53 protein-coding genes, 1 tRNA gene and 2 rRNA genes (1 of these 56 running past the window's edge) are annotated in these 57,200 nt (G+C 55.4%); 31 read left to right on the forward strand and 25 right to left on the reverse strand.

Features of this window, described 5'->3' with window-relative positions:
- The 3 genes from rrf (EDF82_RS14520) to rrf (EDF82_RS14530) form a co-directional block, all read left to right on the forward strand.
- Positions 1-88: ribosomal RNA gene (rrf, locus tag EDF82_RS14520) — 5S ribosomal RNA — on the forward strand; the annotation flags it as partial.
- Positions 89-102: 14 nt separating this feature from the next.
- Positions 103-178 (forward strand) — tRNA-Thr (locus EDF82_RS14525).
- A gap of 37 nt (positions 179-215) precedes the next feature.
- A 5S ribosomal RNA gene (rrf, locus tag EDF82_RS14530) occupies positions 216-331 on the forward strand.
- 256 nt (positions 332-587) lie between these two features.
- Here the strand turns inward: rrf (EDF82_RS14530) and EDF82_RS14535 are convergent.
- The 12 genes from EDF82_RS14535 to EDF82_RS14590 all read right to left on the reverse strand — a co-directional run bounded on the left by EDF82_RS14535 (position 588) and on the right by EDF82_RS14590 (position 10,827).
- Positions 588-809, reverse strand: coding sequence for a hypothetical protein (locus EDF82_RS14535; RefSeq protein ID WP_123756255.1), 222 nt, complete (start codon positions 807-809; stop codon positions 588-590).
- A 499-nt stretch (positions 810-1,308) separates the two neighbouring features.
- The gene (fis, locus tag EDF82_RS14540) at positions 1,309-1,605 is read right to left on the reverse strand and encodes a DNA-binding transcriptional regulator Fis (RefSeq protein WP_000462905.1); all 297 of its coding nucleotides are present in this window, start codon (positions 1,603-1,605) and stop codon (positions 1,309-1,311) included.
- Positions 1,606-1,628: 23 nt separating this feature from the next.
- The gene (dusB, locus tag EDF82_RS14545; protein WP_123756256.1) at positions 1,629-2,594 is read right to left on the reverse strand and encodes a tRNA dihydrouridine synthase DusB; all 966 of its coding nucleotides are present in this window, start codon (positions 2,592-2,594) and stop codon (positions 1,629-1,631) included.
- Between the two features lie 359 nt (positions 2,595-2,953).
- Complete coding sequence (prmA, locus tag EDF82_RS14550; protein WP_123756257.1) at positions 2,954-3,835, reverse strand: 50S ribosomal protein L11 methyltransferase; 882 nt, start codon at positions 3,833-3,835, stop codon at positions 2,954-2,956.
- A gap of 11 nt (positions 3,836-3,846) precedes the next feature.
- The gene (gene panF, locus EDF82_RS14555) at positions 3,847-5,298 is read right to left on the reverse strand and encodes a sodium/pantothenate symporter (RefSeq protein WP_123756258.1); all 1,452 of its coding nucleotides are present in this window, start codon (positions 5,296-5,298) and stop codon (positions 3,847-3,849) included.
- A complete protein-coding gene (locus tag EDF82_RS14560) occupies positions 5,288-5,530 on the reverse strand; it encodes a DUF997 family protein (RefSeq protein WP_123756259.1) in 243 nt (80 codons plus the stop codon). The genes panF and EDF82_RS14560 overlap by 11 nt, the downstream gene beginning before the upstream one ends.
- 111 nt (positions 5,531-5,641) lie before the next feature.
- Positions 5,642-6,991 carry an acetyl-CoA carboxylase biotin carboxylase subunit gene (accC, locus tag EDF82_RS14565; RefSeq protein WP_123756260.1) on the reverse strand — a complete coding sequence of 450 codons (1,350 nt, stop codon included), beginning with the start codon at positions 6,989-6,991 and terminating at the stop codon, positions 5,642-5,644.
- Between the two features lie 10 nt (positions 6,992-7,001).
- Positions 7,002-7,466: an acetyl-CoA carboxylase biotin carboxyl carrier protein gene (gene accB, locus EDF82_RS14570; protein WP_123756261.1), complete on the reverse strand. Its 465-nt coding sequence runs from the start codon at positions 7,464-7,466 to the stop codon at positions 7,002-7,004.
- Positions 7,467-7,488: 22 nt separating this feature from the next.
- The gene (gene aroQ / locus EDF82_RS14575) at positions 7,489-7,941 is read right to left on the reverse strand and encodes a type II 3-dehydroquinate dehydratase (protein ID WP_123756262.1); all 453 of its coding nucleotides are present in this window, start codon (positions 7,939-7,941) and stop codon (positions 7,489-7,491) included.
- Between the two features lie 233 nt (positions 7,942-8,174).
- Positions 8,175-8,774: a protein-methionine-sulfoxide reductase heme-binding subunit MsrQ gene (msrQ, locus tag EDF82_RS14580; protein ID WP_123756263.1), complete on the reverse strand. Its 600-nt coding sequence runs from the start codon at positions 8,772-8,774 to the stop codon at positions 8,175-8,177.
- Positions 8,774-9,775, reverse strand: a complete 1,002-nt coding sequence (gene msrP, locus EDF82_RS14585; protein WP_123756264.1) for a protein-methionine-sulfoxide reductase catalytic subunit MsrP — start codon at positions 9,773-9,775, stop codon at positions 8,774-8,776. The genes msrQ and msrP overlap by 1 nt, the downstream gene beginning before the upstream one ends.
- Before the next feature lie 77 nt (positions 9,776-9,852).
- Entirely contained in the window at positions 9,853-10,827 is a 975-nt protein-coding gene (locus tag EDF82_RS14590; protein ID WP_123756265.1) for an MDR family oxidoreductase, read from the reverse strand.
- 222 nt (positions 10,828-11,049) lie between these two features.
- Between EDF82_RS14590 and csrD the strand changes: the two genes are divergently transcribed.
- From csrD to tldD, 8 genes are all read left to right on the forward strand, one after another.
- Positions 11,050-12,990 (forward strand): RNase E specificity factor CsrD, encoded by a 1,941-nt coding sequence (gene csrD, locus EDF82_RS14595; RefSeq protein ID WP_123756266.1) that lies wholly within the window; start codon positions 11,050-11,052, stop codon positions 12,988-12,990.
- 304 nt (positions 12,991-13,294) lie between these two features.
- The gene (gene mreB, locus EDF82_RS14600) at positions 13,295-14,338 is read left to right on the forward strand and encodes a rod shape-determining protein MreB (RefSeq protein ID WP_002918653.1); all 1,044 of its coding nucleotides are present in this window, start codon (positions 13,295-13,297) and stop codon (positions 14,336-14,338) included.
- Positions 14,339-14,409: 71 nt separating this feature from the next.
- Entirely contained in the window at positions 14,410-15,402 is a 993-nt protein-coding gene (gene mreC / locus EDF82_RS14605; protein WP_123756267.1) for a rod shape-determining protein MreC, read from the forward strand.
- Positions 15,402-15,890, forward strand: coding sequence for a rod shape-determining protein MreD (gene mreD, locus EDF82_RS14610; RefSeq protein WP_123756268.1), 489 nt, complete (start codon positions 15,402-15,404; stop codon positions 15,888-15,890). Before mreC ends, mreD begins: the two co-directional genes overlap by 1 nt.
- 7 nt (positions 15,891-15,897) lie before the next feature.
- A complete protein-coding gene (locus EDF82_RS14615; RefSeq protein ID WP_123756269.1) occupies positions 15,898-16,479 on the forward strand; it encodes a nucleoside triphosphate pyrophosphatase in 582 nt (193 codons plus the stop codon).
- 2 nt (positions 16,480-16,481) lie between these two features.
- The gene (gene rng, locus EDF82_RS14620; protein WP_123756270.1) at positions 16,482-17,951 is read left to right on the forward strand and encodes a ribonuclease G; all 1,470 of its coding nucleotides are present in this window, start codon (positions 16,482-16,484) and stop codon (positions 17,949-17,951) included.
- A gap of 125 nt (positions 17,952-18,076) precedes the next feature.
- Positions 18,077-21,874 (forward strand): AsmA2 domain-containing protein YhdP, encoded by a 3,798-nt coding sequence (gene yhdP / locus EDF82_RS14625; RefSeq protein ID WP_123756271.1) that lies wholly within the window; start codon positions 18,077-18,079, stop codon positions 21,872-21,874.
- A 132-nt stretch (positions 21,875-22,006) separates the two neighbouring features.
- Positions 22,007-23,452 (forward strand): metalloprotease TldD, encoded by a 1,446-nt coding sequence (gene tldD, locus EDF82_RS14630; protein ID WP_123756272.1) that lies wholly within the window; start codon positions 22,007-22,009, stop codon positions 23,450-23,452.
- A gap of 82 nt (positions 23,453-23,534) precedes the next feature.
- On the opposite strand, the gene aaeR is transcribed toward tldD, so the two are convergent.
- Positions 23,535-24,464 carry an HTH-type transcriptional activator AaeR gene (gene aaeR / locus EDF82_RS14635; RefSeq protein ID WP_123756273.1) on the reverse strand — a complete coding sequence of 310 codons (930 nt, stop codon included), beginning with the start codon at positions 24,462-24,464 and terminating at the stop codon, positions 23,535-23,537.
- A 130-nt stretch (positions 24,465-24,594) separates the two neighbouring features.
- Here aaeR and aaeX point away from each other — a divergent pair, with 130 nt between their 5' ends.
- The 4 genes from aaeX (at position 24,595) to EDF82_RS14655 (ending at position 28,140) form a co-directional block, all read left to right on the forward strand.
- Positions 24,595-24,798, forward strand: coding sequence for a p-hydroxybenzoic acid efflux pump operon protein AaeX (gene aaeX / locus EDF82_RS14640; RefSeq protein ID WP_041147453.1), 204 nt, complete (start codon positions 24,595-24,597; stop codon positions 24,796-24,798).
- Between the two features lie 7 nt (positions 24,799-24,805).
- Complete coding sequence (gene aaeA, locus EDF82_RS14645; protein WP_123756274.1) at positions 24,806-25,738, forward strand: p-hydroxybenzoic acid efflux pump subunit AaeA; 933 nt, start codon at positions 24,806-24,808, stop codon at positions 25,736-25,738.
- Positions 25,739-25,743: 5 nt separating this feature from the next.
- Positions 25,744-27,711 (forward strand): p-hydroxybenzoic acid efflux pump subunit AaeB, encoded by a 1,968-nt coding sequence (gene aaeB, locus EDF82_RS14650; RefSeq protein WP_123756275.1) that lies wholly within the window; start codon positions 25,744-25,746, stop codon positions 27,709-27,711.
- Positions 27,712-27,864: 153 nt separating this feature from the next.
- The gene (locus EDF82_RS14655; protein ID WP_123756276.1) at positions 27,865-28,140 is read left to right on the forward strand and encodes a barstar family protein; all 276 of its coding nucleotides are present in this window, start codon (positions 27,865-27,867) and stop codon (positions 28,138-28,140) included.
- A gap of 50 nt (positions 28,141-28,190) precedes the next feature.
- Here EDF82_RS14655 and yhcN-B read toward each other — a convergent pair whose 3' ends face one another.
- The 3 genes from yhcN-B to argR form a co-directional block, all read right to left on the reverse strand.
- Positions 28,191-28,457 carry a DUF1471 family stress response protein YhcN-B gene (gene yhcN-B / locus EDF82_RS14660; RefSeq protein WP_123756927.1) on the reverse strand — a complete coding sequence of 89 codons (267 nt, stop codon included), beginning with the start codon at positions 28,455-28,457 and terminating at the stop codon, positions 28,191-28,193.
- Positions 28,458-28,559: 102 nt separating this feature from the next.
- A complete protein-coding gene (yhcN, locus tag EDF82_RS14665) occupies positions 28,560-28,823 on the reverse strand; it encodes a peroxide/acid stress response protein YhcN (protein ID WP_123756277.1) in 264 nt (87 codons plus the stop codon).
- A 353-nt stretch (positions 28,824-29,176) separates the two neighbouring features.
- Complete coding sequence (gene argR, locus EDF82_RS14670) at positions 29,177-29,647, reverse strand: transcriptional regulator ArgR (RefSeq protein WP_041147448.1); 471 nt, start codon at positions 29,645-29,647, stop codon at positions 29,177-29,179.
- A 415-nt stretch (positions 29,648-30,062) separates the two neighbouring features.
- On the opposite strand from argR, the gene mdh reads away from it, so the two are divergent.
- Entirely contained in the window at positions 30,063-31,001 is a 939-nt protein-coding gene (gene mdh / locus EDF82_RS14675; protein WP_123756278.1) for a malate dehydrogenase, read from the forward strand.
- 58 nt (positions 31,002-31,059) lie between these two features.
- Here the strand turns inward: mdh and degS are convergent, their stop codons facing one another.
- From degS to zapG, 3 genes are all read right to left on the reverse strand, one after another.
- Positions 31,060-32,118 (reverse strand): outer membrane-stress sensor serine endopeptidase DegS, encoded by a 1,059-nt coding sequence (gene degS / locus EDF82_RS14680; RefSeq protein WP_123756279.1) that lies wholly within the window; start codon positions 32,116-32,118, stop codon positions 31,060-31,062.
- Positions 32,119-32,205: 87 nt separating this feature from the next.
- A complete protein-coding gene (gene degQ, locus EDF82_RS14685) occupies positions 32,206-33,573 on the reverse strand; it encodes a serine endoprotease DegQ (RefSeq protein WP_123756280.1) in 1,368 nt (455 codons plus the stop codon).
- A 173-nt stretch (positions 33,574-33,746) separates the two neighbouring features.
- The gene (gene zapG, locus EDF82_RS14690; RefSeq protein WP_123756281.1) at positions 33,747-34,145 is read right to left on the reverse strand and encodes a Z-ring associated protein ZapG; all 399 of its coding nucleotides are present in this window, start codon (positions 34,143-34,145) and stop codon (positions 33,747-33,749) included.
- Positions 34,146-34,335: 190 nt separating this feature from the next.
- On the opposite strand from zapG, the gene zapE reads away from it, so the two are divergent.
- The 11 genes from zapE (at position 34,336) to nanQ (ending at position 43,720) form a co-directional block, all read left to right on the forward strand.
- On the forward strand, positions 34,336-35,463 hold the full coding sequence (gene zapE / locus EDF82_RS14695) for a cell division protein ZapE (RefSeq protein ID WP_123756282.1): 1,128 nt from the start codon (positions 34,336-34,338) through the stop codon (positions 35,461-35,463).
- Between the two features lie 290 nt (positions 35,464-35,753).
- A complete protein-coding gene (gene rplM / locus EDF82_RS14700; RefSeq protein WP_123756283.1) occupies positions 35,754-36,182 on the forward strand; it encodes a 50S ribosomal protein L13 in 429 nt (142 codons plus the stop codon).
- Between the two features lie 15 nt (positions 36,183-36,197).
- On the forward strand, positions 36,198-36,590 hold the full coding sequence (gene rpsI, locus EDF82_RS14705; RefSeq protein ID WP_003025138.1) for a 30S ribosomal protein S9: 393 nt from the start codon (positions 36,198-36,200) through the stop codon (positions 36,588-36,590).
- A gap of 312 nt (positions 36,591-36,902) precedes the next feature.
- A complete protein-coding gene (sspA, locus tag EDF82_RS14715; protein ID WP_123756284.1) occupies positions 36,903-37,541 on the forward strand; it encodes a stringent starvation protein SspA in 639 nt (212 codons plus the stop codon).
- A 3-nt stretch (positions 37,542-37,544) separates the two neighbouring features.
- Entirely contained in the window at positions 37,545-38,039 is a 495-nt protein-coding gene (gene sspB / locus EDF82_RS14720) for a ClpXP protease specificity-enhancing factor (protein WP_123756285.1), read from the forward strand.
- 132 nt (positions 38,040-38,171) lie between these two features.
- Positions 38,172-38,954, forward strand: coding sequence for a transcriptional regulator NanR (gene nanR / locus EDF82_RS14725; RefSeq protein WP_370453888.1), 783 nt, complete (start codon positions 38,172-38,174; stop codon positions 38,952-38,954).
- Positions 38,955-39,094: 140 nt separating this feature from the next.
- Positions 39,095-39,997, forward strand: a complete 903-nt coding sequence (gene nanA / locus EDF82_RS14730; protein ID WP_123756287.1) for an N-acetylneuraminate lyase — start codon at positions 39,095-39,097, stop codon at positions 39,995-39,997.
- Between the two features lie 160 nt (positions 39,998-40,157).
- On the forward strand, positions 40,158-41,645 hold the full coding sequence (locus EDF82_RS14735; protein WP_123756288.1) for an MFS transporter: 1,488 nt from the start codon (positions 40,158-40,160) through the stop codon (positions 41,643-41,645).
- Between the two features lie 49 nt (positions 41,646-41,694).
- Entirely contained in the window at positions 41,695-42,384 is a 690-nt protein-coding gene (locus EDF82_RS14740) for an N-acetylmannosamine-6-phosphate 2-epimerase (protein WP_123756289.1), read from the forward strand.
- Positions 42,381-43,256, forward strand: a complete 876-nt coding sequence (locus tag EDF82_RS14745) for an N-acetylmannosamine kinase (RefSeq protein WP_123756290.1) — start codon at positions 42,381-42,383, stop codon at positions 43,254-43,256. The genes EDF82_RS14740 and EDF82_RS14745 overlap by 4 nt, the downstream gene beginning before the upstream one ends.
- Positions 43,253-43,720 carry an N-acetylneuraminate anomerase gene (gene nanQ / locus EDF82_RS14750; RefSeq protein ID WP_123756291.1) on the forward strand — a complete coding sequence of 156 codons (468 nt, stop codon included), beginning with the start codon at positions 43,253-43,255 and terminating at the stop codon, positions 43,718-43,720. The genes EDF82_RS14745 and nanQ overlap by 4 nt, the downstream gene beginning before the upstream one ends.
- Positions 43,721-43,792: 72 nt before the next feature.
- Here nanQ and EDF82_RS14755 read toward each other — a convergent pair whose 3' ends face one another.
- Entirely contained in the window at positions 43,793-45,211 is a 1,419-nt protein-coding gene (locus EDF82_RS14755) for a glutamate synthase small subunit (protein WP_123756292.1), read from the reverse strand.
- A gap of 9 nt (positions 45,212-45,220) precedes the next feature.
- Positions 45,221-49,681, reverse strand: coding sequence for a glutamate synthase large subunit (gene gltB / locus EDF82_RS14760; RefSeq protein WP_123756293.1), 4,461 nt, complete (start codon positions 49,679-49,681; stop codon positions 45,221-45,223).
- Positions 49,682-50,356: 675 nt separating this feature from the next.
- On the opposite strand from gltB, the gene EDF82_RS14770 reads away from it, so the two are divergent.
- The 4 genes from EDF82_RS14770 to mtgA all read left to right on the forward strand — a co-directional run bounded on the left by EDF82_RS14770 (position 50,357) and on the right by mtgA (position 55,326).
- Positions 50,357-51,292, forward strand: a complete 936-nt coding sequence (locus EDF82_RS14770) for a TIGR01212 family radical SAM protein (protein ID WP_123756295.1) — start codon at positions 50,357-50,359, stop codon at positions 51,290-51,292.
- A gap of 84 nt (positions 51,293-51,376) precedes the next feature.
- Entirely contained in the window at positions 51,377-53,716 is a 2,340-nt protein-coding gene (gene arcB, locus EDF82_RS14775) for an aerobic respiration two-component sensor histidine kinase ArcB (RefSeq protein WP_123756296.1), read from the forward strand.
- Positions 53,717-53,947: 231 nt separating this feature from the next.
- Positions 53,948-54,601 (forward strand): isoprenoid biosynthesis glyoxalase ElbB, encoded by a 654-nt coding sequence (gene elbB, locus EDF82_RS14780; protein ID WP_123756297.1) that lies wholly within the window; start codon positions 53,948-53,950, stop codon positions 54,599-54,601.
- Positions 54,598-55,326, forward strand: coding sequence for a monofunctional biosynthetic peptidoglycan transglycosylase (gene mtgA / locus EDF82_RS14785; protein WP_123756298.1), 729 nt, complete (start codon positions 54,598-54,600; stop codon positions 55,324-55,326). The genes elbB and mtgA overlap by 4 nt, the downstream gene beginning before the upstream one ends.
- Positions 55,327-55,388: 62 nt before the next feature.
- On the opposite strand, the gene npr is transcribed toward mtgA, so the two are convergent.
- The 4 genes from npr to hpf form a co-directional block, all read right to left on the reverse strand.
- Entirely contained in the window at positions 55,389-55,661 is a 273-nt protein-coding gene (gene npr, locus EDF82_RS14790; RefSeq protein ID WP_123756299.1) for a PTS phosphocarrier protein NPr, read from the reverse strand.
- On the reverse strand, positions 55,658-56,512 hold the full coding sequence (gene rapZ / locus EDF82_RS14795; RefSeq protein ID WP_123756300.1) for an RNase adapter RapZ: 855 nt from the start codon (positions 56,510-56,512) through the stop codon (positions 55,658-55,660). Before rapZ ends, npr begins: the two co-directional genes overlap by 4 nt.
- Before the next feature lie 45 nt (positions 56,513-56,557).
- On the reverse strand, positions 56,558-57,046 hold the full coding sequence (ptsN, locus tag EDF82_RS14800; RefSeq protein ID WP_123756301.1) for a PTS IIA-like nitrogen regulatory protein PtsN: 489 nt from the start codon (positions 57,044-57,046) through the stop codon (positions 56,558-56,560).
- Positions 57,047-57,116: 70 nt separating this feature from the next.
- Positions 57,117-57,200 carry the 3' portion of a ribosome hibernation promoting factor gene (gene hpf, locus EDF82_RS14805; RefSeq protein ID WP_123756302.1) on the reverse strand. Its footprint extends 204 nt past the window's final position, so 84 of the gene's 288 nt are visible here — the last part of the coding sequence; its start codon lies beyond the right edge, outside the window; its stop codon occupies positions 57,117-57,119.

Genomic DNA, 57,200 nt, shown 5'->3' on the forward strand with positions numbered 1-57,200 from the left:
CTGACCCCATGCCGAACTCAGAAGTGAAACGCCGTAGCGCCGATGGTAGTGTGGGGTCTCCCCATGTGAGAGTAGGGAACTGCCAGGCATCAAATTTAGTGTGCTGATATGGCTCAGTTGGTAGAGCGCACCCTTGGTAAGGGTGAGGTCCCCAGTTCGACTCTGGGTATCAGCACCAGTTTTTAGGTTTAAGTTCGGCACTTAGAAAGAATTTGCCTGGCGGCGATAGCGCGGTGGTCCCACCTGACCCCATGCCGAACTCAGAAGTGAAACGCCGTAGCGCCGATGGTAGTGTGGGGTCTCCCCATGTGAGAGTAGGGAACTGCCAGGCATCAAATAAAGCAAAGGGCTCAGTCGAAAGACTGGGCCTTTTGTTTATCTGTTGTTTGTCAGTGAGCATTGTTCGGCGGTTCAGGTTCGTTGGGAACGAAAGTGAACGTTGCGCAGCAACGGCCCGAATAGGGGACGGGCAGGAAGGTCCGCCCTATCATTACCAGACATCACGTTATACAAAAGGGCCCCGTCTTGCGATGGGGCCCTTTGTTTTATCTGCTATTTATCCTGGCGGTATGCCGCTGTACTCAAACTTAACGAGTTAACGCCACAATGCCAAGGGTTAAACCGGCAACGGCTGCAGCACCGCCTGCGATAGCGCCTGCCGTTTCCCAGTTATCCTGGGTGGTCCCTTTCATGCAGGTGTTGGTATGGACCAGTCTGCCCTCAGAATCATAGACCGGCACGCAGGGGGAATCGTGAGCACAGCCTGCGAGTAAAGCCGCCAGCAGTGACACTATAATGAATTTTTTCATGACAGGACCTCTGAATAAACCGCCTGGTTGTATCGACTCAGATACATGACGGAATGCGTTATTTTACCATCAGCATGATCAGGGCCCGGCAGGCGAAATAATCTCAATTTATGACCAGCGTAAATATCATGGAGAAGGTTGTGGGATTATGTGGAAAATATGCAGAGTGGAACAAAGAAACGTATTTTTAACGGCTTCGTAAGTCATGCCCGGTGAAAGGTCTGAAACTCACACTTTTTCTCTCTGGTCTCGAACTGGAAGCCGGTGTCAGAATCACGCTATACGCGCAGAGGGTATCGTATGCCAATGAGAGCCCCCAGAATCCACGACATCGGTTTCCCGGTCACCTCTTTGGTTCAGGCTAATCTTTTAGCAATGAGCGCGTAATGTGCGCTGTTTCATCAGGAAGGTGTTCAGGGGGAGGGAGGTGCCAGAAAATAAAAAGGCGCTTCCCCATGCCGAAGAGCGCCTTTTATCACAAGCAATTAACTGATTAGTATCAGTTCATGCCGTATTTTTTCAGTTTTTTACGCAGAGTACCGCGGTTGATGCCCATCATCAGGGCCGCACGGGTCTGGTTACCACGGGTGTATTGCATCACCATGTCCAACAGGGGCTGTTCAACTTCAGCCAGTACTAGCTCATACAGGTCATTAACATCCTGACCATTCAGTTGAGCAAAATAGTTCTTCAGTGCCTGTTTAACCGAGTCACGCAGGGGTTTTTGAGTTACCTGATCCTGAGAGTTAACGGTAGAAACGGTCAGTACGTCAGAATTTACGCGTTGTTCGAACATAGTTCTGTCAGCTCTTTATTTCATTACGCAAGATTTTCGAAGTATGCCTCCAACGCCTCCAGCTGTTCGCTGGCATCCTCTATGGCGTTGAATGTGCGCCGAAACTGGTCATTTGGAGCGTGCTCCTGGAGATACCAGGATACGTGTTTACGCGCAATTCGGTACCCTTTTGCATGGCCATAAAAGTCATGCAATTCCCGAACATGCGAACAAAGCAAGCGCTTAACCTCTGCCAGTGGCAGTGGGGCAAGCAGCTCTCCAGTGTCCAGATAATGCTGGATTTCCCGAAAGATCCAGGGTCTTCCCTGAGCCGCACGTCCTATCATCAGAGCATCAGCTCCCGTATAGTCGAGCACAGCTCTGGCTTTAAGCGGGTCAGTAATGTCACCATTCGCGATAATCGGAATGGAAACTGTCTGCTTTACTGCCCGAATGCTGTCGTATTCAGCTTCGCCATTGAACAAACAGGCGCGAGTGCGTCCATGAATGGTCAGAGCCTGAATGCCGCAGTCTTCGGCCAGTTGGGCAATCTCTACACAGTTACGGTGTTCCGGCTCCCAACCGGTGCGAATCTTGAGTGTCACGGGAACGTCCACTGCCTTGACGACCGCCGTCAGGATTAACTTCACCTGATCGGGATACTGCAAGAGGGCTGAACCTGCGAGCTTGCGATTCACCTTTTTCGCCGGGCACCCCATATTAATATCAATAATCTGGGCACCGCTTTCCACATTAATACGGGCGGCTGCGGCCATCTCTTCCGGTACGCTACCGGCGATTTGCACGGTACGAATACCGGGCTCATCAACGTGCACCATCCGTAAACGGGACTTGTCACTCTCCCAAACCTGAGGGTTGGAGGACATCATCTCGGAAACGGTTAAACCGGCTCCCATCTCATAACACAGCGTCCTGAATGGTCTGTCAGTGATGCCAGCCATAGGCGCTGCGATCAGGCGATTTCTGAGCTGATAGTGTCCGATGCGCATGAATTAAGAAATGACCATACTGTGACTGCAAGGCGGCGTATATTACGCATTTTTTGCACGAGATGAAAGGCCAAACTTTGAGCAATCCTCTGTCACAGATCAATGAATCCAGTATCGACATAAAAGAGATGATTAAATTACCATATTAATCATTGTCTTAATCAATAGCGGATAATTTGTGCCCATTTATAAAATCGCAAAACTTCTCGATTTTTCTTAGAAAATGGCGACCATTGACGGCATAAAACGCTGTTTTTGTAGCCAAAAAAGCGCATCGTAATGCGATCTGGCTCTCATTTCTTGACGTCATTCAGCGGTTACTGGAAACAAAAGGGCGGCCCGCAGGCCGCACTGCGGTGTTATTTGCGCTGGCCGGTAATGCGGCACCACTCTTCTTTCTCCACCACCGGGTCGAGAGTAAAGCGGTCGATATACGCTTCGCAGACGCTTTCCGCCTGGCTGGCAAGAATACCTGAAAGGCCCAGCAGACCGCCTGAGACGGGCAGCACGCTGATTAACGGGGCTAACTCACGTAACGGGCCGGCCAGAATGTTGGCGACCACGACATCGGCGCTGAGCGCGTCTGGCTGGTCCTGAGGTAAATAGAGTTCCAGACGGTCGGAAACGCCATTGCGCTCGGCGTTATCACGGCTGGCCTGAATCGCCTGGGGATCGATATCAATGCCGATCGCTTTAGCTGCGCCGAGCTTCAGCGCGGCAATGGCCAGGATGCCCGAACCACAGCCGAAATCGATGATCGTTTTGCCCGCCAGATCCAGGCTGTCCAGCCACTGCAGACACAGCGAGGTGGTCGGGTGCGTGCCGGTACCAAATGCGAGGCCCGGATCGAGCATCACGTTGACCGCGTTTTCATCCGGCACGTCACGCCAGCTCGGACAAATCCACAGGCGCTCGCCGAAACGCATCGGGTGGAAGTTATCCATCCATTCGCGTTCCCAGTCTTTATCTTCCAGCTGTTCGATTTTATGCGCAAAGCCGGCCCCCAGCAGCGGATGCTGCTCAAGGATAGCCACGACCTCATGCATATCGCTTTCGGCATCAAACAGGCCGATAACGTCAGTATCGCCCCACAGGCGGGTTTCGCCCGGCAGCGGCTCGAATACCGGTGTATCGTGGGTATCCTGGAAGGTGATGGAGACCGCACCGGCCTCCATCAACGCGTCGCTCAGCTCTTCAGCGTGGGCGCCGGTGGTGTTCAGTTTCAGTTGGATCCATGGCATAGCAAAACTCTTTATTTGTCAGTAGTCATAATAGGGGCAGGTGGTACGGGTTGACCAAAACGGTTTCCCACCACAAAAGCCAGCAAACTTAGCAGTAGCGAGGGCACGATCGGATGAAAGCCCAGGTACTGAATCTTGAACGTGGCGAGGACGGCATACAGTATGCCGCCGACCAGCATGGCGCTGAGCGCACCGGCCGCATTCGCACGCTCCCAGTACAGTCCCAGCACCAGCGGCCATAGGAACACCGCTTCCAGGCCACCAAAGGCTAACAGGTTCAGCCAGATGATCATTTCAGGTGGCCGCCAGGCCGCCAGCAGCAGCAGCGCGCCGAGGATCAGCGTAATCAGTGCCGACATCCGCTTCAGGCGTTTCTCGTTATGCAGCTGTTCCGGGTGCAGGTTCAGGTACAAATCCTTAATGATCGTAGCGGAACTCTGTAATAACTGCGCGTTGATCGTCGACATGATTGCCGCCATCGGTGCGGCAAGGAAGATCCCGGCGGCAAACGGCGGCAGCACTTTCACCATCAGTGTCGGGATCACCAGATCCGGAATCGTCAGATCCGGGATCACCGCACGGCCCAGGGCGCCGGCGAGGTGCATACCAAACATCAGGATCGCCACCACGATGGTGCCGAGAATAATCCCGCGGTGCACCGCCTTGCTGTCTTTATAGGAGATACAGCGCACCGCCGTGTGCGGCAGCCCGATAACCCCAAAGCAGACCAGCACCCAGAAAGAGGTCATAAAGGTCGGTGACAGAATATCGTCCGCTCCCTGAGGCGCAACCAGCTTCGGATCGATGTGTTCCAGGGTCTGCACCGCCTGGCTCAGGCCACCGGCTGCATGAACGATACCGACCAGCAGCACGATGGTGCCAACCAGCATCACCAGCCCCTGCATCGCATCATTCAGCACGCTGGCGCGGAAGCCGCCGAAAGCGGTGTAGAGCGCGATACTGATGCCGAAAATCAGCAGGCCGGTTTCGTACGGGATACCGGCAGCGGTTTCCAGTAATCGCGCGCCGCCGATAAACTGCACCGTCATTGCGCCGATAAACGCAACCAGCAGGCTGAGGCTTGCCAGCCACACCAGCAGACGGCTTTGGTAGCGAGCGAACAGCATATCGTTGAGGGTCACCGCGTTATAACGACGGGCAAGGATCGCGAATTTTTTTCCCAGCACGCCCAGAGACAACCACACGGCAGGCAGCTGGATCATCGCCAGCAGGACCCAGCCAAGCCCGTATTTATAGGCCGCACCCGGGCCACCAATGAATGAACTGGCGCTGATATAGGTGGCGGTCAGGGTCATGGCCAGCACGAAGCCGCCCATTGAACGGCTGCCGAGAAAATATTCGTTGAGGAAGGTGCCGGTCGTGCGTTTGCGCATCGCATAAATCGACAGGCCAAACACCACCACCAGGTAGGCGACCAGCGGCAGGATCACTTCAGGCTGCATCGTCATCCTCCAGAGGAATGTCGCAGTAGATAAACTTCACCATGGCCCAGCACAGCAGCGTAAACAGCAGGGGCACCAGCAGGCAGGCCATTTCGAACCAGTGCGGCAGACCGGTGATGCCAATGCCATTACCCGGTAGGTAAGCCGCGAGCAGCCAGGCAGCAAGATAGAGAAGGGTCAGCCACAGCGCCCAGCGCGCTTCTTTGTGGGCCTGAACAAACCGTTTGTCCATTTTTGAGTCCCGGGAGGATGAAGAAAGCGGGGATTGTACCGCATGGTAAAGATGAGGGGAGAGAAAAAGAAAAAAGGCCGGGTTAACCGGCCTTTTGCTGCATGTGCAGGATTATTTTTCCTGCAGACCGAGTTTTTTCTCCAGATAGTGGATGTTGGTTCCACCGTGCTGGAAATTCTCGTCATTCATGATGCGAATCTGCAGATCGACGTTGGTTTTGATACCATCGATGATCAGTTCCTGCAGCGCATTTTTCATGCGTGAAATGGCAACATCACGGTTCTCACCGTAACAAATCAGCTTGCCAATCATTGAGTCATAGTACGGAGGCACGGTATAGCCTGCGTAGATATGAGACTCCCAGCGCACGCCAAAACCGCCAGGCGCGTGGAAGCGGGTAATTTTACCCGGGCTCGGCAGGAAGGTGTTCGGGTCTTCGGCGTTGATACGGCATTCAACCGCATGGCCACGGACATGAACTTCTTCTTGCTTGATGGACAGCGGCTGACCTGCAGCAATACGCAGCTGTTCTTTGATCAGGTCAACGCCGGTGATCATTTCAGTGACCGGGTGTTCAACCTGAATACGGGTGTTCATTTCAATGAAGTAGAACTCGCCGTTTTCGAACAGGAACTCGAAAGTCCCGGCGCCACGATAGCCGATGTCGACACAGGCTTTGGAGCAGCGCTCGCCGATGTAGCGACGCAGTTCCGGCGTAATACCCGGTGCTGGCGCTTCTTCGACCACTTTCTGGTGACGACGCTGCATAGAACAGTCGCGTTCTGCCAGATAGATAGCGTTGCCCTGGCCGTCAGCCAGTACCTGGATCTCGATGTGACGCGGATTTTCCAGATACTTTTCCATGTAGACCATGTCATTGTTGAACGCGGCTTTCGCTTCAGCTTTGGTCATGGAGATGGATTGCGCCAGTTCGGCATCGCTGCGCACAACGCGCATGCCGCGACCGCCGCCGCCGCCGGAGGCTTTGATGATAACCGGGTAGCCGATGCGTTTCGCATGGGCACGGTTAGCATCCATATCTTCACCCAGAGGGCCGTCAGAACCTGGAACGGTCGGAACGCCCGCTTTCTTCATCGCGGTGATTGCGGACACTTTGTCGCCCATCAGGCGAATCGTGTCGGCTTTCGGGCCGATAAAGATAAAGCCAGAACGTTCTACCTGCTCGGCGAAGTTCGCGTTCTCCGAGAGGAAGCCGTATCCCGGGTGGATAGCCACCGCACCGGTGATTTCAGCTGCGCTGATGATCGCCGGGATGTTCAGATAGCTTTTTACGGACGGAGCCGGGCCGATACAGACCGTCTCATCCGCTAACAATACGTGTTTTAGATCGCGATCCGCAGTGGAGTGCACAGCAACGGTCTTGATGCCCAGTTCTTTACAGGCACGCAGGATACGCAGTGCAATCTCGCCACGGTTGGCGATAACAATTTTATCCAGCATGTTCGCCTCGTTACTCGATGACTACCAGCGGCTCGTCAAATTCTACCGGTTGGCCACTTTCGATCAGAATGGCTTTCACCACGCCGGCTTTATCGGCTTCGATCTGGTTCATCATTTTCATTGCTTCTACGATGCACAGGGTGTCGCCCACGTTAACTTTCTGACCGATTTCCACAAACGCTTTAGCGTCCGGGCTCGGGGTACGGTAGAAAGTACCGACCATCGGGGAACGTACGATGTGACCGCTGATTTCTGCTTTCGCCGGCGCTGCTTCTGCCTGAGCGGCAGCTGCTGGTGCTGCTGCAACCGGAGCCTGCATCATTGGTGCGGCATAGGCCTGCTGCATGACCGGGTAGCCCGCATTTGGTGCGGCACGGCTGATGCGTACAGACTCTTCGCCTTCAGAAATTTCCAGTTCGGAGATGCCTGATTCTTCAACCAGCTCGATCAGCTTTTTAATCTTACGAATATCCATGAGTGGGTTCCGTACTCTTTGTTTAGTGTGATTGTGACAGGCGTTTTACCGCCGTCTGTAAAGCGTATGAATAGCCGTCCGCACCAAGTCCGCAGATGACGCCCGAGGCGATATCCGACAGATAGGAGTGGTGACGGAACGGTTCGCGTGCATGTACGTTGCTCAGGTGGATCTCGATAAACGGGATACTCACCGCAAGTAACGCATCGCGGATAGCCACGCTGGTGTGCGTAAACGCGGCCGGATTAATCAGGATATAGTCCACAGTGTCTTTAGCCTGATGAATTCGGTCGATGAGCGCGAACTCCGCATTGGACTGCAGGTGATCCAGCGTGACATTCAGAGCCGAGGCTTCTGACTGCAATTGGTTAACAATCTCAGAAAGCTTAAGGGTTCCGTACTTCTCAGGCTCGCGTGTTCCAAGCATGTTAAGGTTGGGTCCGTTTAAAAGCAAAATGCGAAACTTGTCAGCCATTGTGCGGCTATCTCCTGCCATTCTCGGGTAAAAAACAAAATATACCTTCGAAGCGCGCTTGTCACCTTTTCAGAGTCCGAAAACCCTGTCAGGAAAACCAAAGTCGCACATTATAACGATTTCGTAGCATTTGGCAGCTAAATACTGGTCTTATCAGGGAAGATTATCAACCGCTATTGTTAAAAGCGTCGCGGTTGATAAAAGATCTGCGGGAAACTGCACATATCCGGTGATTAACGCCACCACTGACGGAACTTCTTGTAACGCCATGCTAAAAGCAGTGCGGCGAGTACCGCATAAATCACCGGTTGCGGGGATAAAATCTTCACCGACCACAGGTAATGAACCGGCGCGAGGATCGCCACCAGATAGACGAAGTTGTGCAATGTTTGCCAACGACGGCCTAATTTTCGCTGTAGTGCCTGAGTCGAGGTCGCGGCCAGCGCCAGCAAAATCAACCAGCTGATAAGGCCGAGTGTGAGATACGGTCTGCTGACTACCTCTGAACCCAGCAGCGCCAGGTTGTTGATCCCTAACTCCAGCAATGTGTAGCTGGTGAGATGCAGCGTCGCCCAGGCGAAACACCATAATCCCAACAAACGCCGGGTACGAATCAATAATGGTTGTTTAGCGTAGCGCGCCAGCGGCGAGACAAGCAAGGTCGCGAGCAAAAATTTAAGAGCCATCCTACCGGTAAAGTGTTGAATATCTTTTGCCGGGTCGGCGCTAAAGTAGCCCTGCTGTCCGGCCCAGAACAGCCAGATGAACGGTAAAAAACCGGCCAGATGGAGAACCACTTTCAGCCAGGTAATCTGTTTTACACTCAGGCGCACTAGTAGTTCTCCCGCAGATTAAGACCCCGATAGAGCGAGGCCACTTCGTCAGCATAGCCGTTGAATAACAAGGTGGGCTGGCGCTTAACGTCGAGCACGCCCCCGGAACCGATAAAGCGTTCTGTGGCCTGTGACCAGCGCGGATGGTCGACATGAGGATTCACATTGGCGTAAAAGCCATATTCTTCCGGGCCAGCCAGATTCCAGGTGGTGGGGGGGCGCTCGCGGGTCAACTCGATGCTGACGATCGATTTAATGCCTTTAAAACCATATTTCCACGGCACGGTCAGGCGCACCGGCGCGCCGTTTTGCGGCGGCAATGCTTTACCATAGACGCCGACGCTTAACAGTGTCAGAGGGTGCATCGCTTCATCCAGTCGCAACCCTTCCACATAAGGATAAGCCAGTCCGCCGCCGATAAAACGGTCCTTCTGCCCCGGCATCTGGTCCGGAGCGTAGATCGTTTTAAACGCCACGAACCGGGCATTGCTGGTGGGTTCAACCAGCGCCAGCAGTTTATGCAGCGGGAAACCGACCCACGGCACCACCATCGACCAGGCCTCCACGCAGCGCATCCGGTAAATCCGTTCCTCCAGTGGGAAACGCCTGGTGAGGTCATCATGATCAAGGGTCAGTGGTTTAGCGACTTCACCGCCAATGGTCAGCGTCCAGGGATCGGTACGCAGGCTGCCGGCATTGGCGGCAGGGTCGGCTTTATCGAGGCCAAATTCATAGAAATTGTTGTAGCCCGCGACTTTATCTTCCGGTGTCAGGGCGAGGGAGCTTTGCCATTGTGCGGGCTTGTCGAAGGTTAACGCTTTTCCTGCCGGGGCGGGAGGGCGGTCATGGCCTTTGAACCAATCCAGAAGATCGGCCTGGGCGACAGGAGAAAGTGAGAGGGCCGTGGCGGTAATACCGAGGGTCTTCAGAACCTGGCGGCGCTGCAGCATAAAAACGGATTCAGCCGTTACATCGGCTTCCGTGAGTTTTTTGGGTTTCATGACATCCTCCGGCATGCTTTTTCCTAAGCATGACGGAGGCGAAGCGTTATCGCGAATATGTCACGAAAAATTGCAGATTAGGCGATCTTCACCAGCGTCCGGCCCTGGATCTGGTTATTGATGATTTTGTCGGCGAATGCCGGTGCCTCTGCGAGGGCGATCTCGGTGGTGCTGGTGGCGTAGAACGATTCCGGTAGATCGCGGACCAGACGTTGCCAGGCTTCGGCACGGCGTGCCGGTGGCGTCATCACCGAGTCCACGCCCTGCAGGCGGACGTTACGCAAAATAAACGGCATGACCGTGGTGGGCAGCGCGAAGCCCCCGGCCAGGCCACAGGCGGCGACGCAGCCGCCATAGTTCATCTGTGCCAGCACTTTCGCCAGCACTTTATCCCCAACGGTATCGACCGCACCGGCCCACAGCTGTTTTTCCAGCGGACGGGTTTCGGCAAACTCTTCACGCCCGAGAATGCGTTGAGCACCGAGGCTTTTCAGGTATTCATGCGTGCTTTCGCGACCCGATACCGCGACGACCTGGTAACCCAGTTGATGCAGCAGCGCAACGGCGGTGCTGCCAACGCCGCCGCTGGCGCCCGTCACCACGATTTCGCCATCCTGCGGGCGAACACCGGCATCTTCCAGCGCCATCACGCACAGCATGGCGGTAAAACCGGCGGTGCCGATAGCCATAGCTTTACGGCCATCCAGGCCAGCGGGCATGGCGACCAGCCAGTCACCCTTCACCCGGGCGCGCTCTGCCAGGCCGCCCCAGTGGTTTTCACCGACGCCCCAGCCGGTCAGCAGCACTTTCTGGCCGCTGTGGAAACGGGGATCTTCGCTGGCGTGAACCGTGCCGGCGAAATCGATGCCAGGAATCATCGGAAAGTTTCGAATGATTTTTCCCTTGCCGGTGATCGCCAGCGCATCTTTATAGTTGAGGCTGGACCATTGAATATCGACGGTGACATCGCCTTGCGGCAGTTGCCCGGCGTCGATGGTTTGCACCGAAGAGATTGTTTTGCCATCCTGCTGTTCTAATATTAAAGCCTGCATATGCGGGTCCTTATATGTACAAAGATTGGAAAAATTTTTCTGCAGACTATACTCGCTATCGGCATTATTACGCCGATTTAACGCAATAAATTGCCAGATACGCCAGCTTTGATAGTATGCCTCGCGCTTTAGAAAGTTAGTGCTTACTTTAGGTATAGCAGCGCTAGTACAGGAGCCTGAATTTCTATCGGGCGGTCATTCACTCGCGGAGTTAACACAGGGATGCGATTAACGACGAAGTTCTCAGCATTTGTCACGCTGCTTACCATCCTGACCATCTTTGTCACGCTTATAGGCGCTTCGCTGAGTTTCTATAACGGTATTCAGCTGAAAATGGAAAATCGCGTCCAGGCCGTGGCGACGATGCTGGATAACCGCCTGGTGACCTCTTCCTTTGATAAGCTTGAGCCGCAGATGGATGAGCTGATGACGCCGGTCGAGATCGTCCGGGTGGATTTCCTGCTCGGCGGGAAGTCGGTGTACAGCCACTCGCGTAGCGACAGCTATCGTCCGCTGGGAAGTAATAATCAGTATCGTGAAATCATTGTACCGTCGTTAAAACACCCGGGGATGACGCTTCATCTGGTCTATCTCGACCCGATGGTGAACTATTTCCGCGCGCTGCATATCACCGCGCCGTTATCGATTGCCATCGGCCTGATGGTGCTGGCGATTTTCTTTTCCGTACGCTGGGTACGTCGTCAACTGGCGGGGCAGGAACTGCTGGAGGTGAGGGCGGCGCGGATCCTTAGCGGCGAGCGTGGGCCTCAGGTGAGAGGGTCGGTACACGAGTGGCCGGCCAGCACCAGTAGCGCGCTGGATATGCTGCTCTCTGAACTGCAGTTTGCCAGCGACCAGCGCAGCCGTATGGATACGCTTATTCGTTCTTATGCCGCGCAGGATTCGAAAACCGGGCTAAGCAATCGCCTGTTTTTTGACAACCAGCTGGCTACCCTGCTGGAAGATCAGGAAAAAGTCGGCTCACACGGCATCGTCATGATGATTCGCCTGCCGGAGTTCGACCTGCTCCGTGATAACTGGGGACGCGCGGCTGCCGAAGAGCATTACTTCACGCTGATTAACTTGCTTTCTACTTTTATTATGCGCTACCCAGGATCGCTGCTGGCGCGTTATCACCGCAGTGATTTTGCGGTACTCCTCCCTCATCGCACCTTAAAAGAAGCCGATAGTATCGCCGGGCTGCTGTTAAAAGCGGTTGATGCGCTGCCTCCGACCCGCATTCTTGATCGTGACGACATGATGCATATCGGCATCTGTGCCTTCCGTAGCGGTCAGACCGCGGCGCAGGTGATGGAACGCGCTGAAGCTGCTACCCGCAATGCGGTGCTCCAGGGCAGCAATAGCTGGGCGGTTTATGATGATTCGTTACCGGAGAAAGGGCGCGGTAACGTCCGTTGGCGCACGCTGATTGAGCAGATGCTCAGCCGCGGGGGACCCCGTTTGTATCAGAAACCGGCGGTAACGCGTGACGGCCGGGTGCATCATCGCGAACTGATGTCACGGCTGTACGACGGCACGGAAGAGGTCATCGCGGCAGAATATATGCCGATGGTGCAGCAGTTTGGTCTGGCGGAAGAGTATGACCGTCTGCAGGTAACGCGACTGCTGCCGTTTTTAAGCTTTTGGCCGGAAGAAAACCTGGCGTTGCAGGTCACCGTTGAGTCATTGATCCGGCCGCGTTTTCAGCGCTGGTTGCGTGATACTTTGATGCAATGTGAAAAATCGCAACGGCGACGGATTATTTTTGAACTTGCAGAGGCAGATGTTTGTCAATATATCGGCCGCTTACAACCGGTCATGCGCCTGGTGAACGCTTTGGGTATACGCGTGGCGGTTGTTCAGGCTGGATTAACGCTGGTTGGCACCAGTTGGATCAAGCAGTTGGACGTCGAAGTCATTAAGCTACACCCGGGGCTGTCGCGCAATATAGAAAAGCGCAGTGAGAACCAGCTGCTGGTGCAGAGCCTGGTGGAGGCCTGTAAGGGCATGCCGGTTCAGGTTTTTGCCACCGGAGTCCGGAGCCGTAGCGAGTGGCAGGTGCTGTCTCAGTGCGGTGTCACCGGTGGTCAGGGGGAATTTTTTGCCGCCTCACAGCCACTTGACACAAATGTGAAAAAATATTCGCAAAGATACTCGGTTTGATCTGCCGTTTAGCGTGATTTCACGTAGAATAACGCGCGCCATAGTGAAGGGGGTGTGCTTGTCTACCTGCCGGATTATCGCAATGTAAATGCCAGTAAATGACCTTTAACGGGTTACAGATTCAAGCGCGGAGCGCTGTTGAACATTTCAGCACTGAATGGACCCGGTAAATTTGTAACAAAGGACATGAACTGCACTAATTTTCACCGTAGCAGATGATTTTTGCGCCTTGTCGCTGCTGCGTGTGGTTGGTAAAGTAAGCGGATTTTGTTTTCCGCCCCAGCTTTCAGGATTATCCCTTAGTATGTTAAAAAAATTTCGTGGCATGTTTTCCAATGACCTGTCCATTGACCTGGGTACTGCGAATACCCTCATCTATGTAAAAGGACAAGGCATCGTATTGAATGAGCCTTCAGTTGTGGCCATTCGTCAGGATCGTGCCGGTTCGCCGAAAAGCGTCGCTGCTGTTGGTCATGAAGCGAAGCAGATGCTCGGGCGTACTCCGGGCAATATCGCGGCGATTCGCCCGATGAAAGACGGCGTTATTGCCGACTTCTTCGTTACTGAAAAGATGCTCCAGCACTTTATCAAACAGGTGCACAGCAATAGCTTCATGCGTCCGAGCCCGCGTGTTCTGGTGTGCGTGCCGGTTGGCGCGACTCAGGTTGAACGTCGTGCGATTCGTGAATCTGCGCAAGGCGCAGGCGCGCGTGAAGTCTTCCTGATTGAAGAGCCGATGGCGGCCGCAATCGGTGCGGGCCTGCCGGTTTCTGAAGCTACCGGTTCAATGGTGGTGGATATCGGTGGTGGTACCACAGAGGTTGCGGTCATCTCCCTGAACGGTGTGGTGTACTCCTCTTCCGTACGTATCGGCGGTGACCGTTTCGATGAAGCCGTGATTAATTATGTGCGTCGTAACTACGGCTCACTGATCGGTGAAGCAACGGCGGAACGTATCAAGCATGAAATCGGCTCGGCATACCCGGGTGATGAAGTGCGTGAGATCGAAGTTCGCGGCCGTAACCTGGCAGAAGGTGTGCCACGTGGCTTTACCCTGAACTCCAATGAAATTCTCGAAGCCCTGCAGGAACCGCTGACCGGTATCGTGAGCGCAGTAATGGTCGCACTGGAACAGTGTCCGCCAGAGCTGGCTTCTGATATCTCCGAGCGCGGCATGGTGCTGACCGGCGGTGGTGCGCTGCTGCGTAACCTCGACCGTCTGTTGATGGAAGAGACAGGTATTCCTGTCGTAGTTGCAGAAGATCCACTGACTTGCGTCGCGCGTGGCGGCGGTAAAGCGCTGGAAATGATCGACATGCACGGCGGCGACTTGTTTAGCGAAGAGTAGTCAGCCGAAGGTCTGGGGTAGTTCGTAAACGCTACCCCTGGTCTTAACTGACACGAGAATACGCATAGCCTATGAAGCCAATTTTTAGCCGTGGCCCGTCGCTACAGATTCGCCTTATTCTGGCGGTTCTGGTGGCGCTTGGCGTGATTATCGCCGACAGCCGCCTGGGTACGTTCAGTCAGATCCGAACGTATATGGACACAGCCGTCAGTCCTTTCTACTTTGTCTCAAATGGTCCCCGGGAATTACTGGACAGCGTATCGCAAACGCTGGCTACCCGCGATCAGCTCGAACTGGAAAACCGTGCACTGCGCCAGGAATTGCTGCTGAAGAACAGCGATTTACTGATGCTGGGTCAGTACAAGCAGGAGAACGCGCGTCTGCGTGAACTGCTGGGCTCGCCGCTGCGCCAGGATGAGCAAAAAATGGTGACCCAGGTCATCTCAACGGTTAACGATCCCTACAGCGATCAGGTTGTCATCGATAAAGGCAGCGTCAACGGCGTTTATGAAGGCCAGCCGGTGATCAGCGACAAAGGTGTTGTCGGCCAGGTCGTGGCGGTGGCGAAGCTGACCAGCCGCGTTCTGTTGATCTGCGATGCGACCCATGCCTTGCCTATTCAGGTACTGCGTAATGATATCCGCGTAATTGCGGCCGGTAACGGCTGTACTGACGATTTGCAGCTGGAACACCTGCCGGCCAATACCGATATTCGCGTCGGTGATGTGCTGGTGACTTCTGGCCTCGGTGGGCGCTTCCCGGAAGGTTATCCGGTCGGGGTGGTCTCTTCCGTGAAGCTGGATACGCAGCGTGCTTATACGGTGATTCAGGCGCGTCCGACCGCCGGTCTGCAGCGTCTGCGCTACCTGCTGCTGCTGTGGGGTGCCGATCGTAACGGAGCCAATCCGATGACGCCGGAAGAAGTCCATCGCGTGGCCAATGAGCGCCTGATGCAGATGATGCCGCAGGTTCTGCCGGCACCGGATGCCATGGGGCCGCAAATGCCCGCGCCGGCAACCGGCCTGACGCCACCTGCGCAACCTCTGCCTGCAGGGGGGCAATAGTGGCAAGCTACCGAAGCCAGGGACGCTGGGTTATCTGGCTCTCGTTTCTTATCGCACTATTGCTGCAGGTTATGCCCTGGCCGGCGGATCTGACCGTCTACCGGCCAAACTGGGTGTTCCTTATTCTGCTTTACTGGATCCTCGCCTTACCGCATCGGGTTAACGTCGGCACCGGTTTTGTGATGGGGGCAATCCTTGACCTCATCAGCGGGTCGACACTGGGCGTTCGCGCGCTATCGTTAAGTATCATCGCTTATCTGGTCGCTCTGAAATATCAGCTGTTCCGCAACCTGGCACTCTGGCAGCAGGCGCTGGTGGTCATGATGCTATCGCTCGCGGTGGATATCGTTGTTTTCTGGTCAGAGTTTTTAGTGATCAACGTCTCTTTCCGTCCGGAAGTGTTCTGGAGTAGTGTAGTAAACGGCGTGCTGTGGCCCTGGTTATTCCTCCTGATGCGTAAGGTGCGTCAGCAATTTGCGGTGCAATAAGGTTGATATGATGATGTTGTATCTCGCTTCTGGCTCTCCGCGTCGGCAGGAATTGCTGACGCAAATGGGTCTGTGTTTTGAACGTCTGGTTCCCGGTATTGAGGAGCAACGTTTACCGCAGGAGAGCGCCGAGCATTATGTCGTTCGTCTGGCGCGCGAAAAAGCGCAGGCGGGCGTGGCGCTGGCCGAGCGGGATCTGCCGGTGCTGGGTGCGGATACCATTGTCATACTGAACGGCGAAGTGCTGGAAAAACCCCGCGACGCTGACCATGCCGCAGAGATGCTGCGTATGCTTTCCGGGAAAACGCACCAGGTCATGACGGCCGTGGCGTTGGCCGACAAGCAGCAAACGCTGGATTGTCTGGTGATGACGGAAGTGACCTTCCGCCTGCTCTCAGAGCAGGATATTGCCGGCTACGTGACCAGCGGCGAACCGCTCGATAAAGCAGGTGCATACGGTATTCAAGGGCTGGGTGGCTGTTTCGTCAGGAAGATTAATGGCAGCTATCACGCCGTAGTCGGCTTACCGCTGGTAGAAACGTATGAGTTGCTGAGTAACTTTAACTCACTGCGTGAAGAAAAGGGATAAAGATGACGGCTGAACTACTCGTTAACGTAACACCATCGGAGACGCGCGTTGCGTACATCGATGGCGGTATTCTGCAGGAAATTCATATTGAGCGCGAAGCGCGACGCGGGATCGTAGGCAATATCTACAAAGGGCGTGTCAGTCGTGTGCTGCCGGGAATGCAGGCGGCTTTTGTAGATATTGGCCTGGATAAGGCCGCATTTCTGCATGCGTCAGATATTATGCCGCATACCGAATGCGTTGCCGGGGAAGAGCAAAAACAGTTCACCGTGCGTGATATTTCCGAACTGGTGCGCCAGGGCCAGGACCTGATGGTGCAGGTGGTGAAAGATCCGCTCGGCACCAAAGGCGCTCGCCTGACCACCGATATTACGCTCCCCTCCCGCTATCTGGTGTTTATGCCCGGCGCGTCTCATGTTGGTGTATCCCAACGTATTGAAAGTGAAGCGGAACGCGAACGGTTGAAGCGCGTGGTGGCCGACTACTGCGATGAGCAGGGCGGTTTTATCATCCGTACCGCCGCGGAAGGCGTACACGAACAGGAACTGGCCGCCGATGCCGCTTATCTTAAGCGGGTCTGGACCAAGGTCATGGAGCGTAAGAAACGTCAGCAGACGCGCTATCAACTCTACGGAGAGCTGGCGCTGGCTCAGCGTGTGCTGCGTGACTTCGCCGACGAACACCTCGATCGCATTCGCGTCGATTCGCGCCTGACTTATGAATCGCTGGTCGAGTTTACCGCCGAATATATGCCTGAGATGACCAGCAAGCTGGAGCATTACAGCGGCCGCCAGCCGATCTTCGATCTCTTTGACGTCGAGAACGAGATCCAGCGCGCGCTGGAGCGCAAAGTGGAGCTGAAGTCCGGTGGCTATCTGGTTATCGATCAGACCGAAGCGATGACCACCGTGGATATCAACACCGGCGCATTCGTGGGCCACCGTAATCTCGATGACACCATCTTCAATACCAATATCGAGGCGACTCAGGCTATCGCTCGCCAGCTCCGTCTGCGCAACCTGGGCGGCATTATTATCATTGATTTCATTGATATGAATAATGAGGATCACCGCCGCCGGGTACTGCATTCGCTGGAACAGGCGCTGAGTAAAGACCGGGTGAAAACCAGTATTAACGGTTTCTCTCAGCTCGGACTGGTTGAGATGACCCGTAAGCGTACGCGTGAAAGCGTTGAGCATGTCTTGTGTAAAGACTGCCCTACCTGTCATGGCCGCGGTACGGTGAAATCAGTCGAAACCGTGTGCTATGAAATCATGCGTGAGATTGTCCGTGTGCACCATGCCTACGATTCCGACCGTTTCCTGGTCTATGCTTCTCCTGCTGTCGCGGAAACCTTAAAAGGTGAAGAGTCGCACGCGCTGGCGGAAGTCGAAATCTTTGTTGGCAAGCAGGTCAAAGTTCAAATTGAGCCGCTCTATAATCAAGAGCAGTTCGATGTCGTTATGATGTAATCATCCGTCAGCCTCTGTTCAGGTATTTATGGACACAAACTGGCGATGCTTCACCGTAAAGTGAAGGTCGCTGACGCAGAGGCAACCAGATGGATGATGTGTAAAAGTCTGACAAGGAGAGAGGCGTGAGACGACTGCCCGGGATATTACTGCTCACCGCGGCAACATTGACTGTTGTCGTCGCTCTGCTGGTGAGTGGCCTGCGTCTCGTGCTGCCGCAGTTAGATGCATGGCGCCCACAGCTGCTGGCAAAAATCTCCGCGATGTCAGGCACGCCGGTCAATGCCTCACAGCTGACAGCCAGCTGGCAGAATTTTGGCCCGGCGCTCGATGTGCGTGATATCAGCGCTGGCCTGAAAGATGGCGGTCAGCTCTCTGCCAAACGTGTCACTCTGGCACTGGATGTCTGGCAAAGCTTGCTGCATATGCGCTGGCAGTTCCGCGATCTCACTTTCTGGCAGTTAAAAGTCCATACCAATTCACCGATCCAGACCAATGATGGCGGCGATAGCCTGAAAACCGACCATATTGGCGATCTGTTCCTGCGTCAGTTCGACCACTTTATCCTGCGCGACAGTCATTTGAGCTTTGTGACCATTTCCGGCCAGCGTGCAGAGTTAGCCATACCGCAGCTCACCTGGCTGAATACGAATAACCGCCACCGCGCGGAAGGTCAGTTGAGCCTCTCCAGCCTGAACGGCCAGCATGGGGTGATGCAGGTGCGCATGGACCTGCGTGATGAAAATGGCTTGCTCAACAAGGGGCGGGTGTGGCTGCAAGCCGACGACATTGACGTTAAGCCGTGGCTCGGGCGTTGGATGCAGGACAATATCGCGTTACAAAACGCGCGCTTTAGCCTTGAAGGTTGGATGAACATCGACAAAGGCGATATCGCCGGGGGCGACGTCTGGCTGAAAAAGGGCGGCGCCAGCTGGAAGGGCGATCGCGAGCCTCATTATTTGACGGTGGATAACCTGACGGCGCAAATCTTCCGTGAGAAGCAGGGCTGGGGTTTTCATATCACGGATACCCGCATCTCGATAGATGGTAAAGCCTGGCCACGCGGCGCGCTGGCGATGGCGTGGATCCCGGCGCAGGGCGTGGGTGGCGATGACCATTTACGCAGTGATGAATTGCGCATCCGCGCCAGCAATCTCGATCTGAATGGCCTGGTCGGACTGCAGCCTTTTGCAGATAAGTTAGCTCCGGCGCTGGGCGACATCTGGCGGACTACGCAGCCTACCGGCATCATCGATGTTCTGGCGCTGGATATTCCGCTGCAGGCGGCGGATAAGTCCCGCTTTCAGGCACGCTGGAGCGATCTCTCCTGGAAACAGTGGAAGCTGTTACCAGGGGCCGAGCATTTCTCCGGAAACGCAGCCGGTAGCGTGGAGAACGGCGCGCTGCATGCCAGTATGACGGATGCGAAAATGCCCTATGCCACGGTCTTCCGTGCGCCGCTGGAAATTGCACAAGGCGATGCCACCCTCAGTTGGGTGAAGAATGAAAAAGGCTTCATGCTCGACGGGCGCAATATCGACGTGCAGGCGACCGGCGTACGCGCCCGCGGCGGGTTCCGTTATCTACAGCCGCAGGACGATGAGCCGTGGTTGGGTATTCTGGCAGGGATCAGCACCAACGATGGCGGCCAGGCATGGCGCTATTTCCCGGAAAACCTGATGGGGAAAGCGCTGGTGGATTATCTCAGCGGCGCGATTAAAGGGGGCAATGCGACCAACGCCACCCTGGTATACGGCGGCAATCCACATCTGTTCCCGTACCTTCATAACGAAGGCCAGTTCCAGGTGTCGGTGCCATTAACCAACGCCACCTTTGCTTTTCAACCCGACTGGCCGGCATTGACCGGGCTGGATATCAACCTCGACTTTATCAACAACGGCTTATGGATGAAGTCCGATAAGGTGATGCTGGGTAAAGTTGCCGCCACTCACCTTGATGCCGTCATTCCGGATTATTCGCGGGAAAAACTGCTTATCGATGCCGATGTGAACGGTCCGGGGAAAGAAGTCGGCCCGTACTTCAAAGAGACCCCGCTGAAAGAGACGCTGGGATCGGCGCTGGATGAACTGCAGTTAGATGGAAATGTGAGCGCTCGCTTACATCTTGATATTCCGCTGGACGGCGAGCTCACCACCGCCAAAGGCGATGTGGTACTGGCTAATAACAATCTGTATATCAAGCCAATCGATACGACGCTGAAAGACCTCAACGGTAAATTCAGCTTTGTGAATGGCGATCTGAAAAGCGATACCCTGAAAGCCAACTGGTTCAATCAACCGTTGAATGTCGATTTTTCCACCACCGAGGGGCCAAAAGCCTTTGACGTGAACGTGGGAATGAACGCCAACTGGCAGCCTTCACGCATGGGGCTGCTGCCAAAAGCGGTCGATGACGCCCTGAGCGGTAGCGTGCCGTGGGAAGGTAAGGTGGCGATTGAACTGCCGTATCGCGGGAGCGCGAGCTATAAAGTTGATATCAGCGGCGACCTGAAAAATGTAAGTAGCCACTTACCTTCTCCGGTGGATAAACCGGCGGGCGTCGCGCTGCCGGTGAAAATTAATGCCGAAGGCGGGTTAAACAGCTTTGAACTGACCGGGACCATCGGCGGGAAAAATCATTTCAACAGCCGCTGGCTGCTGAACCGTAAGCTGACTCTCGATCGCGCTATTTTAACTTCTGATAGCAAGGCGATTTCTCCGCTGCCGGATCAGGCCGGGGTTGAGCTGAATATGCCGCCGATGGATGGTGCTGAGTGGCTGGCTCTGTTCCAGGGCGGCGCCGTCAATGAAGTCAGCAGCAATATCGTCTTCCCGCAGCGCATTACGTTACGTACGCCGTCGCTGACCTTCGCCGGCCAACGCTGGAACAACGTCAGCCTGGTGAGCCAGCCGGATGCGGGCGGCTCGAAGGTGGAAGCCCAGGGGCGGGAAATCAACGCCACCCTGACCATGCGCGACCATGCGCCCTGGCAGGCAGCCATTCGTTATCTGTATTACAACCCGACCAGCGCCCAAAAGTCCGCTGACACCACGAGCAGCGCCCCGCTTGCCGATAACCGCCTTGATTTCCGCGGCTGGCCCGATCTCCAGCTTCGCTGCGCGGAGTGTTGGTTATGGGGGCAGAAGTACGGGCGTATCGATGGCGATTTCGCCATTAAAGGCGATACCCTGTCGCTGGCTAACGGCCTGGTGGACACCGGTTTTGGCCGCCTCACCTCTGAAGGCGTGTGGGTGAATGCGCCCGGCGGCGTGCGGACATCGCTGAAGGGCAAACTCCACGGCAACAAAACGGATGCTTTCGTGAGCTTCTTCGGTATCTCCACGCCGGTGAAAGGCTCGTCGTTTGATGTCGACTACGATTTACACTGGCGCGCGCCGCCGTGGCAGCCGGATGTAGCGTCGCTTAACGGGGTGCTGAAAAGCCACCTTGGGAAAGGCGAGTTTACCGATATCAGCACTGGCCACGCCGGTCAGCTGCTGCGTTTGCTGAGCGTCGATGCGCTGCTGCGCAAGCTGCGCTTCGACTTTAGCGATACCTTTAGCGAAGGCTTCTATTTCGATTCGATCAACAGCACGGCGTGGATTAAAGATGGCGTGCTGAATACCGACGATACCCTGGTCGATGGCCTTGAAGCGGATATTGCCATGAGAGGTTCGGTCGACCTGGTGCGACGCGAGCTCGATCTGCAAGCGGTGGTGGCGCCGGAAATCTCCGCTACCGTCGGCGTGGCAACGGCGTTTGTGATTAACCCGATTGTCGGCGCCGCCGTCTTTGCTGCCAGTAAGGTGCTGGGGCCGCTGTGGAACAAAGTGTCGATCCTGCGTTATCGCATCACCGGTCCTATCGACCAGCCGCAAATCAATGAAGTTCTGCGCCAGGCGCGCAGCGACAAAAAGCAATGATTTGACGATTACGGGGAATTATCGCAATCTCAATAGATAGCGTTTTATACCCGCTATCGCCGCAGGCTGCAGCCTGAACGATTTAGGGTATATTCTTCCGCCTGATACGCGACAACATATGAGTAGCAAACGATGAGTCTGAACCTGGTAAGTGAACAATTACTGTCGGCAAATGGCCTGAACCATCAGGATCTTTTTGCCATTCTTGGCCAGTTGGCCGAGCGCCGTCTTGATTACGGCGATCTCTATTTTCAGTCGAGCTATCACGAATCCTGGGTTCTGGAAGACAGCATCATTAAAGATGGCTCGTATAACATTGACCAGGGTGTCGGCGTGCGTGCGGTCAGCGGTGAGAAAACCGGTTTTGCCTATGCCGACCAAATCAGCCGACTGGCACTGGAACAGAGCGCGCAGGCGGCCCGTACCATCGTGCGCGACAGCGGTGATGGCAAAGTACACACCCTGGGCGCGGTTGAGTACAGCTCGCTGTACACCAGTATCGATCCGTTGCAAAGCATGAGTCGTGAAGAGAAGCTGGATATCCTGCGTCGCGTCGATAAAGTTGCTCGTGCTGCCGATAAGCGTGTGCAGGAAGTGTCCGCTAGCCTGAGCGGTGTCTATGAACTGATTCTGGTCGCGGCGACCGATGGAACGCTGGCGGCAGATGTTCGCCCGTTAGTACGCCTGTCCGTCAGCGTGCTGGTGGAAGATGATGGCAAACGCGAACGAGGTTCCAGCGGCGGCGGCGGTCGTTTTGGTTACGACTATTTCCTGGCCTCCGAAGATGGCGATGTTCGAGCGGATGCCTGGGCGCGAGAAGCGGTGCGTATGGCGCTGGTGAACTTGTCAGCCGTTGCGGCACCGGCCGGCATGTTGCCGGTGGTACTCGGCGCCGGCTGGCCTGGCGTGTTACTGCATGAAGCGGTAGGGCACGGTCTGGAAGGCGATTTCAACCGTCGCGGCACCTCGGTCTTTAGCGGCCATATGGGTGAGCTGGTGGCATCAGAACTCTGTACCGTCGTGGATGATGGCACCATTGCCAATCGTCGTGGTTCGCTGGCGGTGGATGATGAAGGGACCCCAGGTCAATACAACGTATTGATTGAGAACGGGATCCTTAAAGGCTATATGCAGGATAAACTCAATGCGCGCTTGATGGGCGTTGCGCCGACCGGTAACGGCCGTCGTGAATCCTATGCGCATTTACCGATGCCGCGTATGACCAATACCTACATGCTGGCAGGGAAATCAACGCCGCAGGAGATTATCGAATCGGTGGATTACGGTATCTATGCACCTAACTTTGGCGGCGGCCAGGTGGATATTACCTCCGGTAAGTTTGTGTTCTCCACCTCTGAAGCCTACCTGATCGAAAAAGGGAAGGTCACTAAAGCGGTGAAGGGGGCGACCCTTATCGGCTCCGGAATTGAAGCCATGCAGCAGATTTCGATGGTTGGTAATGACCTGAAACTGGATAGTGGCGTTGGCGTTTGTGGTAAAGAAGGCCAGAGCGTGCCGGTGGGCGTTGGCCAGCCGACGCTGAAAGTAGATAACCTCACCGTCGGCGGAACCGCCTGAGTGTCGTCACTGCGCTTCCGCTTTGTGCGGAGGCGCAATCTGCCCCTCGATTCCCGGTCACTCCACCTTTCTGTTGTTCGCGCTAGCGGGCGATTCCGCGGCCGTGCATGCCCTGATAAATTTTCGCCACTTCGACAAAGTACTCCGTCAGCGAGTTTATACACACCTGCACCTTCAGCGGCAGTTTGTCTTTTTCGGTATACACCGCATACACCGGGCGAGGATCGGACTGATAGCTGGGTAACAGGATCTCCAGCTCGCCACGGTTGATCTCCTCGATCGCCCACATCAGCGGCACATAGGCTACCCCGACGCCGGCGGTCAGCCAGCGTACCAGGGTCATCGGATCGTTGGTGACAAAGCGGCCCTGCGGGATCAGTTTGGTGGAGATCCCTTCCGGGGCGATAATTTCGAACTCATTATCCGGGCGCACGCTGTACTCAAGCCATGAGTGGCTGGCGAGATCGGCGGGTTTTTCCGGGATCCCCGCCTGCTGCAGATAGCTTTTCGCCGCGCAGAGCACCATCGGCATTGAGCCAAGGCGCCGTGAAAAGAGGCTGGAGTCCTGCAACGCCCCGACGCGGATCACTACATCCAGGCCATCGGCGATCAGATCCGGAGCCGGGATACCGGTGACCAGGTTGACCGATAAACCCGGGTATTCTTTCAACATACCGGCAGTAATGTGGGCGAGGACATTCTGTGCCATAGTTGAAGAGCAGCCAACGCGTAGCGTACCGATAGGCGTATTGTTAAATGCGTAGAGTTGCTCGTGGACATCACGGGCTTCGAACAGCATCCGGCGGCAGCCCTGGTAATAAATCTTACCGGCTTCCGTTAAGGCCAGGCTGCGCGTGCTGCGGTTTAACAGCTTCACCTGTAGCTCATCTTCCAGTTTAGAGACAGTCTGGCTGATGGAAGAGACACTCATCTGAAGCTGCTGTGCCGTGGCGGTAAATGAACCCAGTTCAACCACTTTGGCAAAAACGGACATGCGTTTTAATCGTTCCATTATTCACTCTGACTTAAAAGTGATTTAGATCACATAATATAGATCATGCTGCAATGGTTACGTTACTATATTGTTAGCTAAATAATAAACGCTTCACGCTACCACCTGTACGCTTCTTATCAAGGTCATCATGAGTCTGTTCCCTGTCATCGTGATTTTCGGCTTGTCATTTCCGCCGATCTTCTTTGAATTGCTAATATCGCTGGCCGTTTTCTGGCTGGTGCATCGGCTGCTGGTTCCCACCGGCATCTATGATTTTGTCTGGCATCCTGCACTTTTCAATACCGCGTTATATTGCTGCCTTTTTTATCTGATATCGCGTTTGTTCGTTTGAGGTCGATGTGAAAACACTAACAAGAAATATCTTCCGTACCGCAATCACTGTGATACTGGTTATCCTGGCGTTTGTCGCGATTTTTCGCGCCTGGGTCTATTACACGGCCTCTCCCTGGACGCGTGATGCACGCTTTAGTGCCGATATCGTGGCCATCGCCCCTGATGTCTCAGGGCTGATTTCACAGGTAAATATCAAGGATAACCAGCTGGTTAAGAAAGACCAGATATTGTTTGTGATCGACCAGCCGCGTTACCAGAAAGCCCTCGCCGAAGCGCAGGCCGACGTCTCCTACTACCAGACGCTGGCTCAGGAAAAGCGTGTTGAAGCTGGCCGTCGTAACCGACTGGGCGTGCAGGCCATGTCCCGTGAAGAGATTGACCAGGCCAACAACGTCTTACAAACGGTAGAGCATCAGTTGGCGAAAGCGGTCGCGACCCGCGATCTGGCGGCACTCGATCTTGAACGTACGGTGGTGCGTGCGCCGGCCGATGGCTGGGTGACCAACCTCAACGTCTACAACGGCGAATTCATTACCCGCGGCTCTACCGCCGTGGCACTGGTTAAACAAAACACCTTCTACGTGGTGGCCTATCTCGAAGAGACCAAGCTGGAAGGTGTCCGTCAGGGTTATCGCGCGGAAATCACCCCGCTGGGCAGCAGCCTGTCCATTAAAGGGACGGTAGACAGTATTGCCGCCGGGGTGACCAACGCCAGCAGCAGCGTCGATGCGAAAGGGATGGCCTCTGTGGATTCCAACCTCGAATGGGTGCGCCTGGCGCAGCGTGTTCCGGTGCGTATTCGTCTCGACAAGCAGCAGGGCAATCTGTGGCCTGCCGGGACGACCGCAACGGTGGTGATTACCGGTAAGGAAGACCGCGATACCAGCCAGGCTAACTTCTTCCAGAAACTGGCGATGCGCCTGCGTGAGTTTGGTTAATCGCCATGGGCATCTTCACCATTGCATCCCGGCATCTTCGCTTCGCGATTAAACTAGCCTGTGCGGTCGTGCTGGCGCTGTTTGTCGGTTTCCACTTTCAGCTGGAAACCCCACGCTGGGCGGTGCTGACCGCGGCGATTGTGACCGCCGGCCCCGCGTTTGCCGCCGGAGGAGAACCTTACTCTGGCGCTATCCGCTATCGCGGCATGCTGCGTATTGCCGGGACCTTTATCGGGTGTATCGCCGCCCTGACGATTATTATTTTGATGATTCGCGCGCCGCTGCTGATGATGCTGGTGTGCTGCTTGTGGGCGGGATTTTGTACCTGGATCTCCTCGCTGGTGCGGGTCGAAAACTCCTACGCCTGGGGGCTGGCGGGCTATACCGCACTTATCATTATCATCACCATCCACACCGACCCGATGCTGGCGCCGCAGTTCGCCGTTGAACGATGCAGCGAGATTGTCGTGGGGATTGTCAGCGCGATCATCGCCGACCTGCTATTTTCTCCGCGTTCGATTAAGAAAGAGATCGATCTCGAGCTGGATAATCTGCTGGTCGATCAATATCGGCTGATGCAGTTGTGCGTGGCGCATGGCGATAGCGAAGTGGTCGATAAAGCCTGGGGGGCACTGGTGCGCCGGACCAGCGCGCTGGAAGGGATGCGCGGTAACCTGATCATGGAGTCATCGCGCTGGGCGAAGGTCAACCAGCGGTTGAAGGCGATCAATACCATCTCGTTAACGCTGATTACCCAGGCCTGTGAAACCTACCTTATTCAGAACTCGCGTCCGGAAATGGTGACCTATGATTATCGTGAACTGTTTGCCGAACCGGTAGAGAGCGTGCAGGACGTCCACCGGCAACTGAAAAGAATGCGCCGCTTTCTGACCTGGAAAGGGGAACACAATACGCCGGTGACGATCTACAGCTGGGTGGGCGCCGCGACGCGTTATCTGCTGTTGAAACGCGGGGTGGTGGGCAATACCCGAATCAGCCGGATTGAAGATGACGTGCTGCAGGGTGAAGTGGTGGTGAAGGCGGGGTCCGCTGAACATCACCATGCGATGGTCAACTTCTGGCGTACTTCTATTTCCTGCATTCTGGGCACGTTGTTCTGGCTGTGGACCGGCTGGACCTCCGGTAGCGGGGCGATGGTGATGATTGCGGTGGTCACGTCGTTAGCTATGCGTCTGCCAAACCCGAGGATGGTGGCAATTGACTTCCTGTACGGCACATTGGCCGCTTTACCGCTCGGGGCGCTGTTTTTCCTGGTGATTATGCCCGCCACGCAGCAAAGCATGTTGTTGCTGTGCCTCAGTCTGGCGGCCATGGCATTCTTCATTGGTATTGAAGTCCAAAAACGGCGGCTGGGATCGCTGGGGGCGCTGGCGAGCACCATCAACATCCTGGTGCTGGACAACCCGATGCAGTTTCAATTCAGCCAGTTCCTCGATAGCGCGCTGGGGCAGATCGTCGGTTGTTTCCTGGCGTTGATGGTGATTCTGCTCGTGCGGGATAATTCGCAAGCGCGTACCGGACGTGTGCTGCTTAATCAGTTTGTGTCGGCTGCGGTTTCATCGCTGACGACCAACACCGCGCGGCGCAAAGAGAACCACCTGCCCGCGCTGTATCAGCAGTTGTTCCTGTTGCTCAATAAATTCCCCGGGGATATTGCTCGCTTTCGCCTGGCGTTAACGCTGATTATCGCCCATCAACGCCTGCGGGATGCGCCGGTACCAGTGAATGACGATCTGTCGGCGTTCCACCGGCAGCTGCGGCGTACCGCCGATCACGTGATGTCCGCCAGTAATGATGATAAGCGGCGGCGCTATTTCGCTCGCTTGTTAGAGGAGCTGGACGTTTATCAGGAAAAACTGCAGCTCTGGGAAGCCTCACCACAGGTGACCGAACCCGTTCGAAGGCTGGTAGAGATGCTGCGGAAATACCAACAAGCTCTCACCAACAGCTAACCCTCTGAACCGACGCCTGAAGCGTCGGTTTTTTTATCACTATACTTAAGTGTCGAGGACGTTTACGTTCTGTACAGGAGAGCGGGTGGAAACCCGGCGCAGAAAGAGTATTGGGACAGGTGACAATAGCGCGATATTGACAGGGTGCGGGCGATGACTATCTATACCTTTGATTTCGACGATATAGCCGAACAGCAGGATTTCTATCGTGAATTCTCACGGACCTTCACGCTCAATCGTGACAAGGTGAATAATCTGGACTCTTTGTGGGAAGTGGTCACCGGAGGACTGCTGCCGTTGCCGCTGGAGATTGAGTTTATTCACTTGAGTGATAAGCAGCGTCGGCGCTTTGGGGCGTTGATATTGCTGTTTGATGAAGCGGAAGAAGAGCTGGAAGGGGAGCTACGCTTTAACGCCAGACAGGCATAAAAAAGCCCCCGACAGGGCGGGGGCAAGTCGTCGGACTAGACGACGAGGGTTTATTTGTACAACTCAGCTGTAGCGTGCCAGCTATCGCCGGTACGGGCTTCAATAATACGGTAGCTGCTTGCGCCTTCTTTCTCGGCTTTCGCCGCCAGTTCCTGACGCATATCCATCGGGGCGCTGCCTACCTGAGAAACAGACACGGTACCCATAGACTGCAGATTTTGAGCTTGTTCCGCGCTGACCTGATTAACGGCAGCATTAGCGCCGAAGGAGAGAACGGAAGCCAGGCCCAGGGATGCGATGATCATTGCACTTTTCATAATCTTTACTCCAACCATAATGTTGCAGCGGCGGGAGGTGTCGTATGAACCTGGGCCGCTGGGGAAATTCGTATTCAGTTAATAACCGACAATCGTTAAATCTTATTTATAAAGCTCAGCCGTTGCGTGCCAGTGGTCACCGGTGCGGGCTTCGATAATGCGGTAGGAAGAAGCACCTTCTTCCTGAGCTTTCTGATTCAGCATTTCATGCATATCCATCGGGGATGCGTTCACCGCGCCGACGGAAACCGTGCCGATTGACTGACGGCCTTGCGCCTGCTCGCTATTAATCGAGTCAGCGGCGAAAGCGCCAAAGGAGAGAACCGACAGAACGCTGAGTACAGCGACAGTTGTTTTGATTTTCATGATGTTCACCTCGTCGAATCTTATTATTGAGGGCTCTTCGTTTCGTGACCCTCATCACAAAATCAAGTATACACTAATCACCGAAAATATTAATACCGTGCTAATTGTTTTATGAGTAAATAATTGCAAGGAATTGTCGTTTTTATAACGTATAAGTATTAGGAATGTCATTTTTTCGCCATGACCAAGTGTTATAGCGAATAAAATCATATGGATAGGTGAATTTGATATTTTGTGCGTTTTAGACTCTCTCATTCGGTAAAGGAATGTATAGAGGCGGAAAACCACACTTAATGTTAAAGAAATGCTGCGTTTTTGAATGAGCCCCCTGGCGGGCGCCAGAGGGAAGGGGCTTACAGTTCTTGTTCGAACAGCACCAGAATCGCGTCGTGCAGATCTTTGACGGTAAATCCTCTGGCCGGGGTAGTAAAGATGGTGTCATCGCCGGCAATACTGCCGAGAATACCTTCCGCTTTGCCGAGGGAGTCCAGCAGGCGGGCAATCAACTGCGCCGCACCCGGGCTGGTGTGAATCACCACCACGGCATCGTTATAGTCGATGTCGAGGACCAGGTTCTTCAGTGGGCTGGAGGTTGTCGGGACGCCAAGCTCGGCAGGCAGGCAATAGACCATCTCCATTTTGGCGTTCCGGGTACGCACCGCGCCAAATTTTGTCAGCATGCGGGAGACTTTCGATTGGTTAATATTATCGAAACCTTCTTCCTGCAGCGCCTGGACAATCTCGCCTTGAGAGCTGAACTTTTCTTCTTTAAGCAGCAGTTTAAACGCTTTAACCAGTTCTTCTTGTTTTGCCGAACTTCGCATAAGTCACCCAAATTATGGTGGTAAAAACAACATCATTATGCATAGGAATGAATTTTTATGCAAATAATCCGCAAGGGGATAAAGTAAATAATGTTATGAAGGGGGCATATTTTAGCAAATAACCCTGCGAAGGAACATGCCTTCATCACAGCCCGTAAATCGCTGTAAAAGTAAATTAAATGTTATGAGAATGATGTTGTTTTGCCGAGCAAGCTGGGTGTATTGTAACCAATAGTCGATCCGGTAAAGCATTGTGCCGGGTAGTCACCCTCAAGGATGAAAATGCGAAGCTGATGCATCACTGCGCAACAGTCCGCATTATTCAACCATACTGATTGTAATTGTTTATCTTGTGAATTAAGGTCCAGGCGACGGAATAACGAAAGACGATATTAACCATAATAAGGAGTTTAGGATGAAAGTTGCAGTCCTCGGCGCTGCTGGTGGAATTGGCCAGGCGCTTGCCCTACTACTTAAGACCCAACTGCCTTCAGGTTCAGAACTCTCGTTGTACGACATTGCTCCGGTCACACCGGGCGTGGCGGTTGATCTTAGCCATATCCCTACCGATGTGAAAATTAAAGGTTTCTCCGGTGAAGACGCCACTCCAGCGCTTGTCGGGGCGGATGTCGTGTTGATTTCTGCTGGCGTAGCCCGTAAGCCAGGCATGGATCGCTCCGATTTATTTAACGTGAACGCCGGTATCGTGAAGAATCTGGTACAACAGATTGCGAAAACCTGCCCGCAGGCCTGCATCGGCATTATTACCAACCCGGTGAATACCACGGTGGCCATTGCGGCAGAAGTGCTGAAAAAAGCGGGCGTTTACGACAAGAACAAACTGTTTGGCGTGACCACGCTGGACATCATCCGTTCGAACACCTTTGTCGCTGAGCTGAAAGATAAATCGGCATCAGATATCGAAGTCCCGGTGATTGGCGGCCACTCCGGCGTGACGATCCTGCCGTTGCTGTCCCAGATTGCGGGCGTGAGCTTTAGCGATCAGGAAGTTGCCGATCTGACAAAACGTATCCAGAACGCCGGTACCGAAGTGGTGGAAGCCAAAGCCGGCGGCGGGTCGGCGACGCTCTCGATGGGACAGGCGGCCGCACGTTTCGGCTTGTCCTTAGTGCGGGCAATGCAAGGCGAAAAAGGGGTGGTGGAATGTGCTTACGTGGAAGGCGATGGCCAGTACGCGCGCTTCTTCTCCCAGCCGCTGCTGCTCGGTAAAAATGGTGTTGAGGAACGCCAGCCGATCGGTAAGCTCAGTGCATTTGAACAGCAGGCGCTGGAAGGGATGCTGGATACGCTGAAGAAAGATATCGCTATGGGCGAAGATTTCGTCAACAAATAAGCGTGTGATGGATTAAAAAAACCGGAGCGAGTGAGCAGCTCCGGTTTTTTTATGTCTGCTAGTTGGTGGCCGGGTATTCCTGAACGGCGATATGCAGAGTGATCTTCTTGTCATCACGCATAATGATCACCGGAATTTCTGAGCCAGGGCGGATTTCCGCGACCTGATCCATGGTCTCAAGCGCGGAGACGGCCGGCTTGTCATTCACGGAGACGATCACGTCGTTGGCGCGGATCCCGGCCTGAGCTGCCGGGCCATCCGGTGCTACATCATTGACCACAATCCCTTGCAGCTGATCGATCCCGCCGCCCTGCGCATGCAGTGGGGCAATCTCACGACCGCTGATGCCGATATAGCCGCGGATCACCCGACCATCGCGGATAAGCTTATCCATAATCTTGGTGGCCAGCTGGAACGGAATGGCGAAGCCGATCCCTTCTGGCGTTTCACCATCATTGCTTTTATCAAATGACAGCGTGTTGATGCCCATCAGCTCGCCCAGCGAGTTCACCAGCGCGCCGCCGGAGTTACCGTGGTTAATGGAAGCATCGGTTTGCAGGAAATTCTGGCGCCCGGTAGGGTTCAGGCCAATACGACCGGTAGCGCTGATGATGCCCTGGGTAATCGTCTGCCCAAGGTTATAGGGGTTACCAATCGCCAACACCACATCACCGATATGCGGTACCCGCTTAGGGTTGATCGGGATAACCGGCAGGCCAGCGTTGGCGTTGATCTTCAGGACCGCGAGATCGGTTAGCGTATCGGAACCCACCAGTAACGCTTCAAAGACCCGGCCGTCCTGTAGGGCGACGATGATCTGATCGGCATCATTGATAACGTGCTTATTGGTCAGAATGTAGCCGCGCTGATCCATGATAACGCCGGATCCGAGAGTGAGCTGATTATGGCTGGTGCCATTCAACGCGCGGTTATAGACATTCACCACCGCCGGTGCGGCACGGCGGACGGCTGGATTATAGCTGGCGGGCGATTCGTCCGCGCTATCGTACTGGGTGGTCGTCGACAGATGCCACTTACGCAAAGAAGGCATCGCGGCGAGCAGCAGGCCCCCGACGATCAAACCGATGAGTACAGAACGTAGTAACTTTCCAGGCATGATGCAGATATCGTTAATGGATGGACATGCGCAGCATAGCACGAGTTATCCGGACATCGCACGGCAGGCGATGTCCGGAAATCCGCATTAACGCAGCAGCAGATAAATGCTTTCGTTCCCGCGCATGACGTTCAGCGCAATAACGGCCGGCTTACTCTCCAGCACTTTACGCAGCTCGACGATGGACTGAATGCGTTCGCGATTCAGGCCGATGATCAGGTCATCTTTGTGCAGGCCAACCTGAGCCGCAGGGCTTCCTTTCTCTACGCTATCGACGGTGACGCCTTTCGTGCCGTCTTTCATCTGTCCGTCACTGAGCGATGCCCCCTGAAGTGCCGGAATGATGAGGTCGGCGCTGGCGGTCGAGGAGGTGCTTTTATCCAGCGTTACTTCAACGTCCAGCGGCTTCCCTTCACGCAGCAGGCCCAGCTTCACTTTGGTTCCCGGCTCCGTCGTGGCGATCCGCGAGCGCAGCTCGGCAAAGCTGTTAAGCGGTTTGCCATTCATGCTGACAATCACGTCGCCAGATTTCACCCCGGCTTTGGCCGAACCTGAGTTCGGCAGGACTTCACTGACGAATGCCCCGCGCTGAGCGTCGATGTTCATCGCTTTGGCGATATCTGCGCTCATTTCCATGCCTTTTATACCCAACAGGCCGCGTTTGATTTCACCAAACTGGATAAGCTGCTTGGCAAGGGTCTGCGCCATGTTACTCGGAATGGCAAAGCCGATACCGACGCTGCCGCCACCCGGCGCCAGAATCGCGGTATTGATACCAATCAGTTCGCCGTTGAGGTTCAGCAGGGCCCCGCCGGAGTTACCGCGGTTAATGGAGGCATCGGTCTGGATAAAGTTCTCGAGCCCTTCGAGGTTCAGCCCGCTGCGGCCCAGCGCCGAGACGATACCGGAGGTCGCGGTCTGGCCAAGGCCAAACGGGTTGCCGACGGCCACGGCGAAATCGCCGACCCGCAGCTTATCGGAGTCGGCGATGGCGATTTGCGTCAGATGGCTGGGCTTTTGGATTTGCAACAGCGCGATATCGCTCTGGTCGTCGCTGCCGACCAGTTTCGCGTCAAACTCACGACCGTCGTTAAGCTGAACGCTGATTTTCTGCGCCTGGCTGATCACGTGATTGTTGGTCAACACATAGCCTTTTGCGGCATCGATGATGACGCCGGAGCCGAGGCCTTCAAAAGGCTGAGCCTGCTCCTGCGGCACATTGTCGCCAAAGTACTTTTTCAACTCTTCCGGCATATTTTGCGCAGGCGCGGCGGTCCCTTCAACCTGCACGCTCACCACCGCCGGCAGCACTTTTTCTAGCATGGGAGCAAGGCTTGGCAGTGCGCCCTGGCCGGGGATCTGGGTGGGTAACGATGCCATAGCCGTAGGTAAAACCGACAGCGATAACCCGATGCTTAACGCTAATGCACTCAACAGCAAAGTCTGTTTCTTCATCTGATGCTGGCTCTCGTAACCTGAGGTGTATGGAAATGCGTCCCGAATGGTCTGATGTTATTGAATTTTTGACCCGCTAACAATGCGGTCAATGGTTAAATAATAGCTGGGATACAGGGTTGAGACGGGCGCAGGGAACGCGCCCGGATAATATTTTTGCGGTCAGGGAGAGATTAGTCGCGTTTTGCTCCGCCGCGCAGCAGGCCGGACGCGCCATCAGAATAGTCGCGCGGCATCTGGACCGGCGCCTGATCGTTGCCGGCTTCGGATTCAGCCAGACGGTTGCGGAACGGGTTTGCGTCCGCCATGGTGTCTGGCAGCAGGCTGCTGGAGCTTTTTGCCATATGCTGATACAGCTGGCGATAGTCATCGGCCATGTTATCCAGCAGTTCTGCACTGCGGGCAAAGTGGCTGACCAGCTCTTCACGATACTCTTCAAGCTCTGTTTTATTCTTTTCCAGCTCGAACTGCAGCGCCTGTTGTTGGCGTAATTTGCGGTTGCCAAAACGCATGGCGACGGCACCGATGATGATACCGACAACTAGCCCAATTAGCGCATATTCCCAGGTCATGTACATCTCCCGTTGTTTTGTGGTTCCGTAGGGTGGCTGTAAGGCTCTCCGCCTGCGCCCGATAGTGCCACTATAACCGCTAATTCCACAGAAGTGGAATCCTGGCGTATCATCGCGTAGTGTAGAACGGCCTTTTTTTCGTCAATCGTGAGCTTCAGCATTACGGTTTTCAAGGAATAACAATTAGATCATGCAAAGCCTGTCCCCAACATCGCGTTACCTTTTCGCTCTCAAAGAGGGCAGCCATCAACCCGACGATGTCCAGCAAGAAGCGGTAAGCCGCCTTGATACCATCTATCATGAACTGCAGAATAAACCCGTTCCGGTACCGCAAAGCGGCGGTTTACGGGCAAAATTCGGCAAGCTGCTGGGCAAGCGTGAACCTACCGCCGATACCGCTGCCGTGCGCGGCCTCTATATGTGGGGAGGCGTAGGCCGGGGCAAGACCTGGCTGATGGATCTGTTTTACCAAAGCCTGCCGGGCGAGCGTAAGCAGCGCCTGCACTTCCACCGCTTTATGCTGCGCGTGCATGAGGAACTCATCACCCTGCAGGGGCACAGCGACCCGCTTGAGATCCTCGCTGACCGCTTCAAGGCGGAAACCGACGTATTGTGCTTCGATGAGTTTTTTGTCTCCGATATTACCGATGCGATGCTGCTGGGCGGCCTGATGAAAGCGCTGTTTGCCCGTGGGATTACGCTGGTGGCGACCTCGAACATTCCGCCGGACGATCTGTACCGCAACGGGCTGCAGCGTGCTCGCTTCCTGCCTGCCATCGAGGCGATTAAACAGCACTGCGACATTATGAACGTCGATGCCGGTATTGATTACCGCCTGCGTACCTTAACCCAGGCCCATTTGTGGCTGTCGCCTCTCAATACGCAGACCCAAGAGCAGATGGATAAACTGTGGCTGGCGCTGGCGGGGGCTAAACGCGAGCAGACGCCGACGCTGGAGATCAACCATCGTATGCTGCCGACGCTTGGCGTCGAAAACCAGACGCTGGCGGCCTCGTTTGCCACGCTGTGTGTGGATGCGCGTAGCCAGCACGATTACATTGCGCTCTCGCGCCTGTTCCATACCGTGATGCTCTTTGACGTCCCGGTGATGACCGGGCTGCTGGAGAGTGAGGCCCGGCGTTTTATCGCGCTGGTGGATGAATTCTACGAGCGCCACGTCAAGCTGGTGGTCAGCGCCGCGGTTCCGCTGCATGACATTTATCAGGGCGAGCGCCTGAAGTTTGAGTTTCAGCGTTGCTTATCGCGCCTGCAGGAAATGCAAAGCGAAGAGTATTTGAAACGCCCACATATGCCCTGACTGAGAACCTTTCCCTTATGCCGCGTTGCCTGAGGGAAAGGCAGAAGAGAACGGCATGACACCGGCGAAAAAACCTGCTTCTAATCACATAAAGGGGTCGACCTTTGTTCCCGACTTCTCTATAATCTTGCGACCCCACGTTACAAGAAGGTTTTTTTCCCAAAACTTTCTATAGTGCCGGCATAGGCTATTCGAAGGGGTAGGTTTGCTGGACAATGTCGCGTGAACCTCAACTGACTAAACGTTTGGGTGTTCACCAACGTGTAACTTATTATTTGGGTAAGCTTTTAATGAAAACTTTTACAGCTAAACCAGAAACCGTACAGCGCGACTGGTATGTTGTTGACGCGACCGGTAAAACTCTGGGCCGTCTGGCTTCTGAACTGGCTCGTCGCCTGCGCGGTAAGCATAAAGCGGAATACACTCCGCACGTAGATACCGGTGATTACATCATCGTTCTGAACGCAGAAAAAGTTGCTGTAACCGGCAACAAGCGCGAAGACAAAATGTACTATCATCACACCGGCCACATCGGTGGTATCAAAGAAGCGACCTTTGAAGAGATGATTGCTCGCCGTCCTGAGCGTGTGATTGAAATCGCGGTTAAAGGCATGCTGCCAAAAGGCCCGCTGGGTCGTGCTATGTACCGTAAACTGAAAGTTTACGCGGGTAACGAGCACAACCACGCGGCACAGCAACCGCAAGTTCTTGACATCTAATCGGGATTATAGGCAATGGCTGAAAATCAATATTACGGCACTGGTCGCCGCAAAAGTTCCGCAGCTCGCGTTTTCATCAAACCAGGCAGCGGCAAAATCGTTATTAACCAGCGTTCTCTGGAACAGTACTTCGGTCGTGAAACTGCCCGCATGGTAGTTCGTCAGCCGCTGGAACTGGTCGACATGGTTGAGAAACTGGATCTGTACATCACTGTTAAAGGTGGTGGTATCTCTGGTCAGGCTGGTGCGATCCGTCACGGTATCACCCGCGCTCTGATGGAGTATGATGAGTCCCTGCGTGGCGAACTGCGTAAAGCTGGTTTCGTTACTCGTGATGCTCGTCAGGTTGAACGTAAGAAAGTCGGTCTGCGTAAAGCACGTCGTCGTCCTCAGTTCTCCAAACGTTAATTGTTTTCTGCTCACGCAGAACAATTTGCGAAAAAACCCGCTTCGGCGGGTTTTTTTATGCAGAAATCTGGCGTTTTCCCTCCGAAAACCACCTGTTCTTACCACTTTTTCAGCATTTCCAGAATCCCCTCACCACAATGCCTTCAAGATCTGGTAAACTATCATCCAATTTTCTGCCCAAATGCTGGTGATCGTTCATTTTTGTGATTTTACCCAAACGAGAATGACGTCACGCTACTGGGGTTTTTACATCTGGCCAATCCTGTGTGGTTGGTAGCAGTACAAAAATTCTGAATATACCTGGAGGTTTTCATGGCTGTCGCTGCCAACAAACGTTCGGTAATGACGCTGTTTTCTGGTCCTACTGACATCTATAGCCACCAAGTCCGCATCGTGCTGGCAGAAAAAGGTGTTAGTTTTGAGATAGAGCACGTGGAAAAGGACAACCCACCTCAGGATCTGATTGACCTCAACCCGAATCAAAGCGTACCTACGCTGGTGGATCGTGAGCTCACTCTGTGGGAATCCCGCATCATTATGGAATATCTGGATGAGCGTTTCCCGCACCCACCGTTAATGCCGGTCTATCCGGTTGCGCGTGGAGAAAGTCGTCTGTACATGCAGCGTATCGAAAAAGACTGGTATTCGCTGATGAACACCATTCAGACCGGTACCGCTGCCCAGGCTGAAACCGCGCGTAAACAGCTGCGCGAAGAGCTGCAGGCGATTGCACCTGTTTTCACCCAGAAACCTTACTTCCTGAGCGATGAGTTCAGCCTGGTTGATTGCTATCTGGCACCGCTGCTGTGGCGTTTGCCGGTTCTCGGTGTTGAAATTATTGGCGCTGGCGCGAAGGAGCTCAAGGGCTATATGACTCGCGTCTTTGAACGTGATTCCTTCCTCGCTTCCTTAACTGAACCCGAGCGTGAAATGCGACTCGGTCGAGGCTAACCGATGGATGTATCGCAGCTAACGCCGCGTCGCCCGTACTTACTGCGGGCGTTCTATGAGTGGCTGCTGGACAACCAGCTGACGCCACATCTGGTTGTCGATGTGACATTACCCAACGTACTGGTGCCGATGGAGTACGCGCGCGATGGGCAAATCGTCCTGAATATTGCGCCGCGTGCCGTGGGGAACCTGGAACTGGCTAATGACGAAGTGCGTTTCAACGCGCGCTTTGGCGGTGTCCCACGCAATGTTTCCGTGCCGATGGCTGCGGTACTGGCTATCTATGCCCGTGAAAACGGCGCTGGTACCATGTTCGAGCCTGAAGCGGCCTACGATGAAGACGTCACGACGCTGAATGATGACGACGCATCGGTAAGCAATGAAAACGAGACGGTGATGTCGGTGATTGACGGCGACAAGCCGGACAACCATGACGATGACCCTGACGATACGCCGCCGCCGCGCGGTGGCCGTCCGGCGCTACGCGTCGTGAAATAATCATCCAGCAGGTTATGGATGCCAGATTGCAGGCCCTTCGGGGCCTGTTCTGTTATCTACGCCGCCCACAGGGAATTCTTGTGGTAAGATGATCCCGTCGTCACTTGCTGTCACACATCACACATGGTCCCTATGAGCGCATTTGATCCCCAGACAGAAGAAACCTCGTCCGCCATCGGTAGCAGCCTGCACCGCCGTCCGCTGGCGCGTAAAAAGCTCTCTGAAATGGTAGAGGAAGAGCTCGAGAATATGATCCGCCGCCGCGAGTTTGCTGAAGGTGAGCAACTCCCGTCTGAGCGTGAGCTGATGACCTTTTTCAACGTCGGTCGTCCTTCTGTGCGCGAAGCGCTGGCCGCGTTAAAGCGTAAAGGCCTGGTGCAGATTAGCAACGGCGAACGCGCCCGCGTCTCCCGGCCTTCCGCCGACACCATCATTGGTGAACTGTCGGGGATGGCGAAAGACTTCCTGTCTCACCCAGGCGGTATTGCTCATTTTGAACAACTGCGCCTGTTTTTTGAGTCCAGCCTCGTCCGCTATGCCGCGGAGCACGCCAGTGATGAGCAGATCGATAAACTCGGGCAGGCATTGAAGATCAACAGCCAGTCGCTTGATGACAACGCGCTGTTTATCCGTTCTGACGTGGAATTCCATCGGGTGCTGGCGGAAATCCCCGGGAACCCGATCTTTATGGCAATCCATGTCGCGCTTCTGGACTGGCTGATCGCCGCACGACCGAAAGTCCCAGAGCACGCGTTGCACGAACACAATACCGTCAGCTACCAACAGCATATCGACATCGTCGAAGCCATTCGGCGTCGCGACCCCGACGAAGCCGATCGCGCCTTACAAAGCCACCTCAATAGCGTTTCCGCGACCTGGCACGCCTTCGGCCAGAAAAAGCACCCCACAAAATAAGCCAGACGATCGTCAGGATCGTTGTTTAGTGAAGCAGATCGCATAATAAGCGTTCTGTATGAGGTTACCTCGCAACCTGTCTGGTATAACAGGTATAAAGGTACATCGTTAATCACAGGTAATATCACAACGAGGTTTATATGGCGGTCAATTTACGTGGGGTGATGGCGGCGCTGCTTACGCCGTTCGACGGGCAACAAAAGCTGGATACTCAGAGCCTGCGCCGGCTGGTGCGCTTTAATCTGAGCCAGGGCATTGATGGGTTATACGTTGGCGGCTCGACTGGCGAGGCTTTTGTGCAAAGCAGCGCGGAGCGCCAGGAAGTGCTGGAGATCGTGGCTGAAGAAGCAAAAGGGAAAATGACACTGATTGCCCACGTTGGCTGCGTCAGCACCCTGGAGAGCCAGCAGCTGGCCCGGGCCGCGGACGACTACGGTTACGATGCCGTCTCCGCCGTTACGCCGTTCTACTACCCCTTCAGTTTTGAAGAGCACTGCGCTCACTACCAGGCCATTATTGATTCGGCTAATGGCTTACCGATGGTGGTCTACAACATTCCGGCGCTCAGCGGCGTTAAGCTGACCCTTGAGCAGATCAACACGCTGGTGACCTTGCCGGGCGTGGGCGCGTTGAAGCAAACCTCGGGCGATCTCTTCCAGATGGAGCAGATCCGTCGCGCGCATCCGGATCTGGTGCTTTATAACGGCTATGACGAGATCTTTGCCTCCGGCCTGCTGGCGGGCGCCGACGGCGGGATCGGTAGCACCTACAACATTATGGGATGGCGCTATCAGGGGATCGTGCAGGCGCTGCGGACCGGCGATATCGCAAAAGCGCAGAGGCTGCAAAGCGAGTGCAACAAGGTCATCGACCTGCTGATCAAAACCGGTGTATTCCGCGGTCTGAAAACCGTCCTGCATTATATGGATGTGGTGGCGGAGCCGCTGTGCCGCAAACCGTTCTCCCCGGTCGATGAGAAGTTCCTGCCGGAGCTGAAGGCGCTGGCGCAGCAGTTGCAGCAGGAGAAAGCGCAGCTGGGTTAAGACGAACGCGCGCCCCGCCGCATTGCGCGGGCGGGGATAATCCCGGCCACCGGCACAATACGCCTTGTCCGGGTAACAACACTGTCTGTGTCGGGTGTGGTGCAAACGACATCCGGTATCAAAAGCCAAGCGTGGGTCTGACCCATCGCGGGAGAGTAAAATGAGTACAACGACCCAGAACATCCCGTGGTATCGCCATCTCAACCGGGCACAGTGGCGGGCGTTCTCCGCCGCCTGGCTGGGATATTTGCTTGATGGTTTTGATTTTGTCTTAATCGCTCTGGTCCTGACGGAAATTCAGGGTGAGTTTGGCCTGACCACCGTTGAGGCGGCCAGCCTGATTTCCGCCGCCTTTATTTCACGCTGGTTTGGCGGGCTGATGCTGGGCGCAATGGGCGACCGCTACGGACGCCGGCTGGCAATGGTCACCAGTATTATCCTGTTTTCTGTCGGTACGCTGGCCTGCGGCTTTGCGCCCGGCTTTACCACCATGTTTATCGCCCGACTGGTGATTGGTATGGGCATGGCGGGGGAGTACGGCTCCAGCGCGACCTACGTTATTGAAAGCTGGCCAAAACAGCTGCGCAACAAGGCCAGCGGCTTTTTGATCTCCGGTTTCTCCGTCGGGGCAGTGATCGCGGCACAGGTTTACAGCCTGGTGGTGCCGGTCTGGGGCTGGCGTGCGCTGTTTTTCATTGGCATCGTGCCGATTGTCTTTGCACTGTGGTTACGCAAGAACATCCCGGAAGCCGAGGACTGGAAAGAGAAGCATGAAGGCCAGGCGCCGGTCCGCACGATGGTGGATATCCTGTACTGCGGAAAGCATCGGGTTATCAATATCTTCCTGACTATGATGGCGGCGACCGCGTTGTGGTTCTGCTTTGCAGGCGATCTGCAAAATGCCGGCATCGTGGTGCTACTGGGGCTGGTTTGCGCGGCGATCTTTATCAGCTTTATGGTACAGAGCAGCGGCAAGCGTTGGCCTACCGGGGTGACGCTAATGGTAGTGGTCCTGTTCGCCTTTCTCTATTCATGGCCGATCCAGGCGCTTTTGCCCACCTATCTTAAAACGGAACTCGCGTACGACCATACCACCGTGGCGAAGGTGCTGTTTTTCAGCGGCTTTGGCGCGGCGGTGGGCTGCTGCGTGGGCGGTTTTCTCGGCGACTGGCTGGGCACCCGCAAAGCCTATGTCTGTAGCTTGCTGGCATCCCAACTGTTGATTATTCCGGTGTTTGCTATTGGCGGCACAAACGTATGGGTATTGGGCCTGTTACTGTTCTTCCAGCAGATGCTGGGGCAGGGGATCTCCGGGATCTTACCGAAATTGATCGGCGGTTATTTCGATACCGATCAACGCGCCGCGGGCCTGGGCTTTACCTATAACGTCGGGGCACTGGGCGGAGCGATCGCGCCGGTTCTCGGGGCGCTGATCGCACAGCGGATGGATCTGGGCACCACGCTGGGATCGCTGTCGTTCGGCCTGACCTTTGTGGTGATCCTGCTTATCGGTCTGGATATGCCCTCCCGCGTGCAACGCTGGATCCGCCCGGAAGCGGTACGTACCCATGATGCGATTGATGGCAAACCGCTGAGCGGTGCGGTGGCATTCGGTGCCAACAAAAGCGGATTACTGAAAACCAGGTAGCCGACGCCCGGCGCTGATGCCGGGCCATGACAGATATCAGGGAGTTATTATGTCTTTGCTTGAACAACTGGATCGCCGCATCGAGATCGACGGCGGGTTAATTGTCTCCTGCCAGCCGGTCCCCGGTAGCCCGCTGGATACGCCAGCGATTGTTGCTGCGATGGCGCTGGCGGCTGAGCAGGCCGGGGCAGTGGCATTGCGCATTGAGGGGGTGGAGAATCTGCGTGCAACCCGCGCCCAGGTGACGGTGCCGATTATCGGCATTCTGAAACGCGACCTCGAGGATTCTCCGGTACGCATCACCCCGTTCCTTGAGGATGTGGATGCTCTGGCGCTGGCGGGGGCAGATATTATTGCTATCGACGGCACCCAGCGCGCGCGTCCGGTGGCGATCGAGGCGCTGCTGGCGCGAATCCATCAGCATAACAAGCTGGCGATGACCGACTGCTCCTGCGTTGAGGATGGTCTGTTCTGCCAGCGACTCGGGGCGGAGATTATTGGCACCACGATGTCGGGTTATACCGCGGCGCACACGCCGGACGAGCCCGATCTGGCCCTGGTACAGGCGCTTCACGCGGCAGGCTGTCGGGTGATTGCCGAAGGGCGTTACAACACGCCAGCCCAGGCGGCAGAGGCGATGCGTCAGGGGGCATGGGCGGTGACAGTCGGTTCCGCCATCACCCGGCTGGAACATATCTGTGGGTGGTACAACACGGCGCTGAAAAAGGCGGTGCAATGACAACGCTGGCGATTGATATTGGTGGCACTAAGCTGGCTGCCGCGCTGATTGACGGGGAATTTAACATTCTCGAACGACGTGAAATACCGACCCCGGCGAGTCAGACGCCCGCGGCGTTAGCCGCTGCACTGGAGACGCTGGTGGCGCCTCTTGCCGGGCGCGCGACCTGTTTTGCTATCGCCTCTACCGGCATTATTCAGGACGGTATCTTAACGGCGATTAATCCAGCGAACCTCGGCGGCCTGGCCCGCTTCCCTCTGCTCGATTGTTTGTCCGGCCTGACCGGGCTCCCGGGCATCGCGATCAATGATGCGCAGGCCGCGGCGTGGGCGGAATATCATGCGCTGGCGGAGAAGGTGGGGGAGATGGTCTTTCTCACCGTTTCAACCGGCGTCGGGGGCGGGATTGTGAGCCATGGCCGACTGCATACCGGTCGCGGTGGTCTGGCCGGCCATTGTGGTCATACGCTGGCGGATCCTGACGGGCCAGTGTGTGGCTGCGGTCGGCGGGGCTGCGTTGAAGCGATCGCCTCCGGACGCGGTATCGCCGCGGCGGCTCGTGACGATCTGAGCGGGCTGGATGCCAGGGCGATTTTTACCCTGGCCCGCGAAGGACATCCGCAGGCGCAGGCTTTGATCCAGCGTTCGGCCCGGGCGCTGGCGCGGCTGATTGCCGATCTTAAAGCCGTCACAGACTGCGACTGCGTGGTGGTCGGCGGCAGCATCGGCCTGGCCAGCGGTTATCTGCCGCTGGTGGCGGAATATTTGTCACAAGAGCCCGAGGTTTATCAGGTTCCGCTGCGGGAAGCCCGTTACCGACATGATGCGGGGCTATTGGGCGCGGCATTATGGGGACAAGGAGCAACGATATGATTTTTGGTCATTTACAGCAGCCGCTGCCGGCTGGGTTACCGACGGCGCTGGTGCGGGCTATTGCACTGGCGCAGGCCCACGACCTGCACAATAAGGCGCCGGGCAGCTACGAATTACAGGGTGATAACCTGTTTATGAACGTCATGCAGTTCACCACCGGCGCCCCTGAAGAGAAGAAAGCCGAACTGCACATGCAGTTTATCGATATCCAGATTTTGCTGTCGGGAACGGAGCGGATTTACTACGGTGCGACAGGCTCAGCACGTGAGTGCGAGGACGCACGGGTAGAAGAGGATTATCAGCTGTGCCAGCGCATTGCCGGGGAGCAGGTGCTGACGCTGCAGCCGGAGATGTTTGCCGTATTTATGCCCGGAGAGCCGCATAAACCCGGTTGCCAGGCGACACTCCCTGCTGACATCAAAAAAGTGGTGATTAAGGTTCGCGCCGATCTGCTGCCGCCATAAAAAAAGCCCGTGGGTCTTCACCCACGGGCATTGTCTTTCCGCCCGGATAAGTCGTTTATCCGGGCTGGGGTATTACACTTCCAGGTAGTTCAGGATGCCGTCAGCCGCTTTACGACCTTCGGCAATGGCGGTGACCACCAGATCGGAGCCACGCACGATATCGCCGCCAGCAAAGATTTTCGGGTTGCTGGTCTGGAACGCATTTTCATTGCCTTCCGGGGCGATAATACGGCCCTGAGAATCCAGCTCAACGTCGTGCTTCGCCAGCCACTCCATGCTGTGCGGACGGAAACCAAACGCCATGACCACCGCATCAGCCGGGACAACGTGCTCGGAGCCGGCGACGATTTCTGCGCGACGACGACCCTTAGCATCCGGTTGGCCCATCTCGGTGCGCGCCATTTTCACGCCGCACACTTTGCCGTTGGCATTCACTTCAACGCCCAGAGGCTGAACGTTGAACTGGAACTCGACGCCTTCTTCACGCGCGTTTTTCACTTCGCGGCGGGAGCCCGGCATGTTTTCTTCGTCACGACGATAGGCACAGATGACATGCGATGCCCCCTGACGTACGGAGGTACGCACGCAGTCCATCGCGGTGTCGCCACCGCCCAGTACCACGACACGCTTGCCTTCCATGTTGACGTACGGCTCGCTCGCCGTTTCGCCAAAGCCCATGGTCTGCTTGGTGTTAGCGATCAGGAACGGCAGGGCATCAAAGACGCCGTTTGCTTCTTCGTTTTCCAGCCCGCCGCGCATGGACTGATAGGTCCCGACGCCGAGGAACACCGAATCGTACTCTTTCAGCAGGTCGTCGAGCTGAACATCCCGGCCCACTTCGACGTTGAGTTTGAACTCAATGCCCATGCCGGTGAAGATTTCACGACGACGGGTCATGACCTCTTTCTCCAGCTTGAACGCCGGGATACCGAAGGTCAGCAGGCCGCCGATTTCCGGGTGACGATCGAAGACCACCGCTTTGACGCCGTTACGGGTCAGGACGTCTGCACAAGCCAGACCTGCCGGGCCTGCGCCAACGATAGCCACGGTTTTACCGGTGGCCTTGACGCCGGAGAGATCCGGACGCCAGCCCATTTCGAACGCTTTATCGTTGATATAGCGCTCGATGTTACCGATAGTCACCGCGCCGAATTCATCATTCAGCGTACAGGACCCTTCGCACAGGCGATCCTGCGGGCAAACGCGCCCGCAGACTTCCGGCAGGGTGTTGGTCTGATGTGACAGCTCAGCCGCTTCAAAAATACGCCCTTCATTAGCCAGCTTCAGCCAGTTAGGGATGTAGTTGTGGACCGGACATTTCCATTCGCAGTACGGGTTACCGCAGGACAGGCAGCGGTCTGCCTGTGCTTTGGCCTGGCCTTCTGAAAACGGCTCATAAATTTCTACAAATTCAATTTTGCGGATCTTCAGCGGTTTCTTTGGCGGATCAACACGCTGTAAGTCGATAAACTGGTATACGTTCTGGCTCATCTGAATTCCTTACTGCGCCTGCACACGCAGCTCTGCTGCGCTACGACTACGGTGACCCAACAGTGCTTTAACATCGCTGGACTTAGGTTTAACCAGCGCGAATTTCGCTGCAAAGGCCGGCCAGTTGGCCAGGATCTCTTCGCCGCGAGACGAACCGGTCAGCTGCACGTGTTCGGTAATCAGACCACGCAGGTGCTCTTCATGGATAGCCAGAGAATCAACGTCCAGCACTTCCACCAGTTCAGGGTTCACACGTTTACGGAAGTCTCCGTCTTCATCCAGCACGTAAGCAAAGCCGCCGGTCATCCCTGCGCCAAAGTTGACGCCGGTTTTACCCAGTACGCAGACAATACCGCCGGTCATGTATTCGCAGCCGTTATCGCCGATGCCTTCGACCACGGTGATGGCGCCGGAGTTACGTACTGCAAAACGTTCACCCGCACGGCCTGCGGCGTACAGACGACCACCGGTCGCACCGTACAGACAGGTGTTGCCGATGATGCTCGCTTCGTGGCTGCGGAAGGCAGAACCCACCGGAGGACGAATAGAGAGCAGACCGCCTGCCATCCCTTTACCGACGTAGTCGTTAGCGTCACCGGTCAGGTGCAGCTCAACGCCACCGGCGTTCCACACGCCGAAGCTTTGGCCCGCGGTACCGCTGAAGTGCGCGGTGATAGGATCGGCCGCTAACCCCTGGTCGCCATGAGTCTGGGCGATATAGCCGGACAGCGAGGCGCCTACGGAGCGGTCGGTGTTACGGATATCGAACCAGAAGGTTTTGCTCTGCTTGCCGTCGACAAACGGTTTTGCCTGCTGCAGCAGCTGCGCGTTCAGCACCCCGTTATCAAACGGCGGGTTGCTTTCAGTGCAGAACAGCGCTTTGCCCGGATGCGGCTCGGCGGTTTCCAGCAGTTTGCTCAGATCCAGCTTCTGTTGCTTCGCGGTAAAGCCGTCCAGCACTTTCAGCAGGTCGGTACGACCAATCAGGTCCACCAGACGCTTCACGCCCAGCTCGGCCATCAGCTCGCGGGTTTCGCGGGCGATGAATTCAAAGTAGTTGGTCACTTTGAACGGCAGGCCGTGGTAATGGTTCTTACGCAGTTTGTCATCCTGGGTTGCTACGCCGGTTGCGCAGTTGTTCAGGTGGCAAATACGCAGGTATTTACAGCCCAGCGCGACCATCGGGCCGGTGCCGAAGCCGAAGCTTTCCGCGCCGAGAATCGCTGCTTTGATGATATCAAGGCCGGTTTTCAGGCCGCCGTCCACCTGCAGGCGAATCTTATGACGCAGGCCGTTGGCTACCAGCGCCTGCTGGGTTTCCACCAGGCCAAGTTCCCAAGGACAGCCAGCGTATTTCACCGAAGAGAGCGGGCTGGCACCGGTACCGCCATCATAACCAGCGATGGTGATGAGGTCGGCATAGGCTTTTGCCACGCCGGTGGCGATGGTGCCGACGCCAGGTTCAGAAACCAGCTTCACGGAAATCATCGCTTTCGGGTTGACCTGTTTAAGGTCGAAAATCAGCTGCGCCAGATCCTCGATAGAGTAAATATCGTGGTGCGGCGGCGGCGAAATCAGGGTTACGCCCGGAACCGAATAACGCAGTTTGGCAATGTACGGCGTGACTTTGTCACCCGGCAGCTGCCCACCTTCGCCCGGCTTCGCGCCCTGAGCCACTTTAATCTGGATAACATCGGCGTTGACCAGGTATGCCGGGGTAACGCCGAAGCGACCGGAAGCAACCTGTTTAATACGCGACACTTTATTGGTGCCATAGCGCGCCGGGTCTTCGCCACCCTCGCCGGAGTTAGAGAAGCCGCCGATGCTGTTCATGGCTTCCGCCAGCGACTCATGCGCTTCCGGGCTCAAAGCACCGATAGACATAGCGGCGGTATCGAAGCGTTTGAACAGCTCTTTTGCCGATTCAACCTGGTCGATGCTGATGGCGTTCTCGCCAGGATTCACTGCCAGCAGATCGCGCAGCGTCGCGGCCGGACGTTCATTGACCAGTTTGGCATACTGCTGATAATCGCTGTATTCACCGCTCTGAACGGCCTGTTGCAGCGTGCGCACTACGTCCGGGTTATAAGCGTGATATTCACCGCCATGAACGTATTTCAGCAGGCCACCCTGCGCCAGCGGCTTACGGACCAGCCACGCGCGTTTGGACAGATTCAGCAGATCCTGCTGGAAGTCATCGAAGCCCGCGCCGCCGATACGGCTGACAACGCCGAGGAAGCACAGGTCGGATACTTCACGATGCAGGCCGACCGCTTCGAACAGCTTCGAACAGCGGTAAGAGGCGATAGTCGAGATGCCCATTTTGGACATGATCTTGTACAGGCCTTTGTTGATACCGTTACGGTAGTTCAACATCACTGAGCGGTAGGCTTTATCAATAGCTTTGCTATCGACCAGTTTTGCCAGTGTTTCGTAGGCCAGGTACGGATAGACAGCCGTGGCGCCGAAGCCCAGCAGCACCGCAAAGTGGTGCGGGTCACGGGCGCTGGCGGTCTCAACAATAATGTTGGCATCGCAGCGCAGGCTCTTATCTACCAGACGGGTCTGGATCGCGCCAACCGCCATCGGGGCCGGGACTGGCAGACGATCTTTAGCGATATTACGGTCGGAGAGCACCAGCAGAACGGTACCGTTACGTACCATCTGTTCGGCTTTATCGCACAGCGCTTTCACCGTTTCGGCCAGCGTGGTTTCGGTGGCGTTAAAGGTGATATCCAGCGTATCGGCGCGATAGTGTTCCTCTTCCATCGTGGTCAGCTGTTTGAAATCGGAGTACAGCAGGATCGGCGATTTGAAGCTCAGACGGTGTGCCTGGCCTTCCGCTTCGCAGAAGACGTTCATTTCGCGGCCGATGCTGGTGGCCAGCGACATCACGTGCGCTTCACGCAGCGGATCGATCGGCGGGTTGGTCACCTGCGCGAACTGCTGACGGAAGTAGTCATAGATAATACGTGGCTGGCTGGAGAGCACCGCAAACGGGGTATCATCGCCCATCGAGCCGACGGCTTCCTGGCCATTTTCACCCAGCACGCGCAGCACAGAGTCCAGCTCTTCAGCGCTGTAGTTAAACTGTTTCTGGTAGCTGGAGAGGGTATCGTCATCCAGCTGACGGCTGCCAACGTCTTCGTCAGGCAGGTCTTCGAACGGCACCAGACGGCGGACGTTTTTCTCCATCCACTCTTTATACGGGTGGCGGCTTTTCAGATCGTCATCGGTTTCCGCAGAGTGCAGAATGCGGCCCGCGCGGGTATCGATAACCATCAGTTCGCCTGGGCCAACGCGGCCTTTTTCCACCACTTCGTCAGGCTGGTAATCCCAGATACCGACTTCTGATGCACAGGTGATCAGCTTGTCTTTGGTAATGACGTAGCGCGCCGGACGCAGACCGTTACGGTCGAGGTTACAGGCTGCGTAGCGACCGTCGGACATGACGATGCCCGCCGGGCCATCCCACGGCTCCATGTGCATGGAGTTAAAGTCGAAGAAGGCGCGCAGCTCCGGATCCATATCCGGGTTGTTCTGCCAGGCTGGTGGCACGAGCAGACGCATGGCACGCACGATATCCATCCCGCCGGCCAGCAGCAGCTCAAGCATGTTATCCATGGAGCTGGAGTCGGAGCCGGTTTCGTTAACGAACGGCGCTGCATCGTGCAGATCCGGAATTAACGGGGTCTGGAACTTATAGGTACGCGCGCGGGCCCACTGGCGGTTACCGGTGATGGTGTTGATTTCACCGTTATGTGCCAGGTAGCGGAACGGTTGTGCCAGCGGCCAGCGTGGGACGGTGTTGGTGGAGAAGCGCTGGTGGAACAGGCAAATTGCTGATTCCAGACGCAGGTCCGCGAGGTCCAGGTAAAAGCGCGGCAAATCTGCCGGCATACACAGACCTTTATAAATATTCACCAGGTTCGACAGGCTGCAGACGTAGAAATCTTTATCTTCCTGCAGGCGCTTTTCAATGCGGCGACGAGCGATGAACAAACGGCGTTCCATATCGCGCGGGCGCCAGCCTGCCGGGGCGTTAACAAAAATTTGTTCAATACGGGGCAGCGAGGAGAGGGCGATTTCACCGAGAACCCCTTCGTTAGTCGGCACATCGCGCCAGCCGACAATAGACAGGGTTTCACATTGTAATTCTTCTTCAACGATGCGGCGCGCCGTAGCAGCCAGTTCAGGATCCTTATTAAGGAATAACATCCCGACGGCATAATTTTTGGCTAAACGCCAGCCGTTCTCCTCCGCAACGATACGGAAGAAACGATCGGGTTTTTGCAGCAGCAAGCCACAACCGTCGCCGGTTTTACCATCGGCAAGGATCGCGCCGCGGTGCTGCATTCGGGCCAGTGCGTGTATAGCGGTACGCACTACCTTGTGGCTAGGTTCGCCTTCTATGTGGGCGATCAGGCCGAAACCACAGTTATCCCTCTCAAGGGATTTATCGTACAACATATCAGTGAACCTCCCCAGGCTCTACGGGACACCCTCCGATACCGATTGCGCACGGGCACAGAAAGAGCATGGCGACGGGGTGGTTTGCACCTCGCATTCGCCCTCTTTAAATCCTTTTCGCATCGGTACGCAAGTTTGAGGACTTGCTGTAAGAGGGAATCTCAATTACTGCATAAATATGATGAGCAGAGTGCTCATCCAGAAAGCTTCCAGCGGATTCCCAACTTATCGGGAATCGGCACTTACGTCAAATGGCAATCTTATTTATACAAAAATGTGCTATGAGGTGCTTAATGTTATGATTGTTAAGGAAAATAAGGGGTTTTAAACAACAATGAAACGCAGCGAAAAGCATATTCTAGTGTGATCTGTCTCACTATATCGATAGCTTATCATTATCGTTATATGCTGAACTGGCTATTTATAGCAGAGTATTCGTCTGCCTGTTTCTCGCGAGGCGGGGAATAACACTGTTTTTTCCCCTGATGAAGATAATGGCAATCCAGGGCTTAAGTATAAGGAAAAGTCATTACCGGACGGGTGAATGAAATTGCAGTTATCTTGAGTGGTTATGCAATGAGGTGTGCGGCCGCACTGACGATTGATCCAGGTCATCGTCATCGGTGGCTAAAAATGGCAGGCTTGGCCCCTTTCTTAAGGCCGGTCTATCAGATTATGCAGTTACAAAAATTAGTCAATATGTTTGGTGGGGATCTTTCGCGTCGCTATGGCGAAAAAGTCCATAAACTGACGCTGCATGGTGGGTTTAGCTGCCCGAATCGCGATGGCACCATCGGTCGTGGAGGCTGCACCTTCTGCAATGTGGCCTCTTTTGCTGACGAAGAGCAGCAGCACCTTTCTATTGCAGAGCAGCTGGCGCATCAGGCGCAGCGCGTGAAACGCGCAAAGCGTTATCTGGCCTATTTCCAGGCGTATACCAGCACCTTTGCGGAAGTGCAGGTCCTGCGCAATATGTATCAGCAGGCGGTCAGCCAGGCCAATATCGTCGGGCTCTGTGTCGGCACCCGCCCGGATTGTGTCCCGGAAGCGGTGTTAGATCTCTTGAGCGGCTACCACGAGCAGGGTTATGAAGTGTGGCTGGAGCTGGGCCTGCAAACCGCACATGACAAAACGCTGCACCGGATTAATCGCGGCCACGATTTTGCCTGCTACCAGCGAACGACCCGCCTGGCACGTGAACGCGGGCTGAAAGTGTGCTCACATCTGATTGTCGGGCTGCCTGGAGAAACCCAGCAGCATTGCCTGCAAACCCTGGCGCAGGTGGTGGACACCGGCGTCGATGGTATCAAGCTGCATCCCCTGCACATAGTGACCGGCAGTACGATGGCGAAAGCCTGGCAGGCCGGGCGCCTCGAGGCCATTGCGCTGGAGGAGTATACGGTCACCGCCGGCGAGATGATCCGCGCTACGCCGCCCGAGGTGATTTATCACCGGATTTCCGCCAGCGCCCGTCGCCCGACGCTGCTGGCGCCGCTGTGGTGTGAAAACCGCTGGACCGGGATGGTAGAACTCGATCGCTATCTGAATCAGCACGGCGTGCAGGGCTCGGCGCTGGGACGTGCCTGGACGCCACCTTCCCTCCAGGAGTAGGGAGCTTCGCATTTTTCGCACAACTTACAGCGGTTTGCTCAGAATTGGGTATTATTGTGCGGAGTTGTCGCGAAGGAATCCCTTATGAAGCAAATCCGTATGCTGGCGCAGTACTATGTCGACCTGATGATGAAGTTGGGTCTGGTGCGTTTTTCCATGCTGTTGGCCCTTGCACTGGTGGTGCTGGCGATTGTCGTACAGATGGCCGTTACGATGGTGCTGCATGGCCAGGTCGAAAGTATCGATGTTATCCGCTCCATCTTCTTTGGTCTGCTGATCACGCCCTGGGCGGTCTATTTTCTGTCGGTGGTCGTTGAGCAGCTGGAAGAGTCGCGGCAGCGTCTCTCCCGACTGGTTGAAAAGCTTGAGGAGATGCGCGAGCGCGACCTGAAGCTTAACGTGCAGCTCAAAGACAATATCGCCCAGCTCAATCAGGAGATTGGCGAGCGTGAGAAAGCGGAAGCCGAGCGCGAAACAACCCTCGAACAGCTGAAGATTGAGATGAAAGAGCGTGAAGAAGCGCAAATTCAGCTCGAACAACAATCCTCCTTCCTGCGCTCTTTCCTGGATGCGTCCCCGGATTTAGTTTTCTATCGTAATGAAGACAAAGAGTTTTCCGGCTGTAACCGCGCCATGGAGCTGCTGACAGGGAAAAGCGAAAAGCAGCTTATTCACCTGAAACCTCAGGATGTCTATAACGAGGAAGCGGCAGTAAAAGTCCTCGAGACGGATGAAAAAGTCTTCCGCCATAACGTCTCCCTGACCTATGAACAGTGGCTGGATTACCCCGACGGGCGCAAAGCCTGCTTTGAGATCCGCAAAGTCCCTTACTATGACCGCGTGGGTAAACGCCGGGGGCTGATGGGCTTTGGCCGCGATATTACCGAACGTAAGCGCTACCAGGATGCGCTGGAGCGCGCCAGCCGGGACAAGACCACCTTTATTTCTACCATCAGCCATGAGCTGCGTACGCCGCTGAATGGCATCGTCGGGCTGAGCCGTATCCTGCTGGATACCGACCTGACCGGCGAGCAGGAAAAATACCTCAAGACCATTCATGTATCGGCGGTGACGTTGGGGAATATTTTCAACGATATTATCGATATGGATAAGATGGAGCGCCGTAAGGTTCAGCTGGATAACCAGCCGGTTGACTTCACCAGTTTCCTGGCCGACCTCGAAAACCTCTCTGGTCTGCAGGCACAGCAGAAGGGGCTGCGCTTCGTGATGGACCCGACGCAGCCGTTGCCACATAACGTGGTGACTGACGGAACCCGCCTGCGGCAGATCTTGTGGAATCTTATCAGCAACGCCGTGAAATTTACCCCGCAGGGCGGAAATGTCAACGTCCGCGTGCGCTACGATGAAGGAGATATTCTGCACTTTGAAGTAGAAGACTCCGGCATCGGTATTCCTCAGGCGGAGCAGGATAAGATCTTCGCCATGTACTATCAGGTAAAAGACAGCCACGGCGGTAAGCCGGCAACCGGGACCGGGATTGGTCTTGCCGTGTCGCGTCGTCTGGCGCGCAATATGGGCGGCGACATTAATGTCTCCAGTCTGCCTGGGCAAGGGGCGACGTTTACGTTGACCGTGCATGCGCCAGCGGTGGCGGAAGAGACAGAAGACAGTCTGACAGATGATGAGATGCCGCTGCCGGCGCTCAGCGTGCTGCTGGTCGAAGATATCGAGCTTAACGTGATCGTCGCGCGCTCGGTGCTGGAGAAACTGGGCAATACCGTGGATGTCGCGATGACCGGTACCGCGGCGCTGGAGATGTTTAAACCGGGCGAGTATGACCTGGTGTTGCTGGATATTCAGCTGCCGGATATGACCGGCCTGGATATTTCCCGGCATCTTAAACAGCACTTTGCCGCCGATGAGCTGCCGCCGCTGGTGGCGCTGACGGCGAACGTGCTGAAAAACAAAAAAGAGTATCTCGATGCCGGTATGGACGATGTCCTGAGCAAGCCGCTATCGGTGCCGGCATTAACCGCCATTATTAAAAAATTCTGGGATGCTCCGGAAGAGGATGAGATCGAGATCCCGGCGGCGGATACCAGCAAGGCCTCTTCGGTGCTCGATATTCCAATGCTTGAGCAGTATATCGAGCTGGTCGGGCCGAAGCTTATCAACGACGGTCTGGCGGTGTTCGAGAAGATGATGCCTGGCTACATGGCGGTGCTGGAGTCTAATCTGACCGCCCGCGACCGCAAAGGCATCGTCGATGAAGGGCATAAGATCAAAGGCGCGGCGGGCTCTATCGGCCTGCGTCATATTCAACAGCTCGGACAGCAGATTCAGACCCCGGATCTGCCGGCGTGGTCAGATAACGTTGCTGAATGGGTTGAAGAGATGAAGTCAGAGTGGCAGAACGATGTGGCGGTGTTGAAGGCGTGGGTGGCGTCGGCACCAAAAAAATGACCCCGGATAAACCGGGGTGCGCGAACACTGCGCCAACACCAGGGAACTGGTCGTTGCGCCAGAATTTTTAGACAGAGTTATAAGCAGCGCAACCTGAGGATTCGGTTTGCTCGCTCATTAAGATAGCAAACCTTAAATTATTTGTTACGTGAATCAGTTAAATATGTGAAGCAATGCGAGTAAATCAAAATTTTTGACTGGTTTCAGTAAGTTGTACTAAGGAGTGGGCGTATGAAAAAGATTGGTGTGGTACTGAGCGGTTGTGGCGTGTATGACGGGACGGAGATCCATGAAGCGGTCATTACCCTGTTGGCGATTGCCCGTGGCGGCGCACAGGCCATCTGCTTTGCGCCGGATAAGGCCCAAACGGACGTTATCAACCATCTGACCGGCGAACCGCTGGGTGAAACGCGCAACGTGCTGATTGAGGCGGCGCGTATTGCCCGTGGTGATATCCAACCGCTGGCCAGCGCCCGGGCCGAGGCGTTAGACGCGCTGATCGTTCCCGGTGGATTTGGCGCGGCCAAAAATCTCAGCAGCTTCGCTTCACAGGGCAGCGAGTGCCTTGTCGACAGTGACCTGAAAGCGCTGGTGCTGGCGATGCATGAAGCCGGTAAACCGCTGGGCTTCATGTGCATTGCCCCGGCGCTGCTGCCGAAAATTTTCTCTGTGCCTTTGCGCATCACTATCGGCACCGACCTTGATACTGCTGAAGTGGTGGAAGAGATGGGCGCGGAACATGTGCCTTGCCCGGTCGATGATATCGTGGTCGATGAAGAGAACAAAGTCGTGACGACCCCGGCCTGGATGCTGGCGCAGAACATCGCGGAAGCGGCAAGCGGCATTGAGAAGCTGGTGGCCCGCGTCCTGGTTCTGGCGGCATGAGTGTTCGTCGCCAGTCGCCGCTGCGGGTGCTAAAACGCTTGCTGCTCCGTATCCTGATGATTGGGGTGGTGATGTGGGGCGGCGGAATCGCCCTCTTTAGCATTCTGCCGGTGCCTTTTTCCGCCGTCATGCTGGAGCGGCAGGTTGGCGCATGGTTGCACGGTGACTTCCACTACGTCGCTCATTCTGACTGGGTCAGCATGGATGAGATATCACCGTGGATGGGGCTGGCGGTTATTGCTTCTGAGGACCAAAAGTTTCCTGAGCACTGGGGCTTTGATGTGTCGGCGATAGAAAAAGCGCTGGCTCACAATCAACGCCAGGAAAATCGCGTGCGCGGTGCCTCCACGCTGTCGCAGCAGACGGCGAAAAACCTGTTCTTGTGGGATGGCCGCAGCTGGTTGCGTAAAGGGCTGGAAGCCGGACTGACGGTCGGCATTGAGACGGTGTGGAGCAAGAAACGCATCCTCACCGTCTATCTCAATATTGCCGAGTTTGGGGAAGGGACGTTTGGTGTTGAAGCGGCTTCTCAGCGTTTTTTTCATAAGCCGGCCAGCAAGCTAACCGCTTCGGAAGCCGCGCTTCTGGCGGCGGTACTGCCTAATCCGATCCGCTTTCGCGCCGATGCGCCGTCCGGCTATATTCGTAGTCGCCAGGCGTGGATCCTGCGTCAGATGCGTCAGTTAGGCGGAGAAGGGTTTATGCGGGCGCATAAGCTGGATTGAGGCAGGGCAGGGAGCGTGAGCCCCGGTCAGCATCGCGCCGCCGGGGAGGGCATCAGGAAAGGCTAATCTTCATCAAAACCGGCGTTGAACAGCGCAATGACCGCTGCCAGCGCCTCTGCTTCCTGCGGACCGTTGGCCTCAATCTCAATTTGTCGACCCTTGGCAGAGTCGAGCATGAGCAAGGCAATCACACTATTGGCTTCGGCTTCCGTGCCTTCATCATTGCGCAGCAGCACTTCTGCGTCATAATTTTGCATCAGCTCAAACAGCTTCATCGCCGGGCGGGCGTGCATGCCCAGCTTATTGGTGATCTCAACGGTCTGCTTTACAGTCATGATTTGCGTTTTTCCAGCGTCCGATGGCGAGACTGCACATTCTTGCCGCGCGAGCGGAAGTAGTCAGCCAGTTGCTCGGCAATGTAGACCGAGCGATGTTTACCGCCGGTACAACCAATAGCCACCGTCAGATAGCTGCGATTATTGGTCTCCAGCATCGGTAACCATAGCTCAAGATAGCTGCGGGTCTGGTAAATAAAATTGTGAACTTCCGTGTGCCGATCAAGGAAGGCAGCCACCGGTTTATCCAGCCCGGTCATAGGACGCAGTTTGGGATCCCAGTGCGGGTTGGGTAAGAAGCGCACGTCGAAGACATAATCGGCATCAATCGGAATGCCATGCTTAAACCCGAAGGATTCAAAGACCATGGTCAGCTCGCGCTCACGCTTGCCGAGCAGGCGCGTACGCAGCATTTCTGCCAGTTCATGCACCGACATTTCGGAGGTGTCGACGATCAGGTCTGCGCGGGAACGCAGCGGTTCCAGCAGAGCACTCTCTTCGTCAATTGCGCTTTCAAGCGACAGGTTTTTGCTCGACAGCGGGTGCAGACGACGCGTGTCGCTGTAGCGGCGGATCAGCGTGTTACGATCAGCATCAAGGAACAGGAGCTGAGGTGAAAATGTCTCCGGCAGGTTTTTCATCGCCTGCTCAAAGATCTCCGGTGATTCCGGCATATTGCGCACGTCAATGCTGACGGCAGCGGATATGTTTCTGTCGGCCAGCGAGCGGGCCAGTTCTGGCAGCAGCACCACCGGCAGGTTATCTACGCAGTAGAAACCCATATCTTCCAGCGCCCGCAGGGCAACGGATTTCCCCGAGCCTGAGCGGCCACTGACGATCATCAGTACCATGTACCGTTTCTCCTCAGTACGATAAAGAGTGAGGTGCGACTCTCGTTAACTATCATCACTGCTTCCTGCTTCGGTGATGATCTCATACAGCTCTTCATCGCTTTGCGCGCTACGCAGGCGACGGCAAATGGTTTTATCTGCCAGCCGTTTCGCCACCAGCGACAGCGTATGCAGATGGGTTTTGGTCTGGTCAGCCGGCACCAGGAGCGCAAACAGCAGGTCGACCGGCTGGTTGTCGATGGCATCAAATGCAATCGGGGTTTCCAGCTGGACAAATACGCCAACCGCACGCAGCGTATCCTCTTCGAGCTTGCCATGAGGAATGGCAATCCCATTACCAATCCCGGTACTGCCCATTTTCTCGCGAGTGAGGATCGCTTCAAACACCAGCTGTGGCGGTAAACCTAGCTGTTTAGCTGCCAGCTCACTGATGATTTCCAGCGCGCGTTTTTTGCTCTGGCAGTGAACCTGGCTACGGGTACATTCCTGGTTAAGGACGTTGCTCAGTTGTAGAGCCGAATCGTTGTTCATCATAATTTCACCTGAGCGCCCCTTGCCTGCCACCCATGAAAACGGGTAACAGGCGAGAGCAACACCCGGACAATTAGTGTTGTTTTAGTTTATCTTTATGTTTCGTTAACTGTCTTGCCAGCTTATCGATAAGACCATCGATAGCGGCATACATATC

This window comes from Klebsiella sp. BIGb0399 (assembly GCF_003752615.1).
Lineage (GTDB): Bacteria > Pseudomonadota > Gammaproteobacteria > Enterobacterales > Enterobacteriaceae > Klebsiella > Klebsiella lignicola.

What these genes read in the sequence shown, in the direction of transcription:
- EDF82_RS14745 (WP_123756290.1), top strand. Translation starts at nt 42,381, where the DNA reads ATGACAACGCTGGCGATTGATATTGGTGGCACTAAGCTGGCTGCCGCG.
- dusB (WP_123756256.1), bottom strand. Translation starts at nt 2,594, where the DNA reads ATGCGCATCGGACACTATCAGCTCAGAAATCGCCTGATCGCAGCGCCT.
- sspB (WP_123756285.1), top strand. Translation starts at nt 37,545, where the DNA reads ATGGATGTATCGCAGCTAACGCCGCGTCGCCCGTACTTACTGCGGGCG.
- csrD (WP_123756266.1), top strand. Translation starts at nt 11,050, where the DNA reads ATGCGATTAACGACGAAGTTCTCAGCATTTGTCACGCTGCTTACCATC.
- gltB (WP_123756293.1), bottom strand. Translation starts at nt 49,681, where the DNA reads ATGTTGTACGATAAATCCCTTGAGAGGGATAACTGTGGTTTCGGCCTG.
- mdh (WP_123756278.1), top strand. Translation starts at nt 30,063, where the DNA reads ATGAAAGTTGCAGTCCTCGGCGCTGCTGGTGGAATTGGCCAGGCGCTT.
- yhcN-B (WP_123756927.1), bottom strand. Translation starts at nt 28,457, where the DNA reads ATGAAAAGTGCAATGATCATCGCATCCCTGGGCCTGGCTTCCGTTCTC.
- accC (WP_123756260.1), bottom strand. Translation starts at nt 6,991, where the DNA reads ATGCTGGATAAAATTGTTATCGCCAACCGTGGCGAGATTGCACTGCGT.
- nanQ (WP_123756291.1), top strand. Translation starts at nt 43,253, where the DNA reads ATGATTTTTGGTCATTTACAGCAGCCGCTGCCGGCTGGGTTACCGACG.
- EDF82_RS14535 (WP_123756255.1), bottom strand. Translation starts at nt 809, where the DNA reads ATGAAAAAATTCATTATAGTGTCACTGCTGGCGGCTTTACTCGCAGGC.
- panF (WP_123756258.1), bottom strand. Translation starts at nt 5,298, where the DNA reads ATGCAGCCTGAAGTGATCCTGCCGCTGGTCGCCTACCTGGTGGTGGTG.
- argR (WP_041147448.1), bottom strand. Translation starts at nt 29,647, where the DNA reads ATGCGAAGTTCGGCAAAACAAGAAGAACTGGTTAAAGCGTTTAAACTG.
- sspA (WP_123756284.1), top strand. Translation starts at nt 36,903, where the DNA reads ATGGCTGTCGCTGCCAACAAACGTTCGGTAATGACGCTGTTTTCTGGT.
- zapE (WP_123756282.1), top strand. Translation starts at nt 34,336, where the DNA reads ATGCAAAGCCTGTCCCCAACATCGCGTTACCTTTTCGCTCTCAAAGAG.
- EDF82_RS14735 (WP_123756288.1), top strand. Translation starts at nt 40,158, where the DNA reads ATGAGTACAACGACCCAGAACATCCCGTGGTATCGCCATCTCAACCGG.
- mtgA (WP_123756298.1), top strand. Translation starts at nt 54,598, where the DNA reads ATGAGTGTTCGTCGCCAGTCGCCGCTGCGGGTGCTAAAACGCTTGCTG.
- EDF82_RS14655 (WP_123756276.1), top strand. Translation starts at nt 27,865, where the DNA reads ATGACTATCTATACCTTTGATTTCGACGATATAGCCGAACAGCAGGAT.
- rng (WP_123756270.1), top strand. Translation starts at nt 16,482, where the DNA reads ATGACGGCTGAACTACTCGTTAACGTAACACCATCGGAGACGCGCGTT.
- EDF82_RS14770 (WP_123756295.1), top strand. Translation starts at nt 50,357, where the DNA reads ATGCAGTTACAAAAATTAGTCAATATGTTTGGTGGGGATCTTTCGCGT.
- accB (WP_123756261.1), bottom strand. Translation starts at nt 7,466, where the DNA reads ATGGATATTCGTAAGATTAAAAAGCTGATCGAGCTGGTTGAAGAATCA.
- yhcN (WP_123756277.1), bottom strand. Translation starts at nt 28,823, where the DNA reads ATGAAAATCAAAACAACTGTCGCTGTACTCAGCGTTCTGTCGGTTCTC.
- arcB (WP_123756296.1), top strand. Translation starts at nt 51,377, where the DNA reads ATGAAGCAAATCCGTATGCTGGCGCAGTACTATGTCGACCTGATGATG.
- aroQ (WP_123756262.1), bottom strand. Translation starts at nt 7,941, where the DNA reads ATGGCTGACAAGTTTCGCATTTTGCTTTTAAACGGACCCAACCTTAAC.
- mreC (WP_123756267.1), top strand. Translation starts at nt 14,410, where the DNA reads ATGAAGCCAATTTTTAGCCGTGGCCCGTCGCTACAGATTCGCCTTATT.
- degS (WP_123756279.1), bottom strand. Translation starts at nt 32,118, where the DNA reads ATGCCTGGAAAGTTACTACGTTCTGTACTCATCGGTTTGATCGTCGGG.
- aaeB (WP_123756275.1), top strand. Translation starts at nt 25,744, where the DNA reads ATGGGCATCTTCACCATTGCATCCCGGCATCTTCGCTTCGCGATTAAA.
- ptsN (WP_123756301.1), bottom strand. Translation starts at nt 57,046, where the DNA reads ATGATGAACAACGATTCGGCTCTACAACTGAGCAACGTCCTTAACCAG.
- prmA (WP_123756257.1), bottom strand. Translation starts at nt 3,835, where the DNA reads ATGCCATGGATCCAACTGAAACTGAACACCACCGGCGCCCACGCTGAA.
- tldD (WP_123756272.1), top strand. Translation starts at nt 22,007, where the DNA reads ATGAGTCTGAACCTGGTAAGTGAACAATTACTGTCGGCAAATGGCCTG.
- fis (WP_000462905.1), bottom strand. Translation starts at nt 1,605, where the DNA reads ATGTTCGAACAACGCGTAAATTCTGACGTACTGACCGTTTCTACCGTT.
- elbB (WP_123756297.1), top strand. Translation starts at nt 53,948, where the DNA reads ATGAAAAAGATTGGTGTGGTACTGAGCGGTTGTGGCGTGTATGACGGG.
- aaeR (WP_123756273.1), bottom strand. Translation starts at nt 24,464, where the DNA reads ATGGAACGATTAAAACGCATGTCCGTTTTTGCCAAAGTGGTTGAACTG.
- rapZ (WP_123756300.1), bottom strand. Translation starts at nt 56,512, where the DNA reads ATGGTACTGATGATCGTCAGTGGCCGCTCAGGCTCGGGGAAATCCGTT.
- mreB (WP_002918653.1), top strand. Translation starts at nt 13,295, where the DNA reads ATGTTAAAAAAATTTCGTGGCATGTTTTCCAATGACCTGTCCATTGAC.
- rpsI (WP_003025138.1), top strand. Translation starts at nt 36,198, where the DNA reads ATGGCTGAAAATCAATATTACGGCACTGGTCGCCGCAAAAGTTCCGCA.
- EDF82_RS14590 (WP_123756265.1), bottom strand. Translation starts at nt 10,827, where the DNA reads ATGCAGGCTTTAATATTAGAACAGCAGGATGGCAAAACAATCTCTTCG.
- rplM (WP_123756283.1), top strand. Translation starts at nt 35,754, where the DNA reads ATGAAAACTTTTACAGCTAAACCAGAAACCGTACAGCGCGACTGGTAT.
- zapG (WP_123756281.1), bottom strand. Translation starts at nt 34,145, where the DNA reads ATGACCTGGGAATATGCGCTAATTGGGCTAGTTGTCGGTATCATCATC.
- EDF82_RS14755 (WP_123756292.1), bottom strand. Translation starts at nt 45,211, where the DNA reads ATGAGCCAGAACGTATACCAGTTTATCGACTTACAGCGTGTTGATCCG.
- nanR (WP_370453888.1), top strand. Translation starts at nt 38,172, where the DNA reads ATGAGCGCATTTGATCCCCAGACAGAAGAAACCTCGTCCGCCATCGGT.
- npr (WP_123756299.1), bottom strand. Translation starts at nt 55,661, where the DNA reads ATGACTGTAAAGCAGACCGTTGAGATCACCAATAAGCTGGGCATGCAC.
- nanA (WP_123756287.1), top strand. Translation starts at nt 39,095, where the DNA reads ATGGCGGTCAATTTACGTGGGGTGATGGCGGCGCTGCTTACGCCGTTC.
- EDF82_RS14740 (WP_123756289.1), top strand. Translation starts at nt 41,695, where the DNA reads ATGTCTTTGCTTGAACAACTGGATCGCCGCATCGAGATCGACGGCGGG.
- aaeX (WP_041147453.1), top strand. Translation starts at nt 24,595, where the DNA reads ATGAGTCTGTTCCCTGTCATCGTGATTTTCGGCTTGTCATTTCCGCCG.
- msrP (WP_123756264.1), bottom strand. Translation starts at nt 9,775, where the DNA reads ATGAAACCCAAAAAACTCACGGAAGCCGATGTAACGGCTGAATCCGTT.
- degQ (WP_123756280.1), bottom strand. Translation starts at nt 33,573, where the DNA reads ATGAAGAAACAGACTTTGCTGTTGAGTGCATTAGCGTTAAGCATCGGG.
- EDF82_RS14560 (WP_123756259.1), bottom strand. Translation starts at nt 5,530, where the DNA reads ATGGACAAACGGTTTGTTCAGGCCCACAAAGAAGCGCGCTGGGCGCTG.
- EDF82_RS14615 (WP_123756269.1), top strand. Translation starts at nt 15,898, where the DNA reads ATGATGATGTTGTATCTCGCTTCTGGCTCTCCGCGTCGGCAGGAATTG.